At 60.5% G+C, this 57,671-nt stretch carries 52 protein-coding genes (1 of these 52 cut by a window edge); 20 read left to right on the top strand and 32 right to left on the bottom strand.

From position 1 onward, the window contains the following. From leuD to HEP89_RS08710, 3 genes are all read right to left on the bottom strand, one after another. A protein-coding gene (gene leuD, locus HEP89_RS08720; protein WP_023002568.1) for a 3-isopropylmalate dehydratase small subunit crosses the window boundary here: on the bottom strand, positions 1-266 show its 5' portion. The gene continues 340 nt to the left of window position 1, outside the view; the window shows 266 of its 606 coding nt (coding positions 1-266); its start codon is at positions 264-266; its stop codon lies off the left edge, out of view. Between the two features lie 38 nt (positions 267-304). Beyond that, positions 305-1,255, bottom strand: coding sequence for an N-acetyl-gamma-glutamyl-phosphate reductase (argC, locus tag HEP89_RS08715; RefSeq protein WP_168691798.1), 951 nt, complete (start codon positions 1,253-1,255; stop codon positions 305-307). Positions 1,256-1,394: 139 nt separating this feature from the next. Continuing rightward, on the bottom strand, positions 1,395-1,961 hold the full coding sequence (locus HEP89_RS08710) for a peroxidase-related enzyme (protein ID WP_031270047.1): 567 nt from the start codon (positions 1,959-1,961) through the stop codon (positions 1,395-1,397). 107 nt (positions 1,962-2,068) lie between these two features. Here HEP89_RS08710 and HEP89_RS08705 point away from each other — a divergent pair, with 107 nt between their 5' ends. Next, entirely contained in the window at positions 2,069-6,880 is a 4,812-nt protein-coding gene (locus HEP89_RS08705) for an NAD-glutamate dehydrogenase (RefSeq protein WP_168691797.1), read from the top strand. Positions 6,881-7,428: 548 nt separating this feature from the next. Further along, entirely contained in the window at positions 7,429-8,799 is a 1,371-nt protein-coding gene (locus tag HEP89_RS08700) for an MFS transporter (protein WP_168691796.1), read from the top strand. Between the two features lie 96 nt (positions 8,800-8,895). Here the strand turns inward: HEP89_RS08700 and HEP89_RS08695 are convergent, their stop codons facing one another. From HEP89_RS08695 to htpX, 5 genes are all read right to left on the bottom strand, one after another. Continuing rightward, complete coding sequence (locus tag HEP89_RS08695) at positions 8,896-11,007, bottom strand: methyl-accepting chemotaxis protein (RefSeq protein ID WP_055660526.1); 2,112 nt, start codon at positions 11,005-11,007, stop codon at positions 8,896-8,898. A 229-nt stretch (positions 11,008-11,236) separates the two neighbouring features. After that, complete coding sequence (gene purH / locus HEP89_RS08690; protein WP_168691795.1) at positions 11,237-12,853, bottom strand: bifunctional phosphoribosylaminoimidazolecarboxamide formyltransferase/IMP cyclohydrolase; 1,617 nt, start codon at positions 12,851-12,853, stop codon at positions 11,237-11,239. 75 nt (positions 12,854-12,928) lie between these two features. Further along, complete coding sequence (locus tag HEP89_RS08685; RefSeq protein WP_208984644.1) at positions 12,929-14,686, bottom strand: heparinase II/III family protein; 1,758 nt, start codon at positions 14,684-14,686, stop codon at positions 12,929-12,931. A 128-nt stretch (positions 14,687-14,814) separates the two neighbouring features. Beyond that, positions 14,815-16,191 (bottom strand): transcription antitermination factor NusB, encoded by a 1,377-nt coding sequence (locus HEP89_RS08680; RefSeq protein WP_168691794.1) that lies wholly within the window; start codon positions 16,189-16,191, stop codon positions 14,815-14,817. Positions 16,192-16,355: 164 nt separating this feature from the next. Further along, a complete protein-coding gene (htpX, locus tag HEP89_RS08675; RefSeq protein ID WP_168691793.1) occupies positions 16,356-17,333 on the bottom strand; it encodes a zinc metalloprotease HtpX in 978 nt (325 codons plus the stop codon). Between the two features lie 156 nt (positions 17,334-17,489). On the opposite strand from htpX, the gene HEP89_RS08670 reads away from it, so the two are divergent. Further along, positions 17,490-17,753: a DUF1674 domain-containing protein gene (locus tag HEP89_RS08670; RefSeq protein ID WP_023002557.1), complete on the top strand. Its 264-nt coding sequence runs from the start codon at positions 17,490-17,492 to the stop codon at positions 17,751-17,753. A gap of 67 nt (positions 17,754-17,820) precedes the next feature. Here HEP89_RS08670 and HEP89_RS08665 read toward each other — a convergent pair whose 3' ends face one another. After that, positions 17,821-18,477 (bottom strand): SGNH/GDSL hydrolase family protein, encoded by a 657-nt coding sequence (locus tag HEP89_RS08665; RefSeq protein WP_168691792.1) that lies wholly within the window; start codon positions 18,475-18,477, stop codon positions 17,821-17,823. A gap of 92 nt (positions 18,478-18,569) precedes the next feature. Between HEP89_RS08665 and HEP89_RS08660 the strand changes: the two genes are divergently transcribed. The 6 genes from HEP89_RS08660 (at position 18,570) to HEP89_RS08635 (ending at position 26,557) form a co-directional block, all read left to right on the top strand. Beyond that, positions 18,570-19,643: a peptidoglycan-binding domain-containing protein gene (locus HEP89_RS08660; RefSeq protein ID WP_139314140.1), complete on the top strand. Its 1,074-nt coding sequence runs from the start codon at positions 18,570-18,572 to the stop codon at positions 19,641-19,643. A 98-nt stretch (positions 19,644-19,741) separates the two neighbouring features. Then, a complete protein-coding gene (locus tag HEP89_RS08655; protein ID WP_168691791.1) occupies positions 19,742-20,977 on the top strand; it encodes an aminotransferase class I/II-fold pyridoxal phosphate-dependent enzyme in 1,236 nt (411 codons plus the stop codon). Beyond that, positions 20,974-23,718, top strand: coding sequence for a DNA translocase FtsK (locus HEP89_RS08650; protein ID WP_168691790.1), 2,745 nt, complete (start codon positions 20,974-20,976; stop codon positions 23,716-23,718). The genes HEP89_RS08655 and HEP89_RS08650 overlap by 4 nt, the downstream gene beginning before the upstream one ends. Positions 23,719-23,802: 84 nt before the next feature. Continuing rightward, a complete protein-coding gene (locus HEP89_RS08645) occupies positions 23,803-24,450 on the top strand; it encodes an outer membrane lipoprotein carrier protein LolA (RefSeq protein ID WP_023002553.1) in 648 nt (215 codons plus the stop codon). A 19-nt stretch (positions 24,451-24,469) separates the two neighbouring features. Beyond that, positions 24,470-25,432: an ATP-dependent carboxylate-amine ligase gene (locus tag HEP89_RS08640; RefSeq protein WP_168691789.1), complete on the top strand. Its 963-nt coding sequence runs from the start codon at positions 24,470-24,472 to the stop codon at positions 25,430-25,432. A gap of 129 nt (positions 25,433-25,561) precedes the next feature. Next, positions 25,562-26,557 carry an LLM class flavin-dependent oxidoreductase gene (locus tag HEP89_RS08635; RefSeq protein ID WP_168691788.1) on the top strand — a complete coding sequence of 332 codons (996 nt, stop codon included), beginning with the start codon at positions 25,562-25,564 and terminating at the stop codon, positions 26,555-26,557. Here the strand turns inward: HEP89_RS08635 and HEP89_RS08630 are convergent, their stop codons facing one another. After that, positions 26,558-27,169: an NAD(P)H-dependent oxidoreductase gene (locus HEP89_RS08630; protein WP_286201037.1), complete on the bottom strand. Its 612-nt coding sequence runs from the start codon at positions 27,167-27,169 to the stop codon at positions 26,558-26,560. It lies immediately after the preceding gene. Positions 27,170-27,448: 279 nt separating this feature from the next. Between HEP89_RS08630 and HEP89_RS08625 the strand changes: the two genes are divergently transcribed. The 4 genes from HEP89_RS08625 (at position 27,449) to HEP89_RS08610 (ending at position 30,653) form a co-directional block, all read left to right on the top strand. Then, the gene (locus HEP89_RS08625) at positions 27,449-27,709 is read left to right on the top strand and encodes a PepSY domain-containing protein (RefSeq protein ID WP_209014535.1); all 261 of its coding nucleotides are present in this window, start codon (positions 27,449-27,451) and stop codon (positions 27,707-27,709) included. Between the two features lie 2 nt (positions 27,710-27,711). Continuing rightward, positions 27,712-28,365 (top strand): cytochrome b/b6 domain-containing protein, encoded by a 654-nt coding sequence (locus HEP89_RS08620; protein ID WP_168691785.1) that lies wholly within the window; start codon positions 27,712-27,714, stop codon positions 28,363-28,365. Then, a complete protein-coding gene (locus tag HEP89_RS08615; RefSeq protein WP_168691784.1) occupies positions 28,362-28,895 on the top strand; it encodes a helix-turn-helix transcriptional regulator in 534 nt (177 codons plus the stop codon). Before HEP89_RS08620 ends, HEP89_RS08615 begins: the two co-directional genes overlap by 4 nt. A gap of 171 nt (positions 28,896-29,066) precedes the next feature. After that, positions 29,067-30,653, top strand: coding sequence for an arylsulfatase (locus tag HEP89_RS08610; protein WP_077291397.1), 1,587 nt, complete (start codon positions 29,067-29,069; stop codon positions 30,651-30,653). A 108-nt stretch (positions 30,654-30,761) separates the two neighbouring features. Here HEP89_RS08610 and HEP89_RS08605 read toward each other — a convergent pair whose 3' ends face one another. The 3 genes from HEP89_RS08605 to HEP89_RS08595 form a co-directional block, all read right to left on the bottom strand. Then, positions 30,762-30,968, bottom strand: a complete 207-nt coding sequence (locus tag HEP89_RS08605; RefSeq protein ID WP_168691783.1) for a DUF1737 domain-containing protein — start codon at positions 30,966-30,968, stop codon at positions 30,762-30,764. A 17-nt stretch (positions 30,969-30,985) separates the two neighbouring features. Continuing rightward, a complete protein-coding gene (locus HEP89_RS08600) occupies positions 30,986-31,870 on the bottom strand; it encodes a CoA ester lyase (protein ID WP_168691782.1) in 885 nt (294 codons plus the stop codon). Positions 31,871-32,268: 398 nt separating this feature from the next. Beyond that, the gene (locus HEP89_RS08595) at positions 32,269-33,186 is read right to left on the bottom strand and encodes an EamA family transporter (RefSeq protein WP_168691781.1); all 918 of its coding nucleotides are present in this window, start codon (positions 33,184-33,186) and stop codon (positions 32,269-32,271) included. A 203-nt stretch (positions 33,187-33,389) separates the two neighbouring features. On the opposite strand from HEP89_RS08595, the gene HEP89_RS08590 reads away from it, so the two are divergent. After that, the gene (locus tag HEP89_RS08590; RefSeq protein WP_168691780.1) at positions 33,390-33,851 is read left to right on the top strand and encodes a GNAT family N-acetyltransferase; all 462 of its coding nucleotides are present in this window, start codon (positions 33,390-33,392) and stop codon (positions 33,849-33,851) included. Between the two features lie 72 nt (positions 33,852-33,923). Here the strand turns inward: HEP89_RS08590 and HEP89_RS08585 are convergent, their stop codons facing one another. Next, positions 33,924-34,973, bottom strand: a complete 1,050-nt coding sequence (locus tag HEP89_RS08585; RefSeq protein ID WP_168691779.1) for a DUF2125 domain-containing protein — start codon at positions 34,971-34,973, stop codon at positions 33,924-33,926. A gap of 150 nt (positions 34,974-35,123) precedes the next feature. Between HEP89_RS08585 and HEP89_RS08580 the strand changes: the two genes are divergently transcribed. Next, a complete protein-coding gene (locus HEP89_RS08580; protein ID WP_023002540.1) occupies positions 35,124-35,642 on the top strand; it encodes a gamma-glutamylcyclotransferase in 519 nt (172 codons plus the stop codon). A gap of 45 nt (positions 35,643-35,687) precedes the next feature. Here the strand turns inward: HEP89_RS08580 and HEP89_RS08575 are convergent, their stop codons facing one another. Continuing rightward, positions 35,688-36,395, bottom strand: coding sequence for a GntR family transcriptional regulator (locus tag HEP89_RS08575; protein ID WP_286201036.1), 708 nt, complete (start codon positions 36,393-36,395; stop codon positions 35,688-35,690). A 199-nt stretch (positions 36,396-36,594) separates the two neighbouring features. Between HEP89_RS08575 and HEP89_RS08570 the strand changes: the two genes are divergently transcribed. Beyond that, entirely contained in the window at positions 36,595-38,055 is a 1,461-nt protein-coding gene (locus tag HEP89_RS08570) for an NCS1 family nucleobase:cation symporter-1 (RefSeq protein WP_088665215.1), read from the top strand. A gap of 88 nt (positions 38,056-38,143) precedes the next feature. Here the strand turns inward: HEP89_RS08570 and HEP89_RS08565 are convergent, their stop codons facing one another. The 4 genes from HEP89_RS08565 to ftsE are packed head-to-tail and all read right to left on the bottom strand — an operon-like array spanning position 38,144 to position 41,476. Next, on the bottom strand, positions 38,144-38,953 hold the full coding sequence (locus HEP89_RS08565) for a 1-acyl-sn-glycerol-3-phosphate acyltransferase (protein ID WP_286201035.1): 810 nt from the start codon (positions 38,951-38,953) through the stop codon (positions 38,144-38,146). Between the two features lie 24 nt (positions 38,954-38,977). Further along, on the bottom strand, positions 38,978-39,703 hold the full coding sequence (locus HEP89_RS08560) for a YdcF family protein (RefSeq protein WP_023002536.1): 726 nt from the start codon (positions 39,701-39,703) through the stop codon (positions 38,978-38,980). A gap of 52 nt (positions 39,704-39,755) precedes the next feature. Next, the gene (locus tag HEP89_RS08555; protein WP_031270020.1) at positions 39,756-40,808 is read right to left on the bottom strand and encodes an ABC transporter permease; all 1,053 of its coding nucleotides are present in this window, start codon (positions 40,806-40,808) and stop codon (positions 39,756-39,758) included. Between the two features lie 8 nt (positions 40,809-40,816). Further along, positions 40,817-41,476 carry a cell division ATP-binding protein FtsE gene (gene ftsE, locus HEP89_RS08550; RefSeq protein ID WP_031270017.1) on the bottom strand — a complete coding sequence of 220 codons (660 nt, stop codon included), beginning with the start codon at positions 41,474-41,476 and terminating at the stop codon, positions 40,817-40,819. A gap of 194 nt (positions 41,477-41,670) precedes the next feature. On the opposite strand from ftsE, the gene HEP89_RS08545 reads away from it, so the two are divergent. From HEP89_RS08545 to HEP89_RS08535, 3 genes are read left to right on the top strand one after another with little or no spacing between them, the layout of a single operon-like run. Further along, on the top strand, positions 41,671-42,612 hold the full coding sequence (locus HEP89_RS08545) for a zinc-ribbon domain-containing protein (protein WP_168691778.1): 942 nt from the start codon (positions 41,671-41,673) through the stop codon (positions 42,610-42,612). A gap of 2 nt (positions 42,613-42,614) precedes the next feature. Next, a complete protein-coding gene (hpt, locus tag HEP89_RS08540) occupies positions 42,615-43,178 on the top strand; it encodes a hypoxanthine phosphoribosyltransferase (protein WP_035907880.1) in 564 nt (187 codons plus the stop codon). Positions 43,179-43,180: 2 nt separating this feature from the next. After that, positions 43,181-43,576, top strand: coding sequence for a response regulator (locus tag HEP89_RS08535; protein ID WP_023002531.1), 396 nt, complete (start codon positions 43,181-43,183; stop codon positions 43,574-43,576). Positions 43,577-43,929: 353 nt separating this feature from the next. Here HEP89_RS08535 and HEP89_RS08530 read toward each other — a convergent pair whose 3' ends face one another. The 4 genes from HEP89_RS08530 to argH all read right to left on the bottom strand — a co-directional run bounded on the left by HEP89_RS08530 (position 43,930) and on the right by argH (position 49,831). Further along, entirely contained in the window at positions 43,930-46,512 is a 2,583-nt protein-coding gene (locus HEP89_RS08530; RefSeq protein WP_209014531.1) for a TIGR02302 family protein, read from the bottom strand. 138 nt (positions 46,513-46,650) lie between these two features. Further along, positions 46,651-47,925 (bottom strand): diaminopimelate decarboxylase, encoded by a 1,275-nt coding sequence (lysA, locus tag HEP89_RS08525; RefSeq protein ID WP_062486103.1) that lies wholly within the window; start codon positions 47,923-47,925, stop codon positions 46,651-46,653. Positions 47,926-48,081: 156 nt separating this feature from the next. After that, positions 48,082-48,282 carry a lipoprotein gene (locus HEP89_RS08520; RefSeq protein WP_145903830.1) on the bottom strand — a complete coding sequence of 67 codons (201 nt, stop codon included), beginning with the start codon at positions 48,280-48,282 and terminating at the stop codon, positions 48,082-48,084. A gap of 163 nt (positions 48,283-48,445) precedes the next feature. After that, positions 48,446-49,831, bottom strand: coding sequence for an argininosuccinate lyase (gene argH, locus HEP89_RS08515; protein ID WP_168691777.1), 1,386 nt, complete (start codon positions 49,829-49,831; stop codon positions 48,446-48,448). 42 nt (positions 49,832-49,873) lie between these two features. On the opposite strand from argH, the gene HEP89_RS08510 reads away from it, so the two are divergent. Next, positions 49,874-50,536 (top strand): TlpA disulfide reductase family protein, encoded by a 663-nt coding sequence (locus tag HEP89_RS08510; RefSeq protein WP_152505082.1) that lies wholly within the window; start codon positions 49,874-49,876, stop codon positions 50,534-50,536. A 71-nt stretch (positions 50,537-50,607) separates the two neighbouring features. On the opposite strand, the gene HEP89_RS08505 is transcribed toward HEP89_RS08510, so the two are convergent. The 9 genes from HEP89_RS08505 to HEP89_RS08465 form a co-directional block, all read right to left on the bottom strand. Continuing rightward, positions 50,608-50,820, bottom strand: coding sequence for a hypothetical protein (locus HEP89_RS08505; protein ID WP_055660176.1), 213 nt, complete (start codon positions 50,818-50,820; stop codon positions 50,608-50,610). 136 nt (positions 50,821-50,956) lie between these two features. After that, positions 50,957-51,217: a hypothetical protein gene (locus HEP89_RS08500; protein WP_023002524.1), complete on the bottom strand. Its 261-nt coding sequence runs from the start codon at positions 51,215-51,217 to the stop codon at positions 50,957-50,959. A gap of 300 nt (positions 51,218-51,517) precedes the next feature. Beyond that, the gene (locus HEP89_RS08495) at positions 51,518-51,724 is read right to left on the bottom strand and encodes a hypothetical protein (protein ID WP_023002523.1); all 207 of its coding nucleotides are present in this window, start codon (positions 51,722-51,724) and stop codon (positions 51,518-51,520) included. A 58-nt stretch (positions 51,725-51,782) separates the two neighbouring features. Beyond that, positions 51,783-53,273 (bottom strand): AMP-binding protein, encoded by a 1,491-nt coding sequence (locus tag HEP89_RS08490; protein WP_168691776.1) that lies wholly within the window; start codon positions 53,271-53,273, stop codon positions 51,783-51,785. Positions 53,274-53,308: 35 nt separating this feature from the next. Continuing rightward, on the bottom strand, positions 53,309-54,190 hold the full coding sequence (locus HEP89_RS08485) for a 3-hydroxybutyryl-CoA dehydrogenase (RefSeq protein WP_023002521.1): 882 nt from the start codon (positions 54,188-54,190) through the stop codon (positions 53,309-53,311). A gap of 138 nt (positions 54,191-54,328) precedes the next feature. Beyond that, positions 54,329-55,261, bottom strand: a complete 933-nt coding sequence (locus HEP89_RS08480; protein ID WP_168691775.1) for an FAD-binding protein — start codon at positions 55,259-55,261, stop codon at positions 54,329-54,331. A gap of 23 nt (positions 55,262-55,284) precedes the next feature. Beyond that, a complete protein-coding gene (locus HEP89_RS08475) occupies positions 55,285-56,034 on the bottom strand; it encodes an electron transfer flavoprotein subunit beta/FixA family protein (protein ID WP_023002519.1) in 750 nt (249 codons plus the stop codon). Positions 56,035-56,358: 324 nt separating this feature from the next. Continuing rightward, a complete protein-coding gene (locus tag HEP89_RS08470) occupies positions 56,359-57,057 on the bottom strand; it encodes a hypothetical protein (RefSeq protein ID WP_168691774.1) in 699 nt (232 codons plus the stop codon). Further along, a complete protein-coding gene (locus tag HEP89_RS08465; RefSeq protein WP_168691773.1) occupies positions 57,057-57,569 on the bottom strand; it encodes an RNA polymerase sigma factor in 513 nt (170 codons plus the stop codon). Before HEP89_RS08465 ends, HEP89_RS08470 begins: the two co-directional genes overlap by 1 nt. Positions 57,570-57,671: the final 102 nt, after the last annotated feature.

The following is a 57,671-nucleotide window of genomic DNA, read 5'->3' as shown; positions in this document are numbered from 1 at the left end:
GCCCAGGGCGCATGCTCGCGCGAGGAACCGCAGCCGAAGTTGTCACCGGCGATCAGGATCTTGGCATTGCGGTAGGCGGCCTTGTTGAGAACGAAGCTCTCGTTCTCCGATCCGTCGTCGTTGGTGCGCATTTCGTGGAACAGCGCGGTGCCGAGGCCGGTGCGCTTGATCGTCTTCAGGAACTGCTTCGGAATGATCATGTCCGTGTCGATGTTCACGATCGGCAACGGCGCTGCGACACCGGTCAGGGTCTCAAATTTTTCCATTCTTCTTCTCTCCTGAAAGGCCTGAAAACGGATGCCGCTTACGCAGCAAGGCTGGTTGTCTGATCGACACCGAGCATAAGATTGAGGTTCTGGACCGCAGCGCCGGACGCGCCCTTGCCCAGGTTGTCGTAGACGGCAACGATCGCAGCCTGCGCCCTGGCGTCATTTGCAAAGACGTGCAGATGCAGCTTGTTGGTGTCGTTGAGCGCCTGCGGATTGAGGCTGTCGGATTTCTCGAGTGCTTCGAGCGGCGCGACCTCGACAAAACCGCCGGGTACCGAAGCGAAATGATCGGCGATCGCCGCATGCAGCTGCTCGCCCGTCGGCACCTTGGCAAGGCCTGCCAGGTTCAACGGAACCACCGTCAGCATACCCTTGTAGAAATCGCCAACAGTCGGAGTGAACAGTGGAGCTGCGTCGAGCAGGCCGTATTCCGTCATTTCCGGAAGGTGCTTGTGATTGAACCCGAGCGCGTACGGCGCAAACGAATTTGCGCTGGTTCCGGCGGCTTCGTAATCGGCAATCATGCCCTTGCCACCACCGGAATAACCGGAGATGCCGAAATAGGTCAGGTTGAAGTCCGACGGCAGCAGTTCCGCGGTGATCAGCGGACGAACCGCGGCGATCAGGCCTTGCGGCCAGCATCCCGGATTGGCAACGCGCATGGCCGCGGCGATGATGTCGGCTTGGTCGAGGTCCATTTCGGCAAAGCCGTAGGCCCAGCCCTCGGCAACCCGGTGGGCGCTGGAGGCGTCAATCACACGGGTGGTGTCGTTCTCGATCAGGGCAACGCTTTCCTTGGCCGCCGCATCCGGCAGGCAAAGAATGGCAATATCGGCCTTGTTGAGGTAGTCGGCCCGGGCAGCCGGATCCTTCCGGCTTTCGTCCGGAATGGAGATCAGCTCAAGGTCGCGGCGCATGGCAAGGCGCTCGCGGATCTGCAGACCCGTCGTACCGGCTTCACCATCAATAAACACGCGCGCAACCATCGCCCGTTCCTCTCCCTCTCATGATCGCCGCCAGTTTCGAACCCCAGGGCCCGAAAGCCGTCAGGCAGATCGGTGCAAAATCGCAAGCGTCATACACCCAATCGCGCGGCTTGTCACCGCCGCGCGACGCTCCGTTATCTCAACGGGCCCTTGAGTGATACTCATCATTCGGGCGCATGTCGGACGCCGCAGCCACCCTGTTGGACATGTTGAAGAAGCCCGTTACCGAGGCGATGTCCCAGATGTCGCGATCCGTAAACCCGACATCACGCAGGGCTTGCCGGTCGCTTTCCACGATTTCCGCCGGCTTCTCCGTCAACTTGACGGCGAAGTCGAGCATCGCCCGCTGCTTTGGCGAAAGGTCCGCAACGCGGTAGTTCATCACCATCAGTTCCCCCAGCACGGGGTCCCCGGAAAGCTCGCGCACCGCAGCACCATGAGCCGTCAGACAATAAAAACAGCGGTTGACCGCTGATACCGCAACGGCAATCATCTCTCTCTCGAGCTTGGAGAGTGTACATTCGCCCAGCATGAGGTCGTTGTACATGTCGGTGAAGGCGCGCAGCTTCGTTTCGTCGAACGCATATGCCTTGAGGACGTTGGGAACGAGACCCAGCTTCTCCTGGCACAAGTCGAAATAAGCCTGTGTCTTTTCACTCAATGTTACATTTGAATCGATTTGCAAGGCCGTGACTTTACTTGACAATTTGCTCCTCCCGTCATGAAACCGTTTATGTCGCTGAAATATGAACTTAAGTCTTAGAACGAGCGAGCGACAGAGCCAAACCATACGATCGCCTAAGGGGATGGAAAATGCCGGACAAACACGACGTCGAGAAACTCAAACTCATCGACGCGGTCCAAGCAACCTTGAATCAGGAAGATCCGGCTCTCGCCGAGTTTTCCCGCGCCTTTTATGACCGGGGCGCAGCGGAAGACCTGGTGGCCTATACCGCGGAAGAGCTGACCGGCTTTGCCCGGGACGCCTGGCAGGATTTCCAGAACCACGAACTCGGCACGCATCGTGTCAGCATCGCCGATCCGGCGTTCAAGGCCCAGGGCAGCAAGGTCAAGGGCGTCTCGATTATCGAGATCGTCAACGACAACATGCCCTTCCTGGTCGATTCCGTCATGGACGAGCTGCAGGAAAGCAAGATCGAAGTTCATCTGGTCCTGCACCCGATCTTCATCGTGGAACGGGATGACAACGGCAAACTGACAAGCGCCACGGCTCGCAAGAAACCACCGAAGCGGACCGACCGGCAGGAAAGCCTCATCCATATCCACGTGACACGGATTGATTCGCCCGAAGCCCGCGCGGCACTCAAGGCACGGCTCGACAAGGTTCTGTCCGATGTCCGCGCCGTCGTGTCGGATTTCAAGCCGATGCAGGAACGCCTGGCGGAGGCCATCGACACCTACAAGACCACGCAAATTCCCGGCAGCAGCGACGAGTTGTGGGAGGCAATCCACTTCCTGGAGTGGATGGAGAACGACAACTTCATTTTCCTCGGCATGCGCGAATACATGTTCGAAGGCGGCGTCGAGGAGGGCGAGCTTTCCCCCCATGAGGGCACGGGCCTCGGCCTCTTGTCCGACCCGGACGTGCGCGTTCTCCGCCGCGGCACGGAGTTCGTGCAGATCACGCCGGAAATTCGCGAGTTCCTGAAGAAACCCGAACCGCTGATCATCGCCAAGGCCAACGTGAAGAGCACCGTGCACCGACGCGTGCACATGGATTACGTCGGTGCCAAGCTTTATGACGACGAAGGCAACATGAACGGTGAGCTGCGCATTGTCGGCCTGTTCGCCTCGACCGCCTATACCGAACCGACCAGCACCATCCCGTTCCTGCGCCGCAAGGTTGCCAGCGTTCTGGCCCGCGCCGGCTACGGCTCGGAAAGCCATTCCGGTCGCGCCCTCCGCAACGTTCTGGAAGCTTTCCCGCGTGACGAGCTGTTCCAGATCGAACGGGAGCGCCTGTTCGACTTTTCCATCGCTATCCTGCAGCTGGACGAGCGCCCGCGCATTCGCGTGCTGTCCCGCCCGGACAAGTTCGACCGCTATGTATCCATTCTGGTCTTCGTCCCGCGTGACCGCTATTCCACCGAAGTGCGCCTGAACGTCGGCACCTATCTGGCCTCGGTCTATGAAGGACGCGTGTCGGCCTGGTACGTTACCTATCCAGAAGGTCCGCTTGCGCGGGTTCACTACATCATCGGCCGCGATCGCGGGGAAACGCCGACGCCGCAGCAGGAAGAGCTGGAGGCCGCCGTTGCCGACATGGTGCGCACCTGGTCCGACAGTGTGCGCGATGCGCTCAAGGACGAATTCGCACCCTCGCAGGCCCGCAAGCTGGCCGACCGCTACGCGCTTTCGTTTCATGGCGGCTACAAGGAAGTCTACAACGCCCAGTCCGCGCTGTTCGACATCGTCAAGCTGGAAACCCTGTCCGACAAGAACGACACCACCATCACGTTCCACCGCCAGGCAGGCACCAGGGACAGCCGCCTGTCGCTGAAGGTCTATCACCGCGGTTCGCCGATCCCGCTGTCCGCGCGCGTGCCGCTCCTGGAAAACATGGGCTTCCGCGTGATCAACGAGCGGACCTACCGCGTCACGCCGGCCGATGCCCCCTTGTCCTACCTGCACGAAATGACGCTGGAATCGCGCAGCGGCGAAGACATCGTCTTTTCCGATCAGCTGCAATCCCGGCTGGAAAGCATGTTCATGGCAGTCTGGACCGGGCTGGCGGAAGACGACGGCTATAACCGCCTGGTGCTGACGGCGGAGCTTGCCTGGCGCGACGTGGCGGTGATCCGCGCGCTGTCGAGATACCTGCGCCAGGCCGGCATCCGCTTTTCCGAAGACTATATGTGGTCCACGCTCAACAACTACCCGAAGATCGCGGCCAAACTGGTGGAACTGTTCCACCTGCGCTTCAACCCGGATGTCACCGAAAAAGACAGGGACCTCGGCACGGAACGGCTGGAAAGCGAACTGACCGCCGATCTGGAGGACGTCGCCAGCCTTGACGACGACCGCATCTTGCGCCGGTTCCAGAACACGATTGAATCGATCCTGCGCACGAACTTCTACCAGCTCGACAAGAAGGGGCAGCCCAAACCGACCTTTGCCTTCAAGATCGACAGCCGCCAGATCGACGACCTGCCCCAACCGCGTCCGTTCCGGGAAATCTTCGTCTACAGCCCCCGCGTGGAAGGCGTTCACCTGCGTTTCGGCATGGTTGCCCGTGGCGGCCTGCGCTGGTCTGACCGGCCGCAGGACTTCCGTACCGAGGTCCTCGGCCTGGTGAAGGCACAGCAGGTGAAGAACGCAGTGATCGTCCCGGTCGGTGCCAAGGGTGGTTTCGTGCCCAAGAACCTGCCGCCGATGAGCGATCGCGATGCCTGGTTCAAGGAAGGCACGGAAAGCTACAAGATCTTCATCAACGCCCTTCTGGACGTGACCGACAACCTCGGCGAGGACAACATCCTGCCGCCGGAGCGCGTGCAGCGCTATGACGGTGACGACCCCTATCTGGTGGTGGCAGCCGACAAGGGCACGGCCACTTTCTCCGATACGGCCAACGGCATTTCGGAAGGAAGGCACTTCTGGCTGGGCGACGCCTTCGCCTCCGGCGGGTCCGCCGGCTACGATCACAAGAAGATGGGCATCACCGCACGCGGCGCCTGGGAAGCGGTCAAGCGGCACTTCCGCGAGATGAACCGGGATATCCAGACCCAGCCCTTCACGGCGGCCGGTGTCGGCGACATGTCCGGCGACGTCTTCGGCAACGGCATGTTGCTGTCGAAGGCAACCAGACTGATCGCCGCCTTCGATCACCGCGACATCTTCATTGATCCGGATCCGGACCCGGCAAAGACCTGGGAAGAGCGCAAGCGGATGTTCGACCTCGGCCGCTCGTCCTGGAAGGACTACAACACCGACCTGATTTCCAAGGGTGGCGGCATCTTCTCGCGCCAGCTGAAGTCCATTCCGCTTTCACCGGAAATGCAGTCCCTGCTCAACCTGAACAAGGGCAGCGCAACGCCGCAGGAAGTGATGACCGCCATCTTGAAGATGGAAGTCGACCTGCTGTGGTTCGGCGGTATCGGCACTTATATTCGCGCCAAGTCCGAGACGGACGCCGATGTGGGCGATCGCGCCAATGACCCGATCCGCATCACCGCATCGGAAATCGGCGCAAAGGTGATCGGCGAAGGTGCCAACCTCGGCCTGACCCAGCTCGCCCGTATCGAGTTCAACAAGAAGGGTGGACGCTGCAACTCCGATGCGATCGACAATTCCGCCGGGGTGAACTCCTCGGACATGGAGGTCAACATCAAGATCGCCCTCGGCGCCGCGGTGAAATCCGGCAAGCTGACCATCGAGCAGCGCAACGAACTTCTGGCCGAAATGACCGACGAGGTCGCCGAACTCGTGTTGCGGAACAACTACCTGCAGACCCTGGCCATCTCCATGACCGAACTGCGCGGCATGGAAGACTTCGGCTACCAGGTGCGCATGATGCGCCAGCTGGAACAGGCAGGCCTTCTGGACCGGGTGGTCGAACAGCTGCCGGACGAGGCAACACTCGACGAGATGCGCAAGGCCGGGCTGCTGCTGACCCGCGCCGAGCTGGGCGTGCTGCTGGCCTATGCCAAGATCACGCTTTACGACGCGCTGCTGGAAAGCTCGGTTCCGGACGACGATTATCTGGCGCGCGAACTGTTCCGCTATTTCCCGGACCAGATGGCCGACACCTACAAGGACGAGATCAGCGGCCACCGCCTGCGGCGTGAAATCATCGCCACGATGCTGGCCAACTCGATGATCAACCGGGGCGGGGCGACCTTCATCACCCGTCTGCGTGACCAGACAGACGCAACCGCGACCGAAATCGCTCAGGGCTTCGTTGCCGTGCGCAACAGCTACGACCTGACCGATCTCAACACGGAGATCGACCAGCTCGACACGAAGATCGACGGCGCTCTGCAGCTGGAGCTCTATTCGGAAATCCAGTCGCTGCTTCTGGAACGGGTCGTCTGGTTCAAGCGCAACGTGTCCTTCGACAAGGGCCTGTTTGCCGTTGTCGAGCGGTTCCGTGCCGGTATCGCCGCGCTGCGCGATCGCCTGGAAGCGGTCTTGCCGGAAGAACCCGCCGCGGTCCTGGCGGAGCGCACCGCAGCCTTCGTGGAGCAGGGTGTTCCGGAAAGCCTCGCCCGGCGGATCGCCTGGCTGCCGGCCGAGCGGGCCATTCCCGATATCGTCATCGTGTCGGAAGAAACCGGGGCAGATCTGGATACGGCTGCAAGGGCCTATTTCGAAGTTGCTCACCACTTCCAGCTCGGTGCGATGCTCGAGCTCGCCAACGATCTCGACGTCCGGGACTACTACGACGGTCTCGCGCTCGACCGGGCACGGGCCATGCTGGTCTCCGCGCAGCGCGCCCTGGCCATCGCGGCGGTTCGCGCCGGCGGTTTTACAAGCTGGCTGGAGGAACACGAGGCGGAAGTGGGCCGGCGCAAACGCTCTGTTTCCGAAATCCTCGACGGCGGTCTCAGCGTGTCGAAATTCTCCGTGGCGGCAAGCCTGCTCGCGGAAATCTGCGGCACCGCGTAAGCCAGCGGAAATCGCGTTATGAGGCCGGCAGTTCCGCTGCCGGCTTCGGCTCTTCAGCGATATTGCCGTCGCCCGGCAACGCTATGCGCGAGCGGGGAATGGAGAACCAGCGGCATCCAAGGCAAAGCGTACCTTCCCAAGATGGTCTTTGGCTCACCGATCCCGGATCTTCGCTGCGCTGCGTCCGGGATGACGCGATTGGGGCCTTGAGAACCTTGCTCACGGACGCTTCGTTGTCCGCTTTTCGGATCGCTGGAGGCGCATGGAGGCTGAGGCCCGCCCTTCGAGACAGCGCTACGCGCTTCGTCAGGATGAGGTGATATGTGTTGCCAGGCTGGTGAGAGGCCTACCTTCCCAAACCCTCATCCTGAGGAGCCGCGCAAGTGGCGTCTCGAAGGATGGGCCGCATACGCCAACCGAAACTCTCTCCTGCAACAGACACCGGATATTCGCAAACACCTGTGGGCTTCAGGAGCGGGAAGCGATATGCAAGAATGAGTTGGGCTCGTCCCGGTCTTGATCCCCCAGGCAGCGAGTTGCCCTTTTCCATGACAACCGTTTCAGACATCCCGTTGCAATCTACCGACAGGCGCGCCGTTCTCTCATGGGCGCTGTTCGACTGGGCGGCACAGCCCTTTTTCACGCTGATCACCACATTCGTCTTCGCGCCTTACTTTGCCTCGACGCTGGCCGCGACCCCAGCCGAAGGCCAATCGCTTTGGGGATACGCAACTGCGGCCGCCGGACTGTGCATTGCCTTTGCAGCACCGGTACTGGGCTCAATCGCGGACGCAACAGGCCGGCGAAAACGCTGGATCCTTCTCTTCTCGTTGCCGTTTGTCATCTGTTGCTGGGCATTCTGGTACGCCGCTCCGGGAAGCCCGAACGGCATCGCCATCGCGCTTGTCGCCTTTGCCATCGGCACGCTGTCCATCGAAATCGCGACCGTCTTCAACAACGCCATGATGCCTTCGCTGGTACCGCCGGAACGCATCGGACGTCTGTCCAGTTTCGGCTGGGCACTCGGCTACGCCAGTGGACTGGTCACGCTGGTGATCGCCCTCGGATTTTTCGCCGCCAGCCCCGAGTCAGGCAAGACCCTGCTGGGTTTCAAGCCGGTTCTGGGTCTTGATGCGGCGACACAGGAAGGCGATCGCGCCGTCGGGCCGTTCTCCGCGCTCTGGTATCTCGTTTTCGTGTTGCCGATGTTCCTCTTCGTGCCGGACGTGCCGCACCAGGCAAAGATCGGTCCGGCCATCCATGCCGGCCTTGCAAACCTGCGCATGAGCCTGGCCCAGGCACGCACCAACAGGAATATCTTCCTGTTTCTCCTCTCCAACATGATCTTCAAGGATGGCCTTGTCGCCCTCTTCGCGTTCGGCGGAATTTATGCCGCCGGCCAGCTTGGCTGGGGATCCATCGAGATCGGTACTTTCGGCATCATCCTGACCATCACCGGAACACTGGGCTTGTTGCTGGGCGGGCCGATGGATGATCGTTTCGGCGCCAAGCCGGTGATTGTCTTCTCGCTCATCGTTCTGATGATCTGCGGCCTCGGCATGATTTCCATCGACCGGACAACGGTGTTCTTTGTCATCAAGACCGCCGCTGCCCCCGAGGGTGCCCTCTTCGCATCGCTGCCGGAACAGGTGTTCATTGCACTCGGCGGTGTCATCGGCGCGGTGTCCGGCCCGTTGCAGGCCTCCTGCCGCAGTCTTCTGGTCCGCATAGCCCCGCCGCAGCACGTGACCCAGTATTTCGGCCTTTTGGCGCTCTCCGGAAAGGTCACCAGCTTCCTGGCCCCGCTTACCGTCGGCGTGGTAACCGCCCTGACTGCCAGCCAACCCGCCGGCATGTCCGTCATCCTGGTCTTTTTCGGTGTTGGCCTCCTGTTGTTGTTGCGGGTGCGGGAGCGCTAGCAGACGCCTTTGCCAGGAAACGGTGCGGGCATTGCCCAAACAAAAACGCGCCGGAAAATCCGGCGCGCTTCATGTTCAGATGTTGCCAGTCTCGCCTCAGGCGACCTGACGGACGCTGGCAAGGAAACCTTCAACTTCCTGCTTGAGCCGGTCGGCTTCAGTCTGCAGGACGTTGGCGGAGGCCGAGACCTGACGGGCGGCATTGCCGGTGTCGTCGGCAGAGGCTGCCACCTTGACGATGTTCTGCGCCACTTCCTGGGTGCCGTTGGAGGCTTCCTGGATGTTGCGGGCGATCTCGTCGGTGGCAAGGCCTTGCTGTTCGACCGAAGCCTGGATGGACGAAGAGATCTCGTTCATCTTTTCGATGGTTTCGGAAATGCCCTTGATGGCATCGACCGATCCGGCGGTTTCCGTCTGCACCGACTGGATCTGCAACGAGATTTCCTCGGTCGCCTTGGCGGTCTGGTTGGCCAACTCCTTCACCTCGGCGGCAACAACGGCAAAGCCCTTGCCCGCTTCGCCGGCACGTGCCGCCTCGATGGTGGCGTTCAGCGCCAGCAGGTTGGTCTGTTCGGCAATGTCGGTAATCAGCTTGACCACTTCGCTGATCCGGTTGGCTGCTTCCGCGAGCCCCTCGATCTTGCGGTTCGTCGACTGGGCCTGTTCCACGGCGTGGGAGGCAATCTCGGTGGACTGGGTCATCTGGCGGGAAATTTCACCGACCGATGCCATCAGTTCTTCAGCCGCGGACGCAACCGTTTCCACGTTCGACGACGCTTCCTCGGAAGCGGCAGCCACTGCCGTGCTCTTCTCGCTGGTGTCGTCGGCTCCCGCCGTCAGCGTCATCGACGCCGCGTTGAGGTCCTGCACCTGGTGCATCACCGTCTGGGTCAACTCTGAGATCTGGCGGTCGAAATCCTGCGACAGCTCGCTGATCCGGCCTGCGCGCGCCAGCTGCTGACGCTGCGCTTCTTCCTGCTCGGCGGCCAGTGCCTCGGCCTGCCGGGCCTTGTCGCGGAAGACTTCCAGCGCCTTGCTGATCTCGCCGATTTCGTCCTGGCGGTCGGTATCGTGGATCGGCTCGTCGTAACGGCGATCGATGAGCGCCTGGATGCTGCGCACGGCGCGCTCCAGCGGACGGCGAACAATCGTGTTACCGACAAGATAGATGGAAAGAGCCACGACGATGAGCAACACGACACCGACGCCGACGATCATGGTCGTGATCGAAGACGAAGCCGCATTGAGGGTCGCCAGCGGCACGTTGACGACCACGGCAAGCTTGGCATCGGTACCGGTCACATGCACCGGCATGACGATGCGGTGCACTTCCGTGCCGAGCGTGTTGGAATATCCGTCATAGGCAAATGGTTCGCCGTTCTTGACCGCCGCCAGAAGCTTGTCCTGCACGGCAAGGTCGGCTTCGGACTGGCCTTCCATCCATGGCTTGCCGAGAACGGCAGGGTCGGCGTGGGCAATCCAGACGCCGTTTTGCGACAGGAGGTGAACCGATCCCGTGTCCAGTGGCCGTTGCTGGCCAAGCACTTCGGACAGCGGGGTCAGAAGGATGTCGCCTCCGGCAGCACCAATCACCTTGGACCCGTCTCGGATCGGCGAAGAGAACGACACACCGGTCACGGTCTTGCCATCGGCTTCCCAGCTGTAGGGTTCCGTCATGTAGTCCTTGCCGGACACATAGGCACCATTGAACCAGAGGTCGCTGGTTGCACTCAGATCACCGACGGCGATTTTCTCGATGGGCCGGTAAGCCAGCGTTCCGTCCGCCTTGCGGAAGTAATAGGGCTGCCATTCGCCGTCTTCGGCCCATTTCTCGTCGCCCTTGAACTCGGCATCCTTGCCGTCGAGCTCGTCTCCTGCAACCACGCCCCAGGTGCCCGAAAGATCCTTGTTGGTCAGCGTCAGGTTTTCAACGACGGCGTTCCAGGCTTCACGGTCGACCGACCCGGCCTTCTTCATGCCGCCGAGGGAACTTGCCAGCGTCTGTGCGGATTTCAGGCCGTTTTCAAGGCCGCGCTGGACGAATTGCGCCTGCTCGCGTGCCACTGTCTCGGCTTCGGACCGAGCAAGATCTCCCGTAATGCGGGACGCTTCCCATCCGATAAAACTGATGCCGACCACAAGGGCAACCGTCAGGGTCGCCGCACTGGCCCCAATGAGCTTTGTTGTGACCTTCGCTCTTCTAAACACCGGCAATCTCCGCGAATCGCAAGAAAACGGCAGGCGAATACCTGCCTAAGCTTGCTGCAGACTACCCGTTGGGCGTTAACAAGGTCTTCAGTGGGAGGGTTTTTCTTAATGACCCCTGTCATTTTTGACAGTAATTTTGGATCGTTAGCTTGCTAATGTTTTACAAGCTCAGATGAAGTGCCGGTTCGAATGAAAACCGGCACTTCAATTCATCGGCGAATACCCGAAATCAGTGCCGGAAATGACGCATGCCGGTCATGACCATGGCAAGGCCAGCTTTGTCGGCTGCCGCAATCACGTCGTCATCGCGCATCGAGCCACCCGGCTGGATAACGGCGGTTGCTCCGGCTTCGGCGGCCGACAGAAGACCGTCGGCAAACGGGAAGAACGCATCGGAGGCGACCACGCATCCCTTCGTCAGCGGTTCGGAAAGACCGGCGGCCTCGGTCGCGTCCAGAGCCTTGCGGGCAGCGATGCGTGCGGAATCCACCCGGCTCATCTGACCGGCCCCGACACCAACGGTCGCACCGTCCTTGGCATAGACGATTGCATTGGACTTCACGTGCTTGGCGACCCGGAAGGCGAATTTCAGATCGGCCAGTTCCTGCTCGCTCGGCGCGCGCTTGGTAACGACCTTGAGGTCAAGGTCGTCGACCACACCGTTGTCGCGTGACTGGACCAGGAGACCGCCGGCAACGGACTTGACGAAGAGACCCTTGGCGCGTGCATCGGCGAGGCCGCCGGTGACCAGAAGGCGCAGGTTCTTCTTCGCTGCGATGATTTCGCGTGCCGCGTCGTCCGCATCAGGCGCGATGATCACTTCCGTGAAAATCTTGACGATTTCCTCGGCCGCAGCGGCATCCAGTGTCTGGTTCAGGGCGACGATGCCGCCGAAGGCTGAAACCGGATCGCAGCGCAGGGCCAGCTCGTAGGCTTCCTTCAGGCTTGCGCCTTCGGCTACGCCGCACGGGTTTGCGTGCTTGATGATGGCAACAGCACTGGTGCGGGCCGGATCGAACTCGCTCACCAGCTCAAACGCGGCATCGGTGTCGTTGATGTTGTTGTAGGACAGGGTCTTGCCCTGAAGCTGCCTGGCCGTGGCAACACCCGGGCGCTGCTCACCGGTGGTGTAGAAACCGGCCGTCTGATGCGGGTTTTCGCCATAGCGCATGACTTCGGCAAGCGAACCGCCAACCGCACGATGGGCGGGCGTTGCTTCCCCCAGTTGATCCGCCATCCAGTTGGAGACGGCGGCATCATAGGCAGCCGTGCGGGCAAAGGCCTTTTGCGCCAGTTTCTTGCGCAGGGCCAGCGGGGCCTTGCCGCCATTGGCATCAAGCTCGGAAATCACTGCATCGTAGTCGGCCGGGTCGGTGACCACGGTAACATAGGCATGGTTCTTGGCGGCCGCACGGGTCATTGCCGGTCCACCAATGTCGATGTTCTCGATGCCGGTGGCGTAGTCGGCACCGGAGGCGACAACGTCCTCGAACGGATAGAGATTGCCGCAGAAGAGATCGATACCGACGATGTCATGCTCGCTCATCGCCTTCTGGTGGTCGGCATCATCACGGATCGACAGCAGACCGCCGTGCACCTTCGGATGCAGCGTCTTCACGCGGCCGTCCATGATTTCCGGAAAGCCCGTGACTTCTGAAATGTCCAGAACCGCAAGCCCGGCTTCCTTCAGCGCCTTGTAGGAACCGCCGGTGGAGACCAGCTCGACGCCGCGCTCGGACAGCGCTTTTGCAAAGTCGACAAGACCGGTCTTGTCGAAGACGGACAGAAGGGCGCGCTTGACGGGAACCAGCTCGGGAACGGGTACGGCTTTGGACACAATGGCCATGAATTTGCCTCGCAATTGGGGACGGTCCGGGAGTTGCCGTCGCCCTATCACGTCTTCAGCAAAAGCGGAAGGTCTCTATTCTTCCAGCGGGAGTTCGTCCGGCTCGTCAAAATCGCTGGTGCCGCGCCGGCTGAGTTTGGCGGTCGCCGTCTTGCGGAACTGCCACCCCACGGAGGGGGCCTCGAGCACGGCACCGGAGATCACGATCTGCTCGGTCTTGCGGTGGCCGTAGACATCCGAAAGATAGATGCTTTCTTCCAGCATGACCTCGGTCCCGGGCGCTTCGAATTCCCAGGCTTCGCCGTCCCGGCACACCAGGAGCACCGCTGATCCGCCGCGGATGAGCGAGCTGCGCAGGCCCGGATGCAGGTGAAAGCGGATTGCGTAGCGGTTTTCGCTGTCCACAGGTCCGATTGCCGAAAACGTGTCGATGCCGTCCAGCACCGTGCCGTCGCCTGCAAGGCGAATGTCGCGCTCATGCAGGACATGGAACTCGCTGGCATAACCATCATGGGAGGCAGTGATCCGGCTGCCGGCCGCATCGTCTTCCCGTTCAACCGGCACCCTGACCGGACCGGACAGGATGGGTGCGCCCAGAATATGCCCGAACGGCCGGTTCGACAGGAACCGGCAGGAGGACGTATCCTCGATCACCGCCGTGGAATGGGCAGGTGTCGAGCGGCTGACCCGGCGCCAGGCCGGATTGGACTTGGGCGAGACGCCGCAATTGACGACGATCCGGTTGTTGCCGGAGGAGAATTCGAACGAAAGACAGCCTGCATGAGCGTCGCCGGAAACGCCGATGGCCGGGGCAGGGCCGGTGTCGATCAGGACAACGGAATTACCACCGGTTAAGCGCTGATAGCCCGAATGCGGTGCATTCTGCGGTGGGGCGCCCCGTGCATCGTCATAGGCAAGGATGGTGGCGACAAGGTCGCTCGGCGTCGAGCCCATGCCGTTGAAATGGGCAAGGGCCCCGTCGCCATGACGGAAGAAGCGCAGCAGTGGCATCATCCGGTCCACCGACTGCACCATCGCCGGCGGCACCTCCAGCCCTTGCGCAACGAAGGCCTGGCGAACCGGCAGCAGGTCCGCGAGAATGTCGATCAGCGCTTTCGGATTGCGCGAGATGTGGCCGCCATCGGGCAGGATCTGGCGTGTCAGCTCCTGATCGAGACGCCGGATGCTCTGGCGTGCAAAGCGGCCCTGTCCGGCCATGGAAATACAGGCGGATGCCATGGCGAGGGCGGCATGCAGGCGCTCGACGCCGTCTTCCGTTTCATTGATGGTCTGGCGCAGGTAACGCACCTGGCGGGCCAGCGACCGCACGAAACTGCGGTAGAACTCGTGATCGCCGTCCTGAAGAATGAAGGGCGAATGCGCCAGCCAGGACAGAATGCGGCGGGTCACGACCGACGCTTCCCAGCCGATGTCGTGCCAACGACCACAGAACTTGATCCAGTCCTCCACCAGCGCCCGGGCATTTTGCCGGGAAATCTGGCTGTCGGCGGCGCGGAGGTCCCGCATCCAGCCGAAGCTGTGAAGCTCACGCTGCCAGTCCTCGTGAACGGCCTGAAGCTCGAACGGAGATCTGCCTTGCGTCTCCACCAGATGGCCGGAGAACAGGAAGCGGCCGCCGTAGATATCGGCAGCATTGGTCGCGTCGGCAGTGCGCAGATCCTGCGGCGCGATGAGCAGGCGCGCAGGCACAGCCGAAAACGGCTGCATGCGGAACAGCGGCCCGCCATGCATCCATTTCAAGGAGCGTTGCCAAATATGCAGGGCCACAAGCCGCCAGATGCGGCTTCTTTCACTCAGGCTTGCAGTATTCACCAAACCATCTCCAAAACTGATGGTTTCTGCGCGTTTATGGGGAATCTCCGGTGTCTAATTCAGGAAACGAACCATTAAGGTTAGCATTTCATTTAAAGAATCATTGCAAGTGAACAGTTTATTCCGCGTTAAAACCGGCGGAACCTTGCGGCAAAAAAGCCGTCCATGCCCTTGCTTACCGGATCCACGGCGGCGCTATGGCAGGGCAGACAGCGAAGATAACCTTCATTTGTGACACATTCGGCAAGGCCGCCCACCTCTGAGGCCTCGACCGGAACCAGTTCGATTTTTCCGGCCTGCCGCTCCAGAAAACCGGCCACCTGGGCTTCGCCTTCCGCCGCTTCCAGCGAACAGGTACAATAGACGACCAGCCCACCCGGCTTGACCCAGCCCATCACCCTGTCCAGCAATTCGCTCTGGATTTCCGTCAGTTTTTCAATGTCGTATGGCTTCTTGATCCAGGGCACATCGGGATGCCGGCGGATCGTGCCTGTCGCGCTGCAGGGCGCATCGAGCAGGATTGCATCAAAGAGCTCCTCCGGCTCAAAAGCCCGCAAATCCGCCGCAACCGTTTCAACACTCAGGCCGAGCCGCGTCATGTTTTCTTCAAGACGTTTCAGGCGCGCCTTTGAAATATCGACCGCGGTTACGCTTGCACCCGTGGCCGCCAATTGTGCGGTCTTGCCGCCCGGTGCAGCGCAAAGATCGGCAACACGCAGACCCTTCACGTCACCAAGAAGCCGGGCGGGAAGCGCCGCGGCGGCATCCTGCACCCACCACTGGCCGTCGCCATAGCCTTCAAGTGCATCGACAGCGCCCTTGCGCACGAGGCGGATGCTGCCCGCACCCACAATCTGGCCGTCCAGTTTCCGGGCCCATTCTTCCGGATCCGCTTTCACCGACAGATCCAGCGCCGCTTCGCTTTCGTGAGCCCGCGCGATCTCGCGCGCTGTCTCCACTCCATAGGCTGCCTGCCAGCTTTCCATCAGCCAGTCCGGTGTGTTCAGCACCGCCGGATCAAGATCACCGGTCACTTCGTCCCGCTCGCGCCCGAGCCGGCGCAACACACCGTTGACCAGGCCCTTGTAAGGACGAGCCCGGCGGTCGAGACCGGCATGATCAACAGCAAGAGAGACGGCAGCACGGTCCGGAATGTCGAGAAACAGCATCTGGGCAATGGCCACATGCAGGATATCCAGGATTCGGCCCGTTTTTTCCGGGATCGGCCGATCAAGCAACCGATCCAGGATTTCAGCGATTTCACCCCGATGGCGCAAGGCTGCACCGATGATTGCGCGAACCAGCGAACGATCGTTACCGGCCAGCACCCGAAATCCGGAGTGGCCTGACGTGATATCCAGCTCGCCATCGAGAGGCCGTTTCTTGTGAACGACATTGCCAAGAATATCGGCAGCCACCTTGCGTGCGGCAAACCCCGGCTTTTCGGCCTGTTCGGGTGCCGGTTTGCCTGAAGGCTTCTGTTTGTTGTTCGGCCGTTTGGTCAAGGCTCAATCCATTCACGCGCCCGGCCCTGCTGTTACGGCCGGTATCAAAATCAAGCGCCGCAGACCGGTCTGCCGGTCGCGGCGCATCTGGTCATAGTAAAGCCGGGTGGTCATCCGGCAAAGTTGTTTTTGTCAAAGAAGCTGACGTTCCGGGGGACTGTTGCCTATCCCCACGGCCCTTTTGGACGGCGCGGTGCGGAGGAAGGCCCCGTCGGATCGGCGCCGCTCCACGGGCCGGCCTGCTGTGGAGCCTGGCGGGTAAACGACATGGGACCGCTTCTGCCGCCCCTGCCACCGGTGCCCAGACCTGCATCCGACAGCTTGCGCAGTTCGTCGATCCGGTTCTGGGTGTTCGGGTGGGTGGAGAACAGATTGTCCATCCGCTCGCCTGACAGCGGGTTCATGATGAACATATGTGCGGTTGCCGGGTTCGCTTCCGCGTCCGGGTTATGGATGTGCTCCACCCCGCGCGAGATCTTCGCAAGTGCTGAAGCCAGCCACATGGGTTCGCCGCAGATCTGGGCGCCCATCCGGTCGGCCGCATATTCGCGCGTCCGGGAGATCGCCATCTGCACGACCATTGCCGCCAGCGGTGCCACGACCATCATCAGGATAACCCCGACGATGCCCAGCGGATTGTTGCGGTTGCCGCCGAAGAAGAAGGCAAAGTTGGCCAGCATGGAAATCGCACCGGCGATTGTCGCCGTGATCGTCATGATCAGCGTGTCGTGGTTCTTCACATGGGCCAGCTCATGGGCCATCACACCGGCAATCTCCTCGGGCGTCAGCATGTCGAGCAGGCCGGTCGTTGCCGCAACGGCAGCGTTTTGCGGGTTGCGGCCGGTCGCAAAGGCATTCGGCTGCGGATTGTCGATGATGTAGACCTTGGGCATCGGCAGCTCGGCATTTTGTGCCAGCTGCCGTATCATCCGGTAGAAGTCCGGCGCTTCGCGCTCTCCCACCTCCCTGGCATGATGCATGCGCAGGACCATCTTGTCCGCGTTCCAGTAACTGAACAGGTTCATGGCAGCCGCAATGAGCAGTGCGATCAGCATGCCCGACTGACCGCCGATCATGAAACCGATCCCCATGAACAAGGCGGTCATCCCCGCCAGAAGCATTGCCGTGCGAATGTAGTTCATCGCCGCTTGTTTCCGTTTCTGTCCTGTTTTCGACTGCTTGCAAGAAGGCGCTTAATGGCCTTTGTATCCGTCCAACAGATGGGGAGTGCTGCCATTCTTGGCAAGATTACCCTATATACGCCAGACAAGACTGCAAACTGAACGACCCGAAGAGCCATGACAGAAACACCGGATAACCCGACGAGCCGCTACAGCCAGAACGAGGCTCCCTCCCTGAAGACCAATGTCGAGGAAGCGCCGAAGCGGAAATTCGAGGACCTGCCACCTGCAGCCCAGCGCGCCCTCAAGGAAGCCGAAGAACGACGCAAGGAAATCGACGCAAGACAGCAGAACATGGCCGAAGAGGTCAACGGACGCGGCGGCCTGGAACCCACCCGCTACGACGATTGGGAGATCAAGGGACTGACCTCGGATTTCTGAGGCAATGTTCAGCCGCTCTGCCTGTCGGAGACAGCTCTAACGGCGGCAGGCAATCCAGTCTGCCAATTCAGTTTGCCAGCTTGCGCACTTCCGCTGCCACTGCCCTGGCGAGATCTGCCTGTGGCTCCGCATCGAAATGGACGGCATCAACCGGGCTGGCGGAAATCACCGATCCAGCATCGAAGAAAGCTGCGCCATATTCGGCCGCTTTCTCCCGGTAGCAGGCGGCCAGGCGATGGGATTCCGTGACGCTTTGTTCGCTGAACTGTGCCACGAAGGGTGTACCTGCCAGCGGTGCCAGCGGCGGCGGTGACATCAGCAGCACCTTTGGCGCCCGGCCTTCGACATCGTCGGTTGGCCTGCGGGCCAAATCCAGCAAGCGCCCCATGGCAATCGCGATTGTTTCAGCGTTCATGCCGAAACGGGCCTGAAGGTCGTTGGTGCCGAGCATGATGATCAGAATGTCTATTGGCATATGCGTCTTGCGAACGGTCGCCAGATGCGCAAGACCGTTCTTGTCGCCCTTGACCGGATCCTCGAACACGGTTGTTCGGCCGTTGACGCCTTCTTCGGCCACATAAAACCCGTCACCGAGTTCTTTCTGCAGAAGCCGGGTCCAGCGGATGTCGTGGCCATACCTGGATTTGTCGACCGGATTGAATCCCCAGGTGAGAGAATCGCCGAAGCAGACGACGCTTATCGGATTTTTTGTTGTTTTCGACATCGTATAACCTGTTAAGGTGAGCTGCCTTTTTTAAAGACACCAAGCAAAATTGTATTTTTTACCGATTATCTGCTCTCAAGCACGAGAACAAAATGCCTTTTACAATTATGTCAATTCAGTTCTCCGTCGGAGATTCAGACGCATACAATTTCTACAACGACGTCACCATCGTTCAAGGACTTCTGAACGACCACTATCAGGAAAACGCAGCTTTTGCCGCTGCTGTCGGTGACCGGCTTTCGGTTGACGGCGATTGCGGATCGCTGACCAAAAGCGCAATCCGTTCCTTTCAGACAGTGGTCATGCGCAAAAGCGCGGGTTGGGCAGACGGTCGTGTTGATCCTGGCGGGCAAACCTGGCGCGCGCTGAACGGCAACCTTGCGTCGGTCGGGGCCATAAGTCCCGCTCCGCTGGACCAGAGCACTCTCGGTACCATAGAATCTTCACTTGGCAATTCCGGGTCCTATGCAGTGTTCCGGCAAGGCAATTACGCCACGCACCTGGGCAACAGCTCTCGGTATGATTCCAACAAGAACGATACAATCGACGCGGACGACAAGTTTGCGACCATCGCCAGCCACGGCTGCTGCTTGTGCACGCTCACTATGGCGGCAACCGCAATAGGCAACCGGGTGCCTTCCTATTGGCCGGAAGGTATCACGCCCAAATCGCTCACACCGCTAATTGCCAATACCATTTGCAAGAACGCGGGCGCCTATACTGGCTACAGCTTGAACATGAGCACGGCAGCAAATGCGCTCGGCATGCTGGGAACCCACTACGGCTTCGGGTCAAGCCTGCCGTCCAACGCCGTCGATATTCTTCTGGGGCATCTGGCCGGTGGTAATCCTGTAGCGCTGCATGTCGATTACAAGAAAGGTGGCAGCGGCGATCACTGGGTGCTGGCAACGCGGAAAATTAACGACTTTGAAGCAGATGTGGAGGCGATCGACCCGGCCTCTGGCGGACGGATGAAATTCACCCGGATGAACGTTTTCAACAGCCGCTACAACGACCAGGGTCCGGAGGAGAAAAAAGGCATCCTCTTCGGAATTCCCGCATTCGGGGGCACCGCAAGCCAGTCCAGACGGGACAAGCAGTTCGACTACATCGTCGTGCGTTTCATGACGCTGAGATCCTCGGCCGGAATATCCGGTGTCTATTGACGCATTTCCTGTACCCTGCCCCGCTTGGTTAATAAGGGATTTACCACACTGGCTATAGGGTCTGAGCAAAGTTATGCGTAACGAGTGCCGGATCATTCATGCTTGCCAGCAAAAAAGCCTACCAGCGCGGTGTGTCCCTGCCGAGCTCCAATCCGTTTCAACGACTTGCCGAACTCCTGAGCGGCGAGACGCCGGGGCTTGACCCGATTGTCATGACGATTGGCGAACCGCAACACGCCATTCCTGATTTTACCGCGGAAGTTCTGGCTGAAAATATGGCCGGTTTCCGCCGTTATCCGCCGATCGACGGCTCGCCTGAATTCCGTTCGGCCGTCGCATCCTGGCTGGATCGCCGATACAATCTGGGTGGGTTGATCGACGCCGACCATGGTGTGCTGCCGCTGAACGGGTCTCGCGAAGGACTTTCCTTCGGCGCCATTGCCGCGCGTGATCAGCTGAACAAGGGCCTGGACCACCCTGTGGTGATTCTGCCCAACCCGTTCTACCAGACCTATGCTGCCGCAGCGCATGTCGCCGATGCGGAGGCCGTGCTGCTCGACGCGGTAGCGGGAAACAATTTTCTGCCGGATCTCGACAGCCTCGATGCGGAGCTGCTGGAAAGGACCGTCGCCTTTTATGTTGCCTCGCCCACAAATCCGGAAGGGTTTGTGGCCGATACCGCCTATTGGCAGCGCCTGATCGGTCTCGCCCGCAAGCATCGCTTCTATATCTTTGCAGACGAATGCTATTCGGAAATCTATCGCGAGACGCCGCCAATCGGCATTCTGGAAGCGGCCAGGGATCTGAATGAAGAGCAGGGCGGTGGCTTTGCCAACATCATCGTCCTCAATTCGCTGTCCAAACGCTCCAACCTGGCGGGCCTGCGCTGCGGCTTTGCGGCAGGCGATCCCGAGTTCCTGAAAAAATGGGCGAAGTTCAGAGGCCTTGCCGCACCGCAGGTGCCGCTGCCGGCACAGGCAGTTGCTGTCCGGGCCTATCAGGACGAATCCCACGTCATTGAAAACCGCAGGCTCTACAACGAAAAATTCGAAGCTGCCGAAAAACACCTCGGCCCGATCCTTGGGCCGGTCACGCCTGACGCCGGGTTCTTCCTGTGGCTTGATATCAGCCGCTGGGGTGGCGCCGTTGCGGTCACAAAAGCCCTCTGGACCGAAATCGGACTCAAGGTGCTGCCGGGCAGCTACCTCGCCTCGGACCAGTCGGACGGCAGCAATCCGGGGCGGAATTATATTCGCATCAGCCTGACGGCTCCTCTTGAGCAGACAGAGATCGCTCTGGAGCGTCTGGCAAAATGGTTGGGGGACAAGGCATGAGGCGGGCCAGCGCAGTTCGCGGCAACGGCCGCAGATCTTCGGTTGACCTACTGGACACCGAGAGCCCACTGAAGCGGTTCATCCGGCGCAATCTTGTCGGGGCCGCGGGTCTCGGTATCATCGCGCTGGCGGCAATGCTCGCGGCAAGCCTTGCCACCTGGTCCGTCAGCGACCCGAGCTTCAATCATGCCACCGGTGGCCAAGTGCGCAACGCCCTTGGAACACCCGGCGCTGTTCTTGCAGACATTCTGATGCAGACAATCGGCCTGGCGACGGCCGTGTTTCTGATTCCTCTGGTTCTGTGGGGCTGGCGGCTTCTGACCGGCCACGCGCTTGGTATCGGCCGCAAGCGCCTGGTCTACTGGCTGATCGGTACAAGCCTTGCCGCAGGTGCCCTGGCGTCGCTGCCGGTTCCCGAAAGCTGGCCGCTGCCAACCGGTCTCGGCGGCTTTTTCGGCGACACCGTTCACCATTTGCCTGCACTCGTTACCGACAACATGACAAGCGGCGCCGCCACGATCGTCGGCGTGCTTGGTCTTGGCGTACCGGCTATCCTGTGCCTGCTGGCAGCTGCCGGTTGGCTGGGCAGCATCGGCGCTCCGTCCGAACGGATCGAGCCGGTAGCCGGCCCTGTCGGTCACGGCAAGGCCGCCGAGCATGAACTCGACTTTGACGACGACGATGGCGAGTCCCGCATCGGTATCTTCATGAGTGCCTTCGTCGGCCAGATGGAGCATTTCGGTCTTCAGGCTGCTGCACAGGTGCGCCGGTTGACCGGCCTGAAGCGCAGCCAGACCCAGGATGAAGAAGAATACTGGGACGAGGATGAGGACGACACCGACTACGAGCCGGAAGACACTCGCCAGGGCAGCCGTCTGAAGGCATTCCGCAAGGCCCTTGCCGGCCGGTTGATTCCGCAAGATGACGACGGCCTGGACGACTTCTACCAGCGTGGCCGTCATGCGGACGACGGAGACGAATCTTACGCGGAAGAATACTACGACGAGGAAGGCGATACCTTCGAGCCGGACGATCTGATGATCGACAAGGGGCCCGTCAACGGTCGTCCCGCGGTCCCGGTCGGCATTGCCGCGCCGGAGGCTCAGCAAGCGCCTGCGCAACCGGCAGCGAATGGCCGCGTCATTCCGCAGGCACCGCGTCCGAAACAGAGCAAACGTGCGATCGAGGAAGCACAGCCATCCTTCCTCGGAGCCCCGGAAGAGTACGAATTGCCTCCGTTGCGGCTGCTGGCCGAGCCGAAGGTTGCCGGCAAGGTGCCGGGTCTGTCCGCCGATGCGCTGGAGCAGAATGCCCGCATCCTGGAAGGCGTGCTTGAGGATTTCGGCGTTCGCGGCGAAATCATCGAGGTTCGCCCCGGTCCGGTCGTGACCCTGTACGAACTGGAACCGGCACCTGGCATCAAGTCCTCGCGTGTCATCGGTCTTGCGGACGACATCGCCCGCTCCATGAGCGCGATTTCCGCCCGTGTTGCGGTGATCCCGGGCAAGAACGCCATCGGTATCGAACTGCCGAATGCCCGTCGTGAGACGGTTTACCTGCGTGAACTGCTGGCCGCCCAGGACTTCGAAAAGTCCAAGGCCAAGCTGGCGCTGGCCCTGGGCAAGACCATCAACGGCGAAAGCGTTGTCGCGGATCTGGCCCGCATGCCTCACCTGCTTGTGGCCGGGACCACCGGCTCGGGCAAGTCGGTCTCGATCAACACCATGATCCTGTCGCTGCTCTACCGGCTGACACCCGAGCAGTGCAAGATGATCATGATCGACCCCAAGATGCTGGAACTGTCGATCTACGACGGCATTCCGCATCTGCTGACACCGGTTGTGACCGATCCGAAGAAAGCCGTCGTCGCCTTGAAGTGGACCGTCCGCGAGATGGAAGACCGCTACAAGAAGATGTCCAAGATGGGCGTCCGCAACATCGACGGCTACAACACCCGCATCAAGCAGGCGCTGGAAAAGAACGAAACATTCACCCGCACCGTTCAAACCGGCTTCGACCGCGACACCGGCCAGCCGATCTACGAAGAAGAGCAGCTGCCGCTCGAGGCGATGCCGTATATCGTCGTCATCGTCGACGAGATGGCCGACCTGATGATGGTGGCAGGCAAGGACATCGAAGGTGCTATCCAGCGGCTGGCACAGATGGCCCGTGCCGCCGGCATTCACCTGATCATGGCCACGCAGCGGCCGTCGGTGGACGTCATCACCGGCACCATCAAGGCCAACTTCCCGACCCGTATCTCCTTCCAGGTGACGTCGAAGATCGACAGCCGCACCATCCTGGGTGAAATGGGCGCCGAACAGCTTCTGGGCATGGGCGACATGCTCTACATGGCCGGCGGCGGGCGCATCCAGCGTGTGCACGGGCCCTTCGTCTCCGACGACGAGGTCGAGGATATCGTCAAGCACCTGAAGGTTCAGGGCACGCCGCAATATCTGGAAGCCGTGACCGAGGAAGATGACGAGGCCGAAAGCCCCTACGACGGTGGCGGCGGACTTGCCGGCGGCGACGAGGGCAACGATCTGTACGACAAGGCGGTTGCCATCGTGCTGCGCGACAAGAAGGCGTCGACCTCCTATGTGCAGCGGCGCCTTTCGATCGGCTACAACCGTGCTGCTTCGCTGATTGAGCGGATGGAAAACGAAGGCCTGATCAGCGCCGCCAACCATGCCGGAAAACGCGAAATTCTCGTGCAGAACGGCGTGGAAGAAGATTTTTGATGGTAAACTGCCAAAGCTTTGCCACACACGCTCCCTAGCTAGGGGGAAACGTGTCACACAGAGAACGATTTAGGACATTGCATCATGCTGAAACGCTTCGCTTCCCGCCTGATCAAACCTATGCTGGCAGCTGGCATTGCTGCGGCTCTGTCCCTGTCGGCACTGCTGCCCGCCGCGGCGCTGACCGAGCAGGAACAAAATGCCCTCAGGGATCTCAACTCCTATTTCAACTCGGTGAAGACCATGCATGGCGACTTCATCCAGTTCGGTCCTGACGGAAACCAGTCCGACGGCAAGTTTTACATGGCCCGCCCGGGCAAGGTGCGCTTCTACTACAACAAGCCTTCCGTCCTCGACATTGTGGCCGACGGCAAGTCGGTGTCCGTGCGCGACCGCAAGCTGAACACCCAGGACATCTGGCCTCTTGGCCAGACGCCGCTGCGCTTCCTGCTGTCCGACGACATCGACCTGCAGAAGGACACCAACGTCACCAACGTTCTGGTGGAAGAAGACCTGATCACCGTCACGATCCTGGACAAGACCAAGTTCAATTCCGGTACGCTGACGCTGATCTTCGATGCCAAGGACTACGCGTTGAAGCAGTGGACCGTTACCGACCAGCAGGGCTACGACACCTCCGTTGCGGTCTATAATGTTGTGTCCAACGGCCCGACCAATCCGGACCTTTTCAAGATCGATTATCTGGCCAACGCCCGCCAGAAAAACAACTGACAGCCCGGCTGGCCCCAGCATGACGGAAACGGCCGGCCGGCGCGCACTCGTCTTTGACCTGCTTGAGGCCTATTGCGCCCGCAAAGGCTACCGCCTGACGGCGGGCGACGCCCATGGCCATGCCGGCATGGTCGAACGCCCGTCCGGCAAGCGCTGGTTCTTCAAGGGCACAAGGTTCGACCTCAACACGCTCGGCGCAGCGGAAATCGCCACCGACAAGGCCTATGCCGCGGCCTTTCTGAAGACCGCAGGCCTGACAGTGCCGGACGGACTTCTGGTTTTCGCACACGACATCCGCATGGGCCGAACTGCGCTGCAAGACCTTCTGGATTTTGCCGGGGACCAGGGGTTCCCGCTTTACGTCAAACCGAACTGTGGTCGGGAAGGGCGGGACGTAGTGCGGGTCGACACCAGTCACACCCTTCAAACGGCCCTGCACACCCTCGCCAAGAGCAACGACCAGCTGCTGGTGCAACCGGAAATCCGCGGACAGGAACTGAGAATTATCGTTCTGGACGACGATGTGCTGTGCGCCATCGAACGCCATCCGCCTCAGATCACGGGCGACGGTCATCGCAGCATTGCCGAGATCATCGGCGCCGATCCGCGCTTCGACGCTGCCGACCCCCGCCTCGTCCTCGAACTGCAGCAACAAGGGCTGATGCCGGAAACGGTTCCCGCGCTAGGCCAGACGGTCACGCTTCTGCCCGTGGTCAATCTGTCCGCGGGCGGCACGGCCAGAATTGTCACCGGCTCGCTCGCCCCGGACCTTGCAGCCCTTGCCCGCGAGGCCGCACAGGCCCTGTCTCTGCGCTATGCCGCCGTTGACCTGATCTTGCCAACTGCGGCCAACGCAGAACCTGTTGTCCTGGAAGTCAACGCCGCGCCAGGTCTCGGCAACCTTGCCCGGCAGGGGTCTGAAGAGACCGAAGCGGTGAAGCATATCTACGAGCGTGTGTTCGAAGCGACATTCGCCGAATAGATCCCACTGACCCCGGGAGCCCTGCGCGTCTAAGCGCCTGGGAAGGCTGCGCCAAAGCAGGCTGCCGACAAAACTTGACCTTGGCGGGTGGGTTTTCAGATCCTACATGGAGCTCCAACGGAGATATCCATGCAGCATTTTTCCCTTCTCGATCTGTCCCCTGTGCCGGAAGGCCAGACAGCGGCCGCGGCTCTAGCAAACACGGTCGATCTGGCGCGGTCCGCGGAACAGGCAGGCTACCATCGCTACTGGCTGGCCGAGCATCACAACATGCCGGGCATCGCCAGCGCCGCTACATCGCTTGTCATCGGCCAGGTGGCGGCAGCAACCTCCACCATGCGCGTCGGCGCGGGCGGTATCATGCTGCCCAACCACTCGCCGCTGATCATCGCCGAGCAGTTCGGCACGCTGGCAACGCTGTACCCGGGCCGGATCGACCTGGGCCTGGGCCGCGCCCCGGGCACGGACATGGCGACGGCCAGGGCCCTGCGTCGCCACATGGCCGGTGAGGACAGTTTTCCGCAGGATGTCCAGGAGCTGATGGGCTATTTCAGAACCGCTTCTGAAACCAGCAGGGTGCGCGCGATCCCGGGCGAAGGCACGCAGGTACCGATCTGGATCCTTGGCTCGAGCCTTTACGGGGCGCAACTCGCGGCGGCCTTCGGGCTGCCCTATGCCTTTGCCTCCCATTTCGCACCGGACATGCTGGAAGAAGCGCTGGAGATCTACCGGGCAACCTTCCAGCCGTCGCCGCAGCTCGCCAGACCGCATGTGATGGTGGCAGCTGGCGTATTTGCTGCCGACACCGACGAAGAGGCAGATTACCTGCGCTCTTCCCAGTTGCTCGCTTTCGCCCGGTTGCGCATGGGCAACCCCGGCAAACTGCCCATGCCGGTGGAAAATGTCCCCGCCGAAATTCCGCCCGCCGTTCTGGCGCAGGTCGAACACGCCCTGTCCTGCTCGGCAACGGGATCTCCGGCGACGATCCGCGACCAACTGTCGACAATCATCAACCGCTATCAGCCCGACGAACTGATGATCACCGGCATGATCCATGATCACGGCGCCCGCGTGAAATCCTTCCAGCTCGCGGCCGACGTCCTGAAGGATCTCGTGACAGCTTAGTCAACCATCAAAGGCGCTTCGACAAATATGGGCGGTTTCTTCCAGCCAGTCTTGCCGCTGGGGATAGGAGCTGCCCACAACGGGCCTGAAGACGTGGCGCTCATAATCCAGAGCGCCACAATACGGCAGAACGCACCGGCCCCAGATCAGCTCCAGCGGGTCTCCAAGATCAAGCCGCTCTCTCTCCGCCTCAGTGTCGGACGTGTTGAAGACGACGGCCTTGCGGATCGACAGCAGCCCTTCCGGCAGACCGTCGGCAGTCTGCAGCCGGTAGGCAACGCCCGGCACCAGCACACGGTCCATCCAGCCTGCAAGGATCGCCGGCGGTTTGCCCCACCAGTTCGGATGGACGACCAGCAGACCATCGGCGTTCAAAATACCTTCCCTGTGCCGCGCAACAACGGCATCCTCTGAACGGGACAGCACTTCTTCCAGAGTGTCGCCGATCGAGTAGGCTTCCTCTGCTGTCAGACAGGGATCGAACTCTTCGGCGTAAAGATCGTGGTGATCTATCTGGTGCCCCTCGGCCTCCAGAGCATCACGCGCCTGTTTCGACAGCGCATGGCAGAAGCTGTTGTCCCTGGGGTGCGCCAGTAGGGAAAAGATGCGCAACGGCCTGTTTCCTTGATGCAAATTGAAAATACCGGCTCGCAAATGTGCCGGAGCAATTCCTGTTCCCATGACTTCGCAATTCATTTCAGCCGTTTCAACCCTGGCAAGACCATTTGCCTGGTTTGACCTTCTGGACGGCTGCCGAAGGATCGAAATCCGCGCGTAAGCAACTGCTTATGATGCCCGGCGTCAGCAGTCCGTCAATCGACCGAAGCAGAGTTTGCGGCCAATCAGGACGAAGACCGCAACGGTCGCAGAAACCTGATGAAGGACACAATCATGCTGAAGAAATCACTCGCCGTACTTTGCCTCTGCCTTGCTCCGGTCGCCGCGCAGGCCACGCCCGCCGTTGGTGACATGGTCGGCACCAATCCCGAGGAAGCTACCGCGGCACTGGCCAAGGCCGGTTGTACGGTCAAGGAATTCGAAGCCGAGGACGGCAAGATCGAAGCGAAATGCACCGATGCGCAAAACAAGCTTTGGGAAGTCTACATCGACCCGAAATCCGGCAAGGTCACCAACGTCAAGAACGAAGATTGATCATGGGTGCCTCAAACACCCCGCAATCGAACGAGGGGGCGCAAAGCCCCCCCGAATTGTGGGATCCGCTGGTGCGTATCAGTCACTGGCTGATCGCAGTCGCGGTGATAGCCAACGGTCTCCTCAACAAGCCGGGCGGCACCATTCACATCTGGATTGGCTGGGGTGTTCTTGCCCTGCTCGCGCTCCGTTTTGTCTGGGGTTTTCTCGGACCGGCGGAAGCCAGGTTCTCCGCCTTTCCACCTGATCCGCGCGCTGCGGTGTCTCACCTGATCGATCTCGTTCGCGGTAGCCCGCGCCACTACCGCTCCCATAATCCCGCTGGAGCGATCATGGTCTATGCGCTCTGGGCCTGCCTTGTGGTGGTAACCGGAACCGGCCTTTACATGACCGGCGCCAAGAGCCCCATCACGATTGCCGAGGAAAAGGCGGCGGTTGCCGCCGGAGACTGGTCGATGCTCGTCAGGGACGACGATGATGAAAACGGCGAAGACAGCAAGGTGCTGGGGGAAGCTGCGAAGGAAGTTCATGAAATCGCAGCCAACCTTATGCTGGTGCTGGCCCTGATCCATGTCGCAGGTGTCGCAGTTGAAAGTCGTGTGATGAAGCGTAGTCTGGTTCGGCCCATGCTGGTTGGCCGGAACAGGGAAAAATGACATTTTCAGGGATCAACCTGCGGCAGGGACGGCGTGAGACAACCGCCCTTGCCGCATTCATGCTGTTGCAATCCGTTGCCGCGATCTTCTTTGTCGGCGATGCCTTTACCGATCTTGTGACCGACGTCAGCAGCCCGCATTCCATTTTCGAATTCTTTGTCGCCTTCGTGTTGATCGTCGGCATTTTTCTGGCCGGCTGGCAGCTGCGGCTCACCCTGGAAAGACTGCGCAATCAGGAGCGCGCCCTTGGAGCCGCCCGCGGCGATCTTGCCCGGATCATTGACGCCCAGTTTGCCGAATGGGGCCTGACGCCTGCTGAAAGCGATGTCGGCCTCCTGGCCCTGAAAGGCCTGGATCTTTCCGAAATCGCCCAGCTGCGGGGCGCGGCACAGGGAACCGTGCGCGCTCAATTGACCAGGATCTACGCAAAGGCCGGTGTTTCGGGCCGTCACCAGTTCGCAGCCTGGTTCGTTGAGGACCTGCTTCAGGACGGCATTGCGGACAGGGCCACGGTATCCGCTGAGGCCTGAATCTGTTTGGCGGCACCAGAACACTAACAAATCCCGGGCAAATCCCAGATAAATCCCGAATACGACCCCTCCGTGCATTAAACGTAAGTACTATCACAGCTTGGCTATTTGCCGTGTTGCGTCTACTCTGCCAGAGGAACTCACCGAGCGTGTTCAAGGGAGACGAGGATCATGTCTTTTCGACATCTGCTTGCAGGCTTGCCCATCGCACTTCTCATGACGTGCACAACGTCCATGGCGCAAGAGTCAAAACCACCAAACATATTGGTCATCTGGGGCGACGATGTCGGTTGGCAGAATGTTTCCGCTTACGGCATGGGCACCATGGGTTACACCACGCCCAACATCGACCGCCTGGCGAATGAAGGCCTCCGCTTCACCGATCACTATGCCCAGCCGAGCTGCACCGCAGGCCGTGCGGCCTTCCTGACCGGTCAGTACCCGATCAGGTCCGGCATGACCACCGTGGGTCAACCCGGGTCTCCGCTTGGTCTGAAAGCAGAATCGCCAACGCTTGCGGAAGAACTGAAACAGATCGGATACCGCACGGGACATTTCGGCAAGAACCATCTGGGTGACCGGAACGAACACCTGCCCACCGTCCATGGCTTCGACGAATTCTTCGGTAATCTCTATCATCTCAATACGCAGGAAGAAGCCGAACAGCGCGACTACCAGCGGTTCGGTGAAGCTTTTTCAGGCAGCCTTGAGGAATACGAGAAGCAGTTCGGAACACGTGGCGTCATACACAGTTTTGCATCGGAAACCTTCGACGATACCGAACAGCCCAGGTTTGGTGTCATAGGCAAGCAGACCGTTGAGGACACCGGTCCGCTCACCCAGGAACGGATGAAGAACTTCGACGAGGGTGAAGTCATCCCTCTGGCCAAGGACTTCATGAAAAACGCCCAGGAAGCGGGCGAACCGTTCTTTGTCTGGCTGAACACCAGCCGCATGCATCTCTACACGCGGCTGAACGACGAGTGGCGCTACGCCGCAGAAACCTATACGACCGAAGCCGACTACCACGGCTCGGGCATGCTGCAGCACGACCATGATATCGGCCTGGTGCTGGACTGGCTCGACCAACAGGGCCTGACCGAAAACACCATTGTCTGGTATTCGACCGACAACGGACCCGAGCATTCTTCCTGGCCCCACGGCGCAACCACTCCGTTCCGGGGCGAAAAGATGACCACCTATGAAGGCGGCGTCCGTGTCATTTCCATGGTTCGCTGGCCGAACATACTGGAAGCCGGCAAGACGCTAACCGGAATTCAGGCACACCAGGACATGTTCACCACCCTGGCAGCCGCAGCCGGCATTGAAGACGTCAAGGCTGAAGTGATGGCCGAGAAGCAGCAGTTCATCGACGGCGTCAACAACCTGGCTTACTGGAAGGGCGAACAGGCCAATTCCAATCGCAACCACATCTTCCACTATTACGAAAGCGTGCTGACGGCGATCAGGATGGGACCGTGGAAATTCCACTTCTCGACCAAGGAAGATTATTACGCCAACCTGGTTCCGCGGACAGCACCTTTGGTGTTCAACATCCGAGCGGATCCGTTTGAAAGCTACGATTCAACCGATGGCTACGGACACCTGATGCAGAAGGTATCGTGGCTTATCCAGCCGATGGGCGTGCTCATGGGTCAGCATCTGCAGAGCCTTGCAGACTATCCCCCGGTCCAGGGCGGGGCGTCGTTCAACATGTCGAACATCGTCGAGGACTTTCTGTCGAAGGGGATGCAGTAGCGACCCGAACTTCATGACCCGACAAAGCGAAACGGCCCCGGAACTTTCCGGGGCCGTTGAATTTTCAGCGCTCGCTCAGAGCAACCTGATTCATGGAACCGACTGCGATCAGTAGTCGCCGAGCTTGATGTCCCGGGAGTATTCAACGCCTTCGACTTCCTTTGTCACTGCCTGGCCGCAAATGGTCGCGCCACGCGTTGCGTCGTAGGTGAGCGAAGGAGAACCGGACAGCTGCCAGCCCCTGTTGAGAGCCTGGGTAACCCGGTGGCAGAATTCGCTGTCGTCGATGCCGGTGATGAAGCGGTAGAGTTTCATGAGAGCTCTCTTGTGTGTCAGGTCCGGGCAGCGATGGCGTCGGCGATGGCGATCACCCGCTTGCCCATGTCCGCATGTAGCCTTTCAACCATCTTGCCGTCCACCTGGATTGCGCCCTTGCCCGCATTTTCAGGCTCATCGAACAGAGAATTGATCTTGCGTGCCCAGGCAACTTCCTCTTCCGACGGACTGAAGGCTGCGTGGCAGGGGGCGATCTGTTTCGGGTGGATCAGCGTCTTGCCGTCCATGCCCATGTCGACACCCTGGGCGCATTCGGCGGCGAAACCTTCCTCGTCCTGAAACGCATTGTAGACACCGTCCAGAATGTCGATGCCACCGGCACGCGCTGCCGCAACGCAGGTCATCAGCCAGGGCGTCATGGCGGCGCGGCCGGGCGTGAGGCGTGCCCTTGTTTCCTTGGCCAGATCATTGGTGCCCATCACGAAACAGGACAGCCGCACGGCCGGATCCAGACCGCAGGCGCCGATGGCGGCGGCATTCAGCATGGCGAGCGGCGTTTCCATCATGGCCCAGAGTTTCAGGTCCGCGGACGCCCCCAGAAGCGATAGCTTGTGCGCAACCATCTGCAGGTCGACCGGGCCGTTGACCTTGGGCACCAGAATGGCATCCGGATTGGCCTTCACCGCTGCCGCCAGATCGTCTTCGCCCCAGGGCGTCTCCAGCCCGTTGATGCGGATCACCACCTCGCGATTGCCATAGGGACGGGCCGAAACGGCCTCGACGATCTGCGTGCGCGCCATGTCCTTGGCATCGGGGGCGACCGCGTCTTCAAGGTCCAGCAGCAGGCAGTCCACATCCAGCGTTGCCGCCTTTTCCAGCGCCCGGGCGTTGGAGCCGGGCATATAGAGAGCGGAACGGCGGGGTCTTGGCTGTGTTGTCATGGGTCGATCCTGCAAGTCGGGAAAACGGATTTCCGGTTAACCTAGGGTGTGGACTCAAAAATGAAGACGAAATGGCATGAGAAATGGCGAAACCGCGTTAGGAAGGGTGCGCGGAGCGGGCTTTCTGCCCGGTCAAGCACGCTGACGACACGCGGTGACGCCATTTTCATGTCCTTCGGATTTGACCGGATTGGTCCTCCTCAGCGTTGCGAAAGCTTGAAAATGAACCACATTTCCTGCGCCTCCGCGCCTTGAGGAAGACCAATCCGCCTCAAACCATTTCATATTCATTTTTGAGTCCACACCCTAGTGGATCGCGGCGGCCAGGGGAATTCGCCGAAGGGGGAACGGCCGCGTTCGTGCACCGGGGTACCGCCAAACGCAGTCGCTGCCGCCGATCACAGGAGTTCGTCTGCCTGCATGCTCACCGACGCTTTCTGTCGGCGTTTGAATATCATGTCCTTTGCGGCAATCACCGCCCCCAGCGTAATCGCCACACAGGCGATGCCAACGGCAGGTGTCAGCGCCCCGAAGCCGAAGGCAATCAGCAACAGGGTGGACAGGAGCGGCGCCGAATAGGCCGCTGCGCCCAGCACCTGGATGTCGCCATGCTTGACGCCGACATCCCAGGTGAAAAACGCAAGTCCCACCGGAAAGGCGGCAAGAGCCAGCACCGATGCCCATTCCAGCGACGATGCAGGCAGGATCGTTTCCTCCAGCGCCAGATGGCAGATACCCGAAAGGATTGCGGTCATCAGACAGAACCCTGCAACGGCTTCGGTCGGCACCGCACCCAGTCTGCGCGACAGCACGGAATAGCTGGACCAGAACAGACACGAGGCCACCGCCGCCCCATAGCCGAGCATCGAGCCGGAGGAAAAACCGACACCTTCCCCGCCGGTGATCAGAAGCACTGCACCGGCCAGGCCCAGAACCGTACCAATGACATGATGCAGACGCAGCCGTTCCCCCGGTAACAGGGCGGAAAACAGCACGATCAGGAGCGGCCAAGTGTAGTTGATCAGATTTGCTTCCACAGGCGGCGCGTTGCGGATGGCGGTGAAATAGAAAAAATGAAAGCCGAACAGGCCGAACGTGCCGAATGCCCAAACGCCAAGCGGTTGCCTGAGCAACCGGGTTCTGCCAGTCGCGATCAGCCAGATCAGCGCCATGATGCCTGAGAAGCCGAAACAGAGCGTGTTCAACAGGAACGGAGGCACACTTCCGGAACCGGCACCAAACAGGCCGAGGGTCGCCCACATCAGCACAGCTGTAAGTCCGATCAGCGTCGCCCTCAACTTTTGCTTGTCCGCCATTTCCTGTTCCCGTCTTTTCCGTGCATCGCTCATGGCACGAAATCGCCGCAAGCGAAAGGCCGCAGAGCCCGGACAGGGCCTGCGTAGCCGACCGTCAGCAATGCCGCAGCCATTAATTGATCGAAGTCCTTGATCAGCGAACCCGTTTCGGGACATGGTGGGCCAAAGTCACACTCTTAATCGATTTGCTTTCCGGGGAAATCATGACGACAACGCAAATCAGGGCCCTTCGGCTGGATGATGCTCATAAGCTTGCGCCGCTTATTGCCGAAAATGCGCAGGCGCTGCGGCGCGGTGCACCGCGTCGTCCCGACGCCTATTACGCCGAACGCATTCTGTCGGACAAGACGGCCGAGGTTCTGGGAGCTTTCGAAGGCGACAAGCTGGTCGGCTTCGCAGTTTTCTTCGACCTGCCGGAACTCATTACGGGTCTCAGGATCGGCCAGATGGATGATATCTATGTCCATCCCGATCACCGCAACAAGGGCACCGGCCGCAAGATGATCGAAACCCTGGTCAGCGAAGGCCAGAACCGCGGATGGCTGCATTTGCGCTGGCTCGTACCGGGCAAGAACGCCCCGGCGGTTGCGCTCTACGAAAAGATCGCTGAACCCGATCATCGCAAGAGCTACCTGATCCCGATCGACCGCATCGCCGGCGACTGACCGGGCTTCGCCTTCAGGCAGGTTTCAGTCCGCATACCGCTGTTCAGGGTGCGGACTGAGGCCATCAAGTGATCAGGATCCCGCGGGAAACAACGGCGGGATCTGGCCAAGCGGCAGAAAACCGATGCGAACCACGCCGCGGTCGACCGAGACCGGCAGCGTGATGGTCCGCACACCGTCGACTTCCTTGGCGGCAGGCTCCAGGCTCTTCACCACATTCTGCAGCAGTGAAAAAGTCTGATCTTCAGGCGGGAACAACGGCTTCACGCTGTCCAGAAGCGCGTCCGGATTGCCGAGGTTCAACTCCAGTGATCCGCTCAAGGTGCCGTCACCCGAAAGCACAAGATTGCCGCTTGCCGTTGCCTTGCCAGCTCCGAGCAGTATCTCGGTAAGCACCAGTTCGACCGGCAATTCTCCGCCCTGCGCCCGCACAAGCGAAACGAGGTCTGCCCCTGCAAGCAGGGCCGTGCCGCCTTCGATACGGGCATGGCTGCGCAGGGAAATCGTCTGCTGAAGTTCCGGCAGAGATTTGAGGCTGAGGTCCTGAACCGTGACGAAACTTTCCAGTGTCGCCGCGCTCTCGGGTTGCTTGCGCAGATGCACTTCGGACTTTTCAGCCGCAAACAGGCCCCGGGCGAGGGCGGTGTCGAACGCTGCTTCCGGTTTGTCGATCACCGCATCGAACGATCCGAGCGCATTGTCGCTGAACTTCACGCTGGCGCGGGCCGTCTGCCACGTCAGGCCACCCTCGAGGCCGTTCACCGGCACCGACATGGCCGCAGGCGACTTTGCCTCGAAGATCACGTGCCAGGGATTATAGATCAAGGCGACGGCATTCAGCCCGCCGAGCGATGCGGCTGTTCCCCAACGGTCGGCCGAACGCATGTCCGCGCAGGAGACCTCATAGCGGAACGGATAGCCGGCAATGGCAAGATCCGCGCAGCTCACATCCAGGCCCTGGTCCGCCATGCGGACAATTTGCCGGTCGAGTTGTTCCCGCAGGACGGATTTCCCATAAAACCAGGCGGCCGACCAGCCAGCAATTACCAGAACGACAGCTCCTGCCAGCAGGATATACCCGCGTCTGGTGGGTTTCGACGGCTTGGTCTTGATATCGGACACTGGGAGACACTCTCTTCTGGTTCGGGCGATTTCCGGACCGGTCACACTGCCGACAAGAGCCACCTGCAAGACAGGCGCTGCCGGAGTGCCATTGAAACGACCGGTGCAGCTTGCTATCTCCGCAGCTGCGGTAACACAAGACAGGTCGATATGAGCGATTTTTGGGTCTTTGGCTACGGTTCTTTGATGTGGAACCCAGGATTTGATCACCAGCGCGCCGAACCGGCGCTGCTGCGCGGTGCACATCGCTCGCTTTGCGTCTATTCCTGGGTACATCGGGGCACGCAGCAGAGACCAGGTCTCGTCTTCGGCCTCGACAACGGCGGCGCATGCCGGGGCATCGCCTATCAGGTCTCCGGGGATATCTGGCCGCAGGTGCTGGAATATCTGCGCGCCCGGGAACAGACGACGATGGTCTACAAGGAGCACCATCATCACGTCGAGCTCGACAGCGGCGAGAAGGTGGAAGCGCTGGTCTACATGGTCGATCACGGCCATGCCCAATATGCGGGTTCGTTGCCGCTTGAAGAGCAGCTGGAAATCGTAAGAGGCGCTGTCGGCAAGTCCGGCGCCAATCCGGACTATGTCATCAACACCGCCGCCCACCTCCAGGAAATGGGCATTCCCGATACGGGTCTTGCCTGGCTGGCCGAGCGCCTGAAAGCCTGAGCCAGGCTCAGGGCCCGCAGTACAGGTCTTGCAGGATGCACTCCGTCAGGGAACACCCCACCAGCGCAGTGTTTGCTCGCAATGATATTTCAAGGCTTGCACCGCAGCGGCCTCGTTCCGGGTTTCCAGCGCCTCGATGACCGCAAGATGCTCGTCCATCGCCGAGGCGATCCGATCCGCAAGAAACGGCCGCGCATGCTGGATGACGGCGATCCGGATACGGTTTGCGGCATAGGCAGCCGACAGCAGCGAATTTCCAAGTCCCTCGCCAAGGTATGTGTGCAGGGACAGGTCCACCTCGATCGCCTTGGGCGGCAGGCTGGCCGCAGGCCCCGTCCGCACCTCGTCGCGCATGGTCTCGTGGCGCCGGCGCAAGGCGTCGAGGCTCTCCAGATTTCCCTGTGATATTCGCCGGCGCGCACCTTCCTGGTCCAGGACCAGACGCACGTCCAGACATTCGCGAATGTTGTCCGGGCTAGCTTCCATCACCTGCAGGCCGCGTTTGGGCACTGTCGTCAGGAACCCCTGCGAGCTGGCGTATTTGACGGCTTCGCGCACGGGCGCGATCGGATAGTCCAGCTGGTCGACAAGCTGCGACATCGACAGGAACTGGCCATTGCGCAGCGAACCGCTTCGCAAGGCTTCGACAAGCGCCTGAAAAGCCTTGTCGTTCAGCAATTCACCCTTGTTTGCGTCCTTCATTGCAGCTCCGTCGATCCGGTCCGGATGATCGCAGGTTGTCGCCACTGGCATTTCCAAGCAAAGCCGAAAGGACCTGCTTGAAATTCCGTATAGTCTGTTACCTAACATGCTTTGTAAAATGTTAGATGCAAGCACAAACTTTTTGCAATGCACAGCCAAGAGCTTCCTGCGTCCGGGAGAACGCAAGAAGACCTGCGAATGTCCGGAAAAACACCGAAGCCGCCGGGGATGCGGCCACATGGAGGAGACTATGGCGAATTTATCTGGCAAATCGGGTCCGCGAGACGGAGGCCTCTACAACGAGGACCTGGCGCCGATCCCGGCTTCGGAGCGCAAGTGGGGCGCCTTCGAAATCTTCAACGTCTGGAACAACGATATCCAGAGCCTGTTCGGCTACACGCTGGCCGCATCGCTGTTCATCACCTATGGCCTCAACGGCTGGATGGTTTTCGCGGCAATCGTGCTGGCCGGTTTCTTCGTCATGGTGCTGGTCAATCTCACCGGCCGCCCGTCGGTAAAGCACGGCGTGCCCTATCCGGTAATCGCACGCGCCTCGATGGGCGTCTACGGCGCCCGTTTCCCGGCGCTGGTACGCGGCATCGTCGCCATCTTCTGGTATGGCGTGCAGACCTACTTCGCCTCCACGGCGGTTGCCTTGCTGTTCAACACGTTGCTCGGCACCGAGGGCGGCGCGGAATTCCTCGGCATGACAACGGTCGGCTGGATTTCCTATCTCATCGTCTGCGTCTTCCAGGTTGCCCTGTTCATGAAAGGCATCGACTGGGTCGGCAAGTTTCTGAACTGGGCAGGTCCGTTCGTCTACATCGTCATGATCGCGCTGTGCCTGGTGATCTGGTGGAAGGCCGGCAACGGCATCTTCTCGGCTCTCGGCACCATCTTCGAAGGCAGCGAAGCGACCGACCCGCGTGGACCTGTTGCTGCCTTCGTCGCGGTGGTCGGCACGATGATCGCCTATTTCGCCGCCGTTGTGATCAACTTCGGCGACTTTTCCCGCTTCGTGTCGGATGAACGCGCCATGAAGCGCGGCAACTTCTGGGGCCTGCCGGTTTCCATGGCCTTCTTCTCCTTCATCGCCCTGTTCGTGACGGCAGGCACCGTGGTGCTGTTCGGAGAAAAACTGGTGAACCCGGCTGATATTGTCGACCGTGTCGACAACGTCCTGCTGACGCTGATCGCTGCCGTCACCTTCTTTGCGGCAACGGTCGGCATCAACCTGGTGGCAAACTTCATTCCGCCGGCCTATGACATTGCCAACCTCAACCCGGAAAAGATCTCGGCCAAGACCGGTGGCATCATCACCGCTGTCATTGCCTTCTTCATCGGCGCGCTATGGGTGTCGGTCATCTCGAACATCGGCATTGCCGCGTTCGTCGATACGCTTGGCGCCTTCCTGGCACCGCTCTACGGCATTCTGGTCGCGGACTACTACCTGGTTCGCAAGCAGAACATCGATGTCGAGGCGCTGTTTTCCTCCGATCCGGACGCCCGCTACCACTACAACAACGGCTGGAACATGAAGGCGATCTTTGCCTTTGCCATCGCCGCACTGTTCTCGGTGGCAACCGTTTGGGTTCCGGCCCTGTCGGAACTCTCCGGCTACGGCTGGGTCATCGGCGCGGTTCTGGGCGGTGTACTGCATCTGGGCCTGATGCGCCTGCAGACGACCGAAGCCGGCAAGACAGCACAATAAGGCAGCCTGAAGACAGGTTCAGGCGATGATATCGCCTGGACCCGTTCAAACTGAAAGACCGTCTCAACGCGTTGGGGCGGTCTTTTTTTCAGACCGGCTGTGCCTTGCGGCGCGTGTCGACTTCTTCGAGCATCGGCGAGGGCTTGCGGGCCGTGCGGGCTTCCTCGATCAGCCGATCGCTGGCCGTCTCGATATCCGTGACCATTCTTTCGTAAAAGGCATTGGGCGCCAGGCCCGGCTCGATCGGCGGCAGAATCTCGACAATCACCGTGCCCGGATAGACCTTCCACGAGGCGCGAGGCCAATAGAGGCCGGCGTTGTGAGCTATCGGGACAACCGGACATTTCAAGTCGCGGTAGAGATGCGCGATACCGAACTTGTATTTCGGCTCTGCCCCGGCCGGCCGGCGGGTGCCTTCCGGAAAGATCAGGATCTGGCGTTTCTCGGCTATCGCCTCCTTTGCAGCCAGCATCATTGCCGCCAGCGCTTCTGACCGCTTGCCCCGGTTGATCGGGATCTGCTTGAACTTGGCTGTGTACCAGCCGAAAATCGGTATCCAGCGCAGTTCGCGCTTCAGGATGAAGGTCGGGCTTCTGAAGAGGGGGATCAGCGCCACTGTCTCCCAGGCGGACTGGTGCTTCATGGCGGCGATGAAACCGCCGTCAGGCAGGTTTTCACGTCCCCGGACTTCCACCTTGATGCCCGCAAAGACACGCATCAGCAGCTGCAACACCCGTGACCAGGTCGGCACCACCCACCAGCCCCAGCGCCGCGGCAGCAGCATGACTGGCGCGAACAGGATCATCAGCACGAACGTGACGAAATAGAACAGGATCTGGAAAAGGGTAGAGCGCAGAAAAACCATGGCACCATAAAGACTGGTCGTGGGTGAAGCCACCGCTCGGCCGTGGTCCGACAGCTGTCAGCGCACACCCTGCACGGTAATCCGAAGTCGGGCGAGGATATACTTCACATATTCGCGCATGAGAAGCCGCATCGTTGCCGGTTCCCTGTACCAGCTGTCCAGCTTCAGATCCTTGGAAAAGACCGGATAGGCAATCAGGGCGACATTCGGCAGGGCACCGGCAAGTTCCACCTTGGCACGCGGCAGGTGGTAGGCACTGGTCACGACCAAGAGGGACGAGAACCCGTTCTTCTTGACCCAGTTGGCGGTTTCCACCGCATTGCCCGCTGTATTGAGCGCGACCCGGTCAAGATCGACGCTGTTTTTTTCCAGCGGCATGCTGGACGCAGTAACGGCGGCAAGCTGTTCACGCGTGGTGCCGGGATGAACGCCCGAAATCAGCAACCGGTTGGCACGGCCTTCTTCCAGGAGACGGATTGCCTCGTTGACGCGGGCATGCCCGCCCGTCAGCACGACAATGGCATCCGCATTTGCGGAAGCCGGCACTCTGGCATTGGCAACCTTCTGCGCGAACATGGCAAACTGCCCGACGGTTCCCGCAACAAGAGCCGTGATGACGGCAACGAAAAGGATCCTGAGACCGAAGCGTTTCTTGCGCGCATCGCCGCTTGTGGCGTTCCTGCGCGCTGTGCCCTTGTCCTTTGAAACGGACACACGCCGATCGCCAACGACGGAAGAACCGTCGTCCAGAACGGGGTCTAACACTGTGTCAGCATGGGTCATGGCGCGACTATGATAAGTGATTCGGCCAATTTCACGGCATTGTGCGATAAAATCAATCCACTTTTGCCAAATGGGCCTTGACGGCAAGGCCAGAAGTCAGGGCTGTCAGGATCGCGACGAGGAACACCACACCGAATACACCGAGGTAGCCGGGCAGGCTGACGGAGATGCCGCCGAAGAGAGCCGACATCTGGTCCGACCCCGCCTGGCCGGAGCTCTGCCGGGTCAGCATGTCAACCGTCAGAAAGGCCAGGATGGCCGCAACACCGCCGGAAACACCGCCCTTCAGACCCAGCATCAGGAAGTGGCGCTGGAATTCACGAGCGATGAAACCGTCCTCCGCTCCAACGAAATGCAGAACGGAGACGACGTCCTTGTTGCCGGCCATGGCTGCCTGGGTCGCAAAGACGACGCTCAAGACCATCGAGCCGAGCACAAGCACCATGATCGCAAAGCCGCCCAGCACCACCGCGCCTGCCATGGCCGACAGACGAGACGTCCAGACGGAATGATCGTCGACGCTCGCGCCCGTCACGTTCTGTGAGACCATCGAGCGCAACTGCGACAGGTTCAGAAGTTCCGGATCCCCGACCGTGATCTGAATGAGCCGCGGCACCGGCAGGCCGTCAAGCTGAAGGCCTTCGCCCAGCCAGGGCTCCAGCAATGACTTGGTTTCGGCATCGGACAGGGCCCGTACGGAATCGATGCCCGGAAACTCCTGCGCAAGCGCAACGGCCTTGTCGATCTCCCGCAGCATGTCGACGCCTTCGGCCGGGCGGATCTGAATGGTGATCTCACGCACCAGATCGTTCTGCCACGCATCGGCTGCGTCCCACACCACCGACACTGCACCAACCGTCAGACAGGCCAGAAAGCTCATGATGGCCACCACCAGCGTGAGAGCCCGCCCGGCGACTGCCTGCGGCGGAACGATCGCCGCGGAGGGGCGCAACTTGGCATCGTCCCCCTGGGGTGCTTCGTTCTTCGGCCTGGGGGCGGCCTTGCGCGCCGGCTTTCGGCCACGCTTCGGTCGTTCGGCTCGCTTGGGCGGGCGAACACTGGCGGCGCTTGCCTGTTTTTTGTCTGTGTCGTCGGACTGAGCCATCATGCCGCCTAATCGAAAATTGAGAGGCGCCCGTCGGCAAGCACCATGCGCCGGGCGTCCACCTGTTCCAGCAGCGCGATATCGTGGGTCGCGATGACGACAGAGGTGCCGAGTTTGTTCAATTCGATGAAAAGGCGCAACAGACGACGTGCAAGTGGCGGATCCACGTTACCGGTCGGTTCGTCCGCGAGCAGCACCTCCGGCCGGGTGATCAGCGCCCGCGCAATGGCCGCACGCTGCTTTTCCCCACCCGACAGCACCGGCGGCAGCACATGCATGCGATCCCCAAGTCCGACCCATTTCAACAGATCAATCACATCGGAGCGGTATTCGGATTCGTCCTTTCCCACCACGCGCAGTGGCAGCGCCACGTTTTCATAGGTTGTCAGATGGTCCAGCAGGCGAAAATCCTGGAACACCACGCCGATCTTGCGCCGGAGCTTCGGCAATTCCTGCTTGTCGATCACGCTCAGGTCGCGGTTGAAAACCTTTATCAGGCCTCGGGTCGGGCGCAGGGACATGAACAGGAGCCGGATCAGGCTGGTCTTGCCTGCCCCCGAGGGACCGGTCAGGAACTGAAACGACTGCGGTTCGATCTGAAAAGTCAGGTCGCGCAGGATTTCCGATCCCATTCCGTATCTCAATCCGACATTTTCGAAGCGGATCACAAAATTACTCCTGTTGATGGCCCGAACGCTATAGCCTGGCCGTTAACGGTGCATTAATCATATAAAGGTCCATTAAGGACCTGAAAGCCCGTCATAGGATTTGCTTGGCCCTTGTCCAATATTTCGTGCCGGATTTCGACCCCCCGGTTCCAAAGTGAACCGCTAGAGCATGCCATGGCGAAAGGTCTTCGCACATGAAGATCAAATGTCCGGACTGCAGTACGTCCTACGAGATTAAGGTAGAGGCGCTTGGCCCGGAAGGGCGTAGCGTCAAATGCGCCAAGTGCGGCAACCGCTGGTTCGTTTCGCCCGACGATGACGAAGAAGGCGATGTTGCGTTCAGCGCAAAGAACGACGTCGACGAAATTGCACCTCCTTCCGTTGAAGAAGATCCCGCACAGGACGAAGCCGATTGGGCAGCCGACGCGGAAGAAGAAACGTTCGACGCGGAAGCGGATGACGACGACGACGAACCCGAAGCCGCGGTCGCCCCCGAACCCGCAGCCGCTCGTACGGCCAGCGACGAGGCAAAATTCGCTGCGGATCTAAAGGAAGACGCCAGGACCGGTGAGCCTGAAAACAAGGCCGACATCGAATCCATGGCCAAGCGGCCGAAGATCATCGTCAATCCGAACAAGTTCCGGCGGGACCAGATCGGTGCAATCCTCAACTGGATTCTGCGGCGAAATTTTCGGCGCATTGGCGGTGTTGCCCTGTTCGGCGTCGCGGTTGCGGCCTGTGTTTTGTTTGTCCTCATGCGAGACTCGCTCGTCAAACAGTCTCCTGACCTGGCAAGCCTGTTCCGGATGATCGGGTTTGAAGTCAATCTACGCGGACTTGAATTCCGCAACCTGCGCACCTTCACCGAGGTCGAGGACGGCAAGAAGGTTCTCGTGGTCGAGGGGTCAATCCGCAATCTGCTTGATGAACTGAACTCGGTGCCCGCCGTGCGCCTCTCGATCCGCGGTGCGGACATGCAGGAAGTTTATGCCTGGACTGTCGAGCCCAGAACAAAATCGCTAAACGCACTGGACGAAACCCGGTTCAGGACGATATTAGCCGACCCTCCGAAAACCGCGTCCGATATCCAGGTCCGGTTTGTTGAACGCGGCCAACGCCAGGTAGTTCTAGAGTGACCATGACATCAGATATCCATACTCTGTTCGATGAAGACGCCATTGCCCAACGTGTTGGCGCGCTCGCAGAGGAAATCGCCGAAGGCAAACCGCAAAATCTTTTGGTTGTCGCGGTTCTGAAAGGCAGCTTCATTTTTGCGGCAGATCTTGTGCGGGCTATGCACCGGGCAGGGCTGCAGCCGGAAATGGAGTTCATGCACCTGTCCTCTTATGGCGCCGGGACTGAAGGCTCCGACACCATCCGGATTTTGCGCGATGTTGAAAGTGACGTTAACGAGCGCGATATTATTTTAGTGGATGATATCCTGGAATCCGGTCGTACGCTCGCCTTCGCGCGGGAGCGGCTGCTGAACAGGGGCGCACACTCGGTGAAGATCGCAGCTCTGCTGGATAAACCCGAGCGCCGTAAAGCTGCCATATCTGCCGATTATGTCGGTTTCGCCTGTCCTGATAAGTTTGTCGTCGGATATGGTATGGATATGGGCCACGCTTGGCGGCAGTTGCCCTATATTGGATACGTTGTCGCCCCGGACGACGGAGCGGCTGACGGCAACACAGGAGAGTGAGCATGGCTCGCATTCTTCTTACTGAAGACGATGAAGCTGTCCGCAGCTTCGTAAAGCGTGCCCTGGAGCTTGACGGTCATTCCGTTGAAGCGGCCGAGGATGGCGGCGAAGCCGTCGAGGTTCTGACCCGCGAGAAGGGCAGCTTCGACCTGCTGCTGTCCGACATCAAGATGCCCGTCATGGACGGCATCGCCCTGGCTCTGCATACGGCGCGCGACTATCCACGGCTGCCGATCCTCCTCATGACCGGCTTTGCCGACCAGCGTGAACGGGCCAATGGCCTGGAATCCCTGGTCCATGACGTGGTCACCAAGCCGTTTTCGCTGGCCGATATCCGCAAGGCCGTGCGCAACGCCATTTCCGGCGATCTGCCGAGCGAGACCCGCCGCTACGCGTAAGTCCTGCCGCCGCAATTCCAAAACCCAAGACCCCGCTTCGGCGGGGTTTTTGTTTGGGCTGATCACGCCGGTAGTCACCGTATTCCTTCAGAACACAGAGAATTGAGCAAGCGGCCCATCCTTCGAGACAGCGCTTCGCGCTTCCTCAGGATGAGGGTGATCTTGCGGCAAAGAGATATCCGAACGTGGCTGGGCTCTCCACGGGGCTACAAAAGGCCTCACCCCAAAAAACAACCTCATCCTGAGGAGCGCACGTGTGCGCGTCTCGAAGGATGGGCCACAAACACAAACATCACCGTCAAAAACAACTGACCCCGCCGAAGCGGGGTCGTGAACCTTTGTCAGAAACGGGCCTAGTACCGCTTCAGGAGCCGTTCCAGATAATCGAGTTCCAGCTGCGGCCGGGAAGGATCGGAGAAGCGGCGGCGGAGCTCTTCCAGGATCCGGCGCGCTCGCTGAACATCGATTTCGTCGGGGATGCGCACCCGGTTGTTGAAGTCCGGGCCCTCGGTGCGCCGCGGACGGCCAAGAGGGTCTTCGTCCATCGGCGACGCGCCGTTGGGCGAACCCGGGCCTTCGCCCTGACCCATCATCTGCTCCGTCAGACCCTGAGCGCCGCGCCGAAGGGCATCCAGGGCATCGCCCTGCTCGCCGAGCGCCTGCTGACCCTGTCCATCCCCCAGGGACTGCTGAGCCTCGCCCATGGACTCGCCAGCTTCACCCAGCGCCTGGTTCTGGCCCATGCCGTTCTGGCTAAGCTGGTCCATGAGTTCCTGCAGCCGCTGTGCCAGGTCACCCTGGCCCTCCTGAAGCTGCTGAAGCATCTGTTCCAGTTGCTCCTGAGTCAGCTGTTGTCCCTGGCCCTGCTGTTGCTGACCGGGTTGCTGCTGTTGACCGCGACGCTGCTGCTGCTGATCCTGGTTGAACTTGTGGGTTTCATCCATCAGCTGCTGTTGCCGCTGGATCATTTCACCCAGCTGGTTGAGCATCTCCATCATTTCGCTGGACATGCTGTTAGGCATCATCTGCGGTCGGCCTGCTTGCAAGTTTTCCAGCATCTGCTGCATCTGTGCCAGCAGTTCGCGCGCGGCATCACGGGAACCGGTACGCGCCAGTTCCTCGATCCGGTCCAGCATTTCGCTCAGGTCCTGTTCGCTGAGCGTCTGCTGGTTGCCATCGAAAGGCTGCATGGCCTGCGGATTCTGGCGCATCTGCTCGGCCAGCGCCTGCATGTATTCGTTCAGGGCTTCCCGCAGTTGCTGGGTCAGCTTGGCGATTTCCTCGTCGCTCGCCCCTTCTTCCAGCGCCTTGCGCAGGGCCTCCTGGGCATCACGCAGCTTGCGTTCGGCTGCGGAAAGGTCACCGTCCTCGATCGACAGGGCCAGGTCCCACAAAAGCGGCAACAGGGCCTTCAGGTCTTCGTCGGTCCTCGCGTTCACCAGAGAGCCGTAGGCAAAGCGCATGCCCAGATAGTTGCGCGGCTTGAAGTCGAACATTTCCGGTGCCAGCATCAGGGCATCGAACGCAATGATGACCTCGCTCTGGCTTTCGGCATCAAGCGCAAGATTACGGCGCTGTTCGACGACAGCGCGGGCCAGAGGTTTGCCGAAGCGTCTCTGGGGCAGGGTGATGCGGTACGCGGGCGATTGCCCTTCCTGACCGGCCTGGTCACGTGCCAGCAGCGACAGATTGACTTCAGAACCGGCCCAGGGATGCGACGTCAGGTCCCGGATGGTTTCCGCCGTCTTGGCTGTGCCGGCGCGCGGCGGCAGTGAAAGCGGGAACTGGGGCGCCTCCACAAGCGGGCGCGGAGCCCGGTTGTTGTTGTCCGGATCAGGCAGGGGCGCGATGCGAGCCTCGGCGGCAACAACGCCATAGTCGTCATTCACAAGATAGGAAAACTTGAGCGCACCGCTGAGCTGTTCTTCAGGATCGTCCGTCAACCGGATGTCCGGCGCATCGTCCGGCTTCACCGCAAAGACGTAGCTCAGCATCGGCTCTTCGCCGTTAAGCAATTCGACGATACCGGTGGTTTCCAGCTCGAGCCGGCGTTCAACCGGCAAAAGCGTTTTCAGATCCGGATCTTCCGTTTCTGTCCCAAGTTCAGGTTCGATCACCTGAGGCTCGGTGTCTTCCGCACGGGCGTAGGTCATCTTGAGATCACGTGCGCCTTGCGTACGGACCACAAGAATCGACCCTTCCGGCACGGAGATCGGCGCACCCGGGTCGCGCAACTGGGCGCTTTCGCCCGTCAGGTAAATCGGTGGCTCGCTGGTATAGAGCGGCGGCGTGACCCAGGCATCGAGACGGCTGGGTGGTTCCACTGTCTTGAACGGGTTCTGAAAGGCCGAGACCAGTCGGCCGAAATGATCGCCACTTGCTGTCGAAAACCCGATCAGAAGTACACTGGCGGCCAGGACGCGAAGCGCCCAGGGATCGCGTCGGAAGGCCTGCGGATCCGGCGCTTTCGAACGGATCGCGGCGACTGCTTCGGCTGTGCGGCGCTGATGCAGGGCCCAGATCGCCTGGCTTTCGCGATCGCTCGCACCGACCGACAATTCGTCTTCAAGCGTTGTCAGTGGACGGTGGGTACGGCCTGAGGATTTCTCGACCCGGGAGAGCGCATCCTCGCGCGTCGGCCAGGCAAGGTGGAAGAGATCCCGCGCCGCCCAAAAGGTGGCGGCAGCGAATACCAGAAGCCCGAGCGGGCCTGCCCAGGCAGGAAGAACCAGCCACAGACCAAGCCAGGACACCCCGACAAACAGGCCGAGTACCACCAGCACCGGAAGCAAAGCACGCCACAGGCGTTCGATGAACAAGGCACGGCGACTTTGGCGCACCAGGCTGTCCAGCCGGGATCGGATCAAGGCCCGCCAGCCGTAGGTCTCGGAAGAAATCTGCCGTTCTTGATCGGGATCGCTGTCGCTCGGGCTCAATGGCACCTCCGGTTTTGCCCCCCGAACTGCCCGTTTCTCCGGAAACGCAGCCCGCTGGACCTGCCCACCATACAATAAGGTGAGGCATAGCGGGCTGTCCGGCAACCTGTCGGTTCAACTAATTGTCAGCCGATCTGTTCACGAACCCTTGAGCCAGTCCGGAATCCGGTCCAGACCGAGCAGGTCTTCGTAGCTGGTCCGGGGCCGGATAACGGCAAATTGGTCTGCATTTACGAGCACTTCGGGCACCAGAAGCCGCGAATTGTAGGTGCAGGACTGGACTGCGCCATAGGCGCCGGCCGAGTAGACCGCCAGCATTTCCCCGGCCTCTACCCTGGGCATATCCCGGTTCTGGGCCAGAAAATCACCGGTTTCGCACACCGGACCGACGATATCGGCCTTGATTCGGTCTGTTTCTTCCCCCGGTTCGCGCACCGGGCGCACCTCGTGATAGGCCTCGTAAAGCGTCGGACGGATCAGATCGTTCATGGCGGCATCGACAATGACGAAATTCTTGTCGGCGCCTTCCTTCACATAGACGACTTCGGTAACCAGGATGCCGGCGTTGCCGGCAATCATGCGGCCCGGCTCGAACATGACCATGCAGTCCAGTTCGCGCACATGCTTCTTGACCACCTGGGCATAAGCGTCCGGATGCGGCGGCGGATTGTTGTCGGTGATATAGGGGATACCCAGTCCACCACCGAGATCGACATGGTCGATCGTGTGGCCTTGCGAGCGCAGATCCGTGATCAGCTCGCCCAGACGCGCAAATGCGTTGTCGAAAGGCTCCAGCTCCGTGATCTGCGAGCCGATGTGCATGTCGATGCCGGTGACCTTGATACCGGACAGAGCCGCTGCCTCGGCATAAACGTCACGTGCACGCTGCCAGGGAATGCCAAACTTGTTCTCGGCCTTGCCGGTCGCAATCTTGGCATGGGTCTTGGCATCGACGTCCGGGTTGATGCGCATGGACACCCGTGCGGTCTTGCCCATTGCAGTGGCGACCCGTGAAAGCTGGCGCAACTCGGGCTCGGATTCCACGTTGAAGCACAAGATGTCTTCCTGAAGCGCGTAGGCTTGTTCGGCCTCGGTCTTGCCGACCCCCGAAAAGACGATCTTCGACGCGGGAACGCCCGCAGCCCGTGCACGGCGCAATTCGCCTTCCGAGACCACGTCCATGCCGGCGCCCAGCTGTGCAAGCGTCTTCAGGACCGCCTGGTTGGAATTTGCCTTCATCGCATAGCAGACCAACGACGGAATATCGCTGAATGCGGCGGCAAACACCTGGTAGTGACGGGTGAGCGTTGCCGTGGAATAGCAGTAGAACGGTGTGCCGACTTCACGCGCGATCGTCTCGATCGCCACGTCTTCGGCAAACAGCTCGCCATTCTTGTAATCGAAGTGATGCAAGGGACGGCCCTCATGCGGCTGGATCAGGTTCAGGGCCGGTCGCTATTACCAGACCGTGCGGAAGCTGATCGGCATTGAAACGATGGAGCGTATCGGTTGCCTCGGCAGAGCCGGCTCGCTCCGATGCGCAGCCGGCACTGCCGCTGCGCGCATGGTTTATCGGATCATGAAATCCAGGAAAAAGGGCTTGTCGCTTTGCGGCGCTTCCGGCTGAACCGGTGCTGCCACAGCGGGATCAACCGCGGCGTCCGCCTGCTGCACAGGCGCTCCCGGGTTTTCCAGCCCGCCCTTGCGGCCACACCCTGCCAGGGTCACGCTCAGGCAAAGACCGACCAGAGCCAGGGTTTTGAACCGCATTGTCATCACCATCATGCCTTTTTGGATCGACTGCCCCGCGTCCGGGCGGACACGGGAGTTCTTACAAAGTCACATACCGGTCCTTCTCCTCGCATGACACGGCGCGTTCGGCAAGACCAGTTCGCGCCGTGTGTTGCGGGGAATGCCGACCTTCAATGGGTCATCAGGCCTTGGCCAGCTCTTTCAGCCAGCGGCGTGCCTGCTTGCGTACGTTTACCGGCGACGTGCCGCCATAGCTGGTTCGGCTGCGTACGGATTTGTCGACGGACAGCACCTGGAAGATCTCGTTGGTGATCTTCGGCTCCACCGCCTGCATCTCTTCCAGCGAAATCTTGTGCAGTTCGATGCCCTTCTCGACGGCAATCGCCACGATGCGCCCGGTCACGTGGTGGGCGTCGCGGAACGGCAGACCGAGAACGCGAACCAGCCAGTCGGCAAGGTCCGTTGCAGTCGAATAGCCAGAGCCTGCGGCCTTCTTCAGCGCCTTGGTGACAGGCTCTAGATCGCGGATCATGCCGGTCATGGCCGCAAGAGCCAGGGAAACGCTGGCCAGGCCGTCGAAAGCCTGCTCCTTGTCTTCCTGCATATCCTTGGAATAGGCGAGCGGCAGGCCCTTCATCATCACCAGAAGCGCTTGCAGTGAACCGTAGATGCGGCCCGACTTGGCACGCACCAGTTCCGCCGCATCCGGGTTCTTCTTCTGCGGCATGATCGACGAACCGGTCGAAAACTTGTCCGACAGTTTCACGAATCCGAACTGCGCCGAGCACCAGATGACGATTTCCTCGGCAAGGCGCGACAGATGCATGGCTGTGAGAGATGCCGTCGCCAGCGCCTCGATGACGAAATCACGGTCGGAAACGGCATCGAGCGAATTGGCAGACGGACGGTCGAAACCGAGCGCCTTGGCGGTCATGTGCCGGTCGATCGGGAAGGACGTGCCGGCTAGCGCCGCTGCACCAAGCGGGCACTCATTCATGCGCTTGCGCGCATCGCGTACCCGGCCCCGGTCGCGGCCGAACATTTCGACGTAGGCCAGCATGTGGTGCCCGAAGGTCACCGGCTGGGCCGACTGCAGGTGCGTGAACCCGGGCATGACGTCGGCAGCATGGGTTTCCGCCTTTTCCGCCAGGGCCTGCATCAGCTCACCCAGCTGGTCGTCGAGCGTATCGAGCGTGTCGCGCACCCACAGGCGGAAATCGGTCGCCACCTGGTCATTGCGTGAGCGCGCCGTGTGCAGGCGTCCGGCAGCCGGGCCAATCAGCTCGGCAAGGCGCGCCTCGATGTTCATGTGGATGTCTTCAAGCGCGCGGGAAAACTTGAATTTGCCGCTTTCGATCTCTGACAGGATTGTGTCTAGACCTTGAACGATCTTGTCGGCATCGTCCCGCATCACAATGTCTTTTTCCGCGAGCATGCGCACATGGGCTTTCGAGCCGTCGATGTCCTGCTTATATAGCTTCCGGTCGAAGTCGATGGAGGCGTTGATCTCCTCCATGATGGCGTCCGGTCCCTCAGCGAACCGGCCTCCCCACATGCGATTGCTCATGTCCTGTCCCTTAGAAGGCGCCCCCTTGCGGGGTGTGAACGAATGACAAAGCCAACCGAACCAGCGAAAACCAACAGACGCGGCATTGTTGCCGCCGGGCTTGCGGGTGCAGTGGCCGCCGTAGCGGCTCTATACGTGATCGCTGGACCGAATGGCAACATCGCCGGTGCGCAAAGCTGTTCGGCTGCGCTCGATTTTGCGGCGGCGGCCAAGCCATTTGCCACTGGAGAAGTGGCCGCCTTCCTTCCGGCAAGCGCGCCGCTGGACCTTCAGCACCTGACCTTCAAGGGGCCCGACGACCAGCAGATGGCGCTGTCGGACTTCGGCGGCAAGACAGTGCTCCTCAATCTCTGGGCAACATGGTGCGCCCCGTGCCGCAAGGAAATGCCGGCGCTGGACGAGTTGCAGGCGGAGATGGGAGACGACAATTTCGAGGTGGTTGCGGTTAATCTCGACCGGGGCGGACCGGAAAAGCCGAAAGACTTTTTGAACGAGATCGGCGTCGGCAATCTCACCTTCTATCAGGACAGTTCGAACGATCTTCTGAAGGACCTGCGCAAGGTTGCGCGGGCAACCGGTTTGCCGACAACCATTCTGGTTAGCCCCAAGGGCTGCGAGATCGGCACCATGTACGGCCCTGCCGAATGGGCCTCCGGCGAGGCCAAGGCGCTTATTAAAAACGCAATGGCGGCCCCGGACGCCTGACGTCCGGCTGCCGCCAGAAATATCAAGATCATCAGACCTTTCGAAGCCGGTGGAGGTGACCCTCCGCCGGATCAGACGCTGATGTCGACCGCGTTGCCCAGACCTGGAATGCGGCGCGACTCGCGCCGGTCTTCTTCCTGGGTTGCCTGGGCCTGCTCCAGCCGCTCGGCAACCTGGCGTTCCTGCTGGTTCTGGTCCCTTACCGCATTGGCAGCAAGTTCGCTGCGAACACTTGCAGCGCTGTAGGCGGCCGAGGAAGAGGAACTGTCGATAGCACTCGGCATGATGGGTTACTCCTTCGCCGTGGTGATGAGGCTTGTCCGCAGCCGTTGGTCACCCGTCATCCTTGCAATCGGGCAACTCGGCTTTTTGTTCGTTCGTCTTACGCTTCCAGTCGGCTTATCCGGAAGATGCGTCACATCAGGCCAGGATGTTAACCTGTAATCCGACACCATCTTCCAGCCGACGCGTTTCCGCGCGATTTTCCAGTTGCTCAGCTTGCCGGCTCAGGAATTCTGCCCGGTTCGTGCTGAAACTCGCCTGGCGTTGCGCAATCACGGCTGCAGCTTCGGAGCGTTTGGTCTTGAACGCTTCGGCTTGTTCTGCAACCTGGCCCGCACGCGTGTTGGCCTGGTTCGGCTGATACGCCTGGGATGCTCCATATCCTATTGCTTCAGGCATGGTCGTTCCAATCCTTGGATACGATTTCAAACTTCATCTTGTATGAAATACCTGAATTCAAAGGTAAATTTCCAAAACAACTCTCAGAGTTGCTGACTCAATTACTGAATTGATCAGAATATTTTTCTTAAAACTTTACGTAATTATGGATAAGCATCTGAAAGACAGGAACTTTCAGAAGCATCTTTCGAGAAGTGCTTTTCAGGCTTCACCCGAAAAAAGACACCCGGCGGAGCAACGAAAACGGCCCGTGCGGGGCCAATCCGCACGGGCCGTTAACAAAACCGCAAAGGAACGGGATCAGGCGCTGACGTCTACCCGTCCGCCGAGACCGGGAGGTGGTGTGGCCTGTTGAGCCTGAAGATTGTCAGCCCCTTGCTGCAGCAGCGCCACCAGATTGGCGTCCTGCTGGGCGGCCATCTTCATCATCTCTGTCTGAAGCGTCTGGGCTGTCTGTGCCTGGGTCTGCGCAACGAATGTCGTGGCAATGCCAACGCTGTCCATCATTAACTCCTGAAGTTGTGGCCACCCTAACCCCCTACCCTTAATCAGGTGTTAACGAATGTCAGAGCCCCTCCCGCAAGACACTGCGCCGGACCTTGCCGGACGGTGTGCGTGGCAACTGTTCCAGCACCTTGTAAACCTTGGGACGCTTGTATTCCGCCAGGTTTTCTGCCGCATGAGCGGCAAGACTGTCGGCATCCAGCTGCCCGGGGAGGGCCGGCACCACGAAGGCCGTTATCAGGCTGACACCTTCGCGCGCAGGCACCGCCGTCACGGCCACTTCCTGCACCTGCGGGTCAGCTGCCAGCACCCGCTCCACTTCTTCCGGAGCGACCCTGTAGCCGAAGGCGTTCATCAGATCGTCAGCACGGCCTTCGTACCAGAAATAGCCGTCTTCATCCGTACGCGCCCTGTCGCCGGTCAGGAACCAGTCGCCCCTGAATGCGGCCGCCGTTTCCTCGGCACGGTTCCAGTATCCCAGCATCAGGCCCGGTTCATCCCTGTGAACAGCCAGAAGCCCTGTCTCCGTTCCGGACACCGGCACCGGCGTGTCATCCAACTCGCTGAGAATGGAAACCTTCCGGCCTTCCTGGGGTTTGCCCGGGGAACCCGGCTTTACCGGAACGCTGGGGCTGCTGGAGAGATAGGTGGAGATCTCGCTCATGCCGAGCGCTTCATAAAGTTCGCGGCCGGTGCGTTCCCTCCACTCCCGATAAAGACTTGCCGGAAGCGCTTCTCCGGCCGTCAGGCCGTGGCGAAGATCGGGAAAGGAGGCGGGCGTAACAGCGCCATACTTCAGGATACGCCGGTAGAGACTGGGCACGGCCGCAAACAGCGTCGCCCTTGTGTCTGTCATCAGGTCCGGCCAGAGGTCCGGGTCTCGAGGCCCGTCATAAACAACACTGGTCGCACCATTGGCCCAGGGGTCCATCAAGCCGGCACCCAGAGTATAGGTCCAGTTGAACGCTCCGGCATGAAGCAGCCGGTCGGAAGCACCTATGCCATACCAGCCGGAATACATGGGCCGGCGCGCACTGGCGGCGCGCTGCGCATGCAGGACGCCCTTCGGCGTGCCGCTGGTACCGGACGTATAGACAAGAAAAGCCGGGTCGTCAGCGTGGGTCTCCGCAAAGTCTCCCGGCTCTGCCTGCTTCAGTTCGACCAAGGCCTCTGGACCCAGCAACGTCGCGCTGCCCGTGTTCGGCAGCACAGTATGTCCGTCGTGAAGCACCATCCGTGCGCCGCTGTCGGCCAAGATCGCTTCTGCTTCCGACGCAGTGAGTTGGGAAGACGTCGGGATCGGCACGAAACCACCCGCAATCGCCCCGAAGAACGCCAGCGGAAAATCGCTGGAGTGACCGATCCTGAGAAGGATACGGTCACCGGACGAAAGATCCGTGGCACGCAAACCCGCGGCAACCGAGAGAACGGCCCGCGTCAGCGAGCCATAGCTCCATGTTTCCAGAAGGGCGCCACCGGCCCCCACCAGTTCCAGCGCCGTCTTGCCCGGGTCCGGGGTGGCGCTGGTCAGGCAATAGCGGGCTAGGTTCATCGTTACCGGGGCTTCTGCGGTGGCTGGCGAACCGATTACCGGGTCGGAACCGGGTGCTCGCCGCGGTAATCATAGAACCCGCGTTGAGTCTTGCGGCCGAGCCAGCCTGCTTCAACGTATTTCACGAGCAGCGGGCACGGACGATACTTGGTGTCCGCCAGACCTTCGTAAAGCACCTGCATGATCGACAGGCAGGTATCGAGACCGATGAAATCCGCAAGCTGCAGCGGCCCCATCGGATGGTTGGCCCCGAGACGCATGGCCTTGTCGATGGAATCAACAGAACCGACGCCTTCATAGAGCGTGTAGATTGCTTCGTTGATCATCGGCAGAAGGATACGGTTGACCATGAAGGCCGGGAAATCCTCTGCGACGGCAATCTGCTTGCCGAGACGGACGCAGAACCCTTTCGAGGCTTCGAAAGTCTCGTCTTCCGTGGCTATGCCGCGCACCAGCTCGACCAGTTCCATGACCGGAACCGGGTTCATGAAGTGGATGCCGATGAAGCGTTCCGGACGATCGGTCGAAGCGGCAAGACGCGTGATCGAGATCGACGAAGTGTTGGTCGCCAGGATCGCTTCGGGCTTCAGGATCGGACAAAGCTGCGAAAAGATCTTGCGTTTGACCTGCTCGTTCTCGACGGCGGATTCAATCACCAGGTCTGCATCACGCAGAAGATCGAGGTCTTCGGCTGCCTTGATGCGATCCAGCGCCGCGTTGCGCTCTTCCTCGGTGATCATGGACTTGGACACCTGGCGCGCCAGGTTGCCGTTGATCGAAGCCAGGCCGGATTCGATCCGTTCCATGGAGAGATCGCTCAATCCCACGTCGAAGCCCGCAAGTGCACACACATGCGCAATGCCGCTGCCCATCTGACCAGCGCCGATTACGCCGACTTTCTTGATTTCGACTGCCATCCTGAAAATCCGATCTTTAGAAAACATCCCGATTGGACGGGTTGCGGCTATTTTTGGCAAGTCTTGCGCCGAACAGCAAGAACCCCGGAGCGAAAACTGTTATTCGCCCCGGGGTCCGTGATCAATTTGCCGCAGGTGTTACTCGACGGCAGCCTTCAATTCCGGCAGCACGTCGAAGAGATCCGCCACGAGGCCATAGTCCGCGACCTGGAAGATCGGTGCTTCCTCGTCCTTGTTGATCGCGACGATCACCTTGGAATCCTTCATGCCGGCAAGGTGCTGGATGGCACCGGAAATGCCGCAGGCAATGTAGAGATCCGGAGCAACCACCTTGCCGGTCTGGCCGACCTGCCAGTCGTTCGGGGCGTAGCCCGCATCGACGGCAGCGCGCGATGCGCCAACCGCCGCGCCGAGGGCATCGGCCACCGGCATGATGACTTCCTGGAACTTCTCGGAAGAACCGAGCGCGCGGCCACCGGAAATGATGATCTTGGCAGACGTCAGTTCCGGACGGTCGGACTTGGAAAGCTCCTCGCCGACGAATTCCGAAAGACCTGAACCGTCCGTTCCCGCAACGGTTTCAACAGCGGCAGAACCGCCTGCTTCCGCAGCCGCGAACGTGGAGGTCCGCACGGTGATCACCTTCTTGGGATCGCCGGATTTCACGGTCTGGATCGCGTTGCCCGCATAGATCGGACGCTCGAAAGTGTCCGCGTCGACAACAGCCGTCACGTCGGAGATCTGCATCACGTCCAGAAGGGCTGCGACGCGCGGCAGGGTGTTCTTGCCGTTGGCGGTTGCCAGGGCAACGATCGCGTCATAATCGCCTGCGAGGCCGACGATCAGATCGGCGGTCGGCTCGGCCAGCTGGTGCTCCAGCGCATCGCTTTCAGCAAGCAGAACCTTGGCGACGCCGGAAAGCTTGGACGCGGCATCCGCAACGCCCTGAACGCCCTTGCCGGCGACCAGGACGTGAACGTCGGCACCAAGAGCGACGGCAGCCGTCAGGGCCTTTGCCGTGGCATCGCTCAGTTCGCCACCGGCGTATTCGGCCACAAGAAGTGTTGTCATGTTTTATCCTCCTGCGACGGGTCTTAAAGGACGCCGGCTTCGTTCTTGAGTTTGTCGACCAGCTCGGAAACGGAACCGACCTTGATACCGGCCTGGCGCGATGCCGGCTCGGTGGTGGTGACAACGGTGAGGCGCGGCGTGGTGTCGACACCAAAATCGGCCGGAGACTTTTCGTCGATCGGCTTCTTCTTCGCTTTCATGATGTTCGGCAGGGACGCATAGCGCGGCTCGTTGAGGCGCAGGTCCGTGGTCACGATGGCCGGCAGCTTCAGCTTCACGGTCTGCAGGCCGCCATCCACTTCACGGGTGACATCGACAGTGCCGTCGCCCAGATCGACCTTGGAGGCAAATGTGCCCTGGCTCCAACCGAGGAGGGCTGCCAGCATCTGTCCGGTCTGGTTGCAGTCGTCGTCAATCGCCTGCTTGCCGAGGATCACGAGACCCGGCTCTTCGGCTTCGACGATCGCTTTCAGGATCTTCGCGACTGCCAGCGGCTCGGTGGTGTCGTCGGTCTTCACCAGAATGCCGCGGTCGGCGCCCATGGCAAGGCCGGTGCGCAGCGTTTCGGTGGCCTGTTGCGGCCCGACGGACACGACGATCACTTCACTCGCCTTGCCCGCTTCCTTCAGCCGAAGGGCTTCTTCGACGGAGATTTCGTCAAACGGGTTCATGGACATCTTGACGTTGGCAAGATCGACGCCAGAACCATCCGCCTTCACACGGACCTTCACGTTGTAGTCGATGACCCGTTTTACGGGTACGAGGATCTTCATTTGGTCTCAACCTCTTGCTGGGCCGGCTTTCACCGCACCGCATTCTCCGGCTCTCTGCCTTCATGACGCAAGGTTACAAACGGCAGAATTGAGCCAATCGTGGCGCATGGCGGGGGACGGTACTGACCGACACGGCACCTGTCAATTGCGGTAAAAGGTCTAAGGCGGCAATTTGCCGGGCTTGGAAAAACATGCGTCGCAATGATGATAGTTCGGCAACGCAACAATGCGTGGAAAACCGGGGCTCACCGCAAAAAGGAAACCGCGCGCACCTGTTACGGCAACACGCGGCGACTTCTCTGTTTTCCTGGTGCCGGTCCCCGGTCAGATGCCGGGGGTCTGCGGCGAGAACTTGTCGGACACCGGTTCGGCGAACACGGTCACCCAGGTGCCGTTCTCGTCCCGGCAGGCCGTGCCACGAATGGAAAGGTCCAGCCTGCTGAAGGTGGTCTCGCGAAGGTACTCGCGGCACCAGTGCCCGCTCTTGCTGCGGTAGGTCTTGATCGGCGTCAGGATCTCGCGCCAGTCGCCTTCCTGCCCAACGAACACGGGCTCGCCGCTGACTTTCGTTTCCAGCGCTTCCTGGACGGTCTGTGCCAGGAGCATCCGCTCGGTTTCCATATGTGCGGCAAGAGAAGACACGGCACTGTCCATCCGCGTCTGCATCCAGTAGGTGGTAAAGCCGAAAGTGCCGGCAACCATCACAAGTGCGGCGGCGATCTGGATCAGCACGCCTGTCCAGGACGCATGCGCATGACGGGGCGCAGGACCTTCGCGCTTGGCGAATTCCTTTTCGATGAGTGCTTCGAACCGTGCCATTGATTCGTCAGGCACCGGCGCGGCAACCGCTTTTTGCAGAATGGTATTGTCCTTGGACATCTGCTCCAGCAGATCATGTCCACCACCAGTCGCGTCGACCCGGCGAAGCAGAGCTGCACGCTCCTCTTCCGAACCTTCCTCGTCCAGGATCTTGCCGATATCCTTTGCAAGCAGGATCTGTTCGCGCTTTTCATCAAATGTCATCACATACCCCCTGGCATGCTGCGCAGCCTGACGCCCTGCGGGGCATCGTTCGAGTCCAGCCACTCGCGCAGTTTCAGTCTTGCGCGGGCGAGCCGGCTGGTTACCGTTCCAATCGGAACGCCGAGTTCATCCGCCACATCCTTGTAGCTTCTGCCCTCAACGGCGATCTTCAGAAGCACCTCGCGGTTGTCTTCTTCCAGCTCGCCAATGAAATCCTGCACTTTCTGGAGCTCCAGGCTGTCGGCGGCGGCTTTCGCGCCGTCGTAACTTTCCTCGAAATCCAGCATGGCAAGGTCGAAAAGCCTGGCCCGGTTTGCGGTGTCGCGAACCGAATTGAAGTACAGATTCTGCAAAATCCGGAACATCCAGCTGTCGAGCCGGGTGGCCGGATCGAACTGGTCGAGCGATCGGATTGCACGTTCGCATGTCATCTGCACCAGATCGTCTGCCTGATCCGGATTCCGGCACAGCCTTAAAGCAAAACTCCTCAGCTTCGGGAGCAGACGGATCATCTCCGTCTTTAACGTATCTTCAGGCAAGGAGTTCTCCGCAAAACCGCTCTCAGCGAGACAACACGTAAGGAGACCTTTTGATCCCGACTTTTTTTAGACTAT

Source organism: Labrenzia sp. 5N (genome assembly GCF_012395805.1).
Classification (GTDB): Bacteria; Pseudomonadota; Alphaproteobacteria; order Rhizobiales; family Stappiaceae; genus Roseibium; species Roseibium algicola.
This window is presented reverse-complemented; position numbering and strand designations above follow the sequence as displayed.

What these genes read in the sequence shown, in the direction of transcription:
- HEP89_RS08555 (WP_031270020.1), bottom strand. Translation starts at nt 40,808, where the DNA reads ATGGCTCAGTCCGACGACACAGACAAAAAACAGGCAAGCGCCGCCAGT.
- HEP89_RS08665 (WP_168691792.1), bottom strand. Translation starts at nt 18,477, where the DNA reads ATGTCGAAAACAACAAAAAATCCGATAAGCGTCGTCTGCTTCGGCGAT.
- HEP89_RS08605 (WP_168691783.1), bottom strand. Translation starts at nt 30,968, where the DNA reads ATGAAACTCTACCGCTTCATCACCGGCATCGACGACAGCGAATTCTGC.
- HEP89_RS08615 (WP_168691784.1), top strand. Translation starts at nt 28,362, where the DNA reads ATGACATTTTCAGGGATCAACCTGCGGCAGGGACGGCGTGAGACAACC.
- HEP89_RS08645 (WP_023002553.1), top strand. Translation starts at nt 23,803, where the DNA reads ATGCTGAAACGCTTCGCTTCCCGCCTGATCAAACCTATGCTGGCAGCT.
- HEP89_RS08465 (WP_168691773.1), bottom strand. Translation starts at nt 57,569, where the DNA reads ATGATCCGTCTGCTCCCGAAGCTGAGGAGTTTTGCTTTAAGGCTGTGC.
- HEP89_RS08590 (WP_168691780.1), top strand. Translation starts at nt 33,390, where the DNA reads ATGACGACAACGCAAATCAGGGCCCTTCGGCTGGATGATGCTCATAAG.
- HEP89_RS08545 (WP_168691778.1), top strand. Translation starts at nt 41,671, where the DNA reads ATGAAGATCAAATGTCCGGACTGCAGTACGTCCTACGAGATTAAGGTA.
- HEP89_RS08505 (WP_055660176.1), bottom strand. Translation starts at nt 50,820, where the DNA reads ATGCCGAGTGCTATCGACAGTTCCTCTTCCTCGGCCGCCTACAGCGCT.
- HEP89_RS08560 (WP_023002536.1), bottom strand. Translation starts at nt 39,703, where the DNA reads ATGACCCATGCTGACACAGTGTTAGACCCCGTTCTGGACGACGGTTCT.
- purH (WP_168691795.1), bottom strand. Translation starts at nt 12,853, where the DNA reads ATGGCCATTGTGTCCAAAGCCGTACCCGTTCCCGAGCTGGTTCCCGTC.
- HEP89_RS08480 (WP_168691775.1), bottom strand. Translation starts at nt 55,261, where the DNA reads ATGACAACACTTCTTGTGGCCGAATACGCCGGTGGCGAACTGAGCGAT.
- HEP89_RS08500 (WP_023002524.1), bottom strand. Translation starts at nt 51,217, where the DNA reads ATGCCTGAAGCAATAGGATATGGAGCATCCCAGGCGTATCAGCCGAAC.
- HEP89_RS08510 (WP_152505082.1), top strand. Translation starts at nt 49,874, where the DNA reads ATGACAAAGCCAACCGAACCAGCGAAAACCAACAGACGCGGCATTGTT.
- HEP89_RS08575 (WP_286201036.1), bottom strand. Translation starts at nt 36,395, where the DNA reads ATGCCAGTGGCGACAACCTGCGATCATCCGGACCGGATCGACGGAGCT.
- htpX (WP_168691793.1), bottom strand. Translation starts at nt 17,333, where the DNA reads ATGAACTACATTCGCACGGCAATGCTTCTGGCGGGGATGACCGCCTTG.
- HEP89_RS08610 (WP_077291397.1), top strand. Translation starts at nt 29,067, where the DNA reads ATGTCTTTTCGACATCTGCTTGCAGGCTTGCCCATCGCACTTCTCATG.
- HEP89_RS08660 (WP_139314140.1), top strand. Translation starts at nt 18,570, where the DNA reads ATGCCTTTTACAATTATGTCAATTCAGTTCTCCGTCGGAGATTCAGAC.
- HEP89_RS08485 (WP_023002521.1), bottom strand. Translation starts at nt 54,190, where the DNA reads ATGGCAGTCGAAATCAAGAAAGTCGGCGTAATCGGCGCTGGTCAGATG.
- HEP89_RS08620 (WP_168691785.1), top strand. Translation starts at nt 27,712, where the DNA reads ATGGGTGCCTCAAACACCCCGCAATCGAACGAGGGGGCGCAAAGCCCC.
- HEP89_RS08655 (WP_168691791.1), top strand. Translation starts at nt 19,742, where the DNA reads ATGCTTGCCAGCAAAAAAGCCTACCAGCGCGGTGTGTCCCTGCCGAGC.
- hpt (WP_035907880.1), top strand. Translation starts at nt 42,615, where the DNA reads ATGACATCAGATATCCATACTCTGTTCGATGAAGACGCCATTGCCCAA.
- HEP89_RS08580 (WP_023002540.1), top strand. Translation starts at nt 35,124, where the DNA reads ATGAGCGATTTTTGGGTCTTTGGCTACGGTTCTTTGATGTGGAACCCA.
- HEP89_RS08595 (WP_168691781.1), bottom strand. Translation starts at nt 33,186, where the DNA reads ATGGCGGACAAGCAAAAGTTGAGGGCGACGCTGATCGGACTTACAGCT.
- HEP89_RS08535 (WP_023002531.1), top strand. Translation starts at nt 43,181, where the DNA reads ATGGCTCGCATTCTTCTTACTGAAGACGATGAAGCTGTCCGCAGCTTC.
- HEP89_RS08570 (WP_088665215.1), top strand. Translation starts at nt 36,595, where the DNA reads ATGGCGAATTTATCTGGCAAATCGGGTCCGCGAGACGGAGGCCTCTAC.
- argH (WP_168691777.1), bottom strand. Translation starts at nt 49,831, where the DNA reads ATGAGCAATCGCATGTGGGGAGGCCGGTTCGCTGAGGGACCGGACGCC.
- HEP89_RS08475 (WP_023002519.1), bottom strand. Translation starts at nt 56,034, where the DNA reads ATGAAGATCCTCGTACCCGTAAAACGGGTCATCGACTACAACGTGAAG.
- HEP89_RS08635 (WP_168691788.1), top strand. Translation starts at nt 25,562, where the DNA reads ATGCAGCATTTTTCCCTTCTCGATCTGTCCCCTGTGCCGGAAGGCCAG.
- argC (WP_168691798.1), bottom strand. Translation starts at nt 1,255, where the DNA reads ATGGTTGCGCGCGTGTTTATTGATGGTGAAGCCGGTACGACGGGTCTG.
- HEP89_RS08495 (WP_023002523.1), bottom strand. Translation starts at nt 51,724, where the DNA reads ATGATGGACAGCGTTGGCATTGCCACGACATTCGTTGCGCAGACCCAG.
- HEP89_RS08640 (WP_168691789.1), top strand. Translation starts at nt 24,470, where the DNA reads ATGACGGAAACGGCCGGCCGGCGCGCACTCGTCTTTGACCTGCTTGAG.
- HEP89_RS08625 (WP_209014535.1), top strand. Translation starts at nt 27,449, where the DNA reads ATGCTGAAGAAATCACTCGCCGTACTTTGCCTCTGCCTTGCTCCGGTC.
- HEP89_RS08600 (WP_168691782.1), bottom strand. Translation starts at nt 31,870, where the DNA reads ATGACAACACAGCCAAGACCCCGCCGTTCCGCTCTCTATATGCCCGGC.
- HEP89_RS08490 (WP_168691776.1), bottom strand. Translation starts at nt 53,273, where the DNA reads ATGAACCTAGCCCGCTATTGCCTGACCAGCGCCACCCCGGACCCGGGC.
- HEP89_RS08650 (WP_168691790.1), top strand. Translation starts at nt 20,974, where the DNA reads ATGAGGCGGGCCAGCGCAGTTCGCGGCAACGGCCGCAGATCTTCGGTT.
- HEP89_RS08670 (WP_023002557.1), top strand. Translation starts at nt 17,490, where the DNA reads ATGACAGAAACACCGGATAACCCGACGAGCCGCTACAGCCAGAACGAG.
- HEP89_RS08520 (WP_145903830.1), bottom strand. Translation starts at nt 48,282, where the DNA reads ATGCGGTTCAAAACCCTGGCTCTGGTCGGTCTTTGCCTGAGCGTGACC.
- HEP89_RS08470 (WP_168691774.1), bottom strand. Translation starts at nt 57,057, where the DNA reads ATGACATTTGATGAAAAGCGCGAACAGATCCTGCTTGCAAAGGATATC.
- HEP89_RS08700 (WP_168691796.1), top strand. Translation starts at nt 7,429, where the DNA reads ATGACAACCGTTTCAGACATCCCGTTGCAATCTACCGACAGGCGCGCC.
- HEP89_RS08705 (WP_168691797.1), top strand. Translation starts at nt 2,069, where the DNA reads ATGCCGGACAAACACGACGTCGAGAAACTCAAACTCATCGACGCGGTC.